Below are 50950 nucleotides of genomic sequence, written 5' to 3'. Positions count from 1 at the left end.
CCAGCCAGCGTTCCTTGTGGTGCAGGTGCGCCAGCGGCGTGCCGCTCAAGGCGTTGAAGGTTTTGCGGCAGGGCACGCAGCGATAGCGCTGCAGGCCATGGACCTGGCCATGCCGGTGGAAATGTGTTGATAGACATGCCGGACAATGCAGTTGCGCCTGCGCTGTCTGCTCGATCAGGGTGACGGCCGCAACCTGTGGCGCGCTGCTGCGCAACAGATCGCCGCTGGCAAGGCGCTGGCGGTGCGACAGTTGCGCAAATTGCCTGGCGAAGGCCTGCCACTGGGCTCTATCCATGATCGGCTCCTGGAAGGAAATACCTGATCAGTTAGACCTCAGTAACTGCGGCGCGTTCCCACCGTTTTCGCTGACATAGCCAATTTTTTCAATGAAAAGAATGGATGATTTTCTGGCGCGGAAATGGGAAAAGCCCTTCGGTTCAGAGAACCAAAGGGCTTTTCTTTTATTGGCGGAGCGGACGGGACTCGAACCCGCGACCCCCGACGTGACAGGCCGGTATTCTAACCAACTGAACTACCACTCCAAGCTCGTATGATCTGTGTTACTGATCCATGAAGCACTGGACAGTTTTCTGATTTGGTGGGTGCTGAGAGGCTCGAACTCCCGACCTACGCCTTGTAAGGGCGCCGCTCTACCAACTGAGCTAAGCACCCGATGCCTGCTTGTCTCAGAAAACCATCCCGACGTTTGTCACCACGTCTGGAAGAGGCGCTATTATAGGATGGCAAAAATCCTGTTGCAAGCGCTTTTTTCAAATTATTCCGTGATTCCCCACTGGGACAGCATCCATGCGGTATTGAAGGCGTTTTCCTTGATCGCGTCATAGCGGCCCGAGGCGCCGCCATGGCCGGCGCCCATGTTTGTTTTCAGCAACAGCGGATTGCTGTCCGTTTTATACGCGCGCAGCTTGGCCACATACTTGGCCGGTTCCCAGTACATCACCTGGCTGTCGTTCAGGCCGGTGGTCACCAGCATCGCCGGATAGGCCTTGCGGGCGATATTGTCGTATGGCGAATAGCTGAGCATGTAGTCGTAGGCCGCCTTCTGGTTCGGGTCGCCCCATTCCAGGTATTCGCCGGTGGTCAACGGCAGGCTGGCGTCCATCATGGTGTTCATCACGTCGACAAACGGCACCGCCGCGTGCACCGCGTGGAACAGTTCGGGGCGCATATTGACCACGGCGCCCATCAGCAGGCCGCCGGCGCTGCCGCCCTGGATGATCAGGCGCTGTGGGCTGGTCCATTTTTCGCGCACCAGGTAGTCGGCGCTGTCGATGAAGTCATTGAAGGTGTTTTTCTTCTTCATCAGCATGCCGTCTTCATGCCAGGCTTCGCCCATGTCGGTGCCGCCACGGATATGCGCCTGGGCATACACCACGCCCCGTTCCAGCAGGCTGATGCGGCTGATGGCAAAGCCCGCTTCCGTCGAGATGCCGTAGGAACCATACGAATACAGCAGCAACGGCGCCGAGCCGTCGCGCTTGACGCCTTTCTTGTAGACGATCCACAGCGGCACCTGCACGCCGTCGCGCGCTTTCACCCACAAACGCTCGGTGGCATAGCGGCTGGCGTCATAGCCGCCAACGATTTCCTGCTGTTTCAGTACCGTGCGCTGGCCGTCCTTCATGTTGACGTCTATCACCGTTGGCGGCGTGACCGGTGACTGGTACGACATGCGATAGTGGGTGGCATTGAATTCCGGCGTGCCGGCCGCGCCCGCCAGGTAGACCGGGTCGTCGAATTTCACGGTCTTCCACTGCTTGCTGTTGAAGTCATAAATACGGGCGCGGTTCAGGGCGCGCGCCTTTTCGATAACGACCAGGTAATCCTGGAACACGTCGAGCGACTTGATGACGGCGTCCTTGTCGTGCGGCACCAGGGGACGCCAGTTCTTCGGCTGCGGCGCGCTCAACGGCGCGCTGACGATGCGAAAGTTTTTCGCCTCCTTGTTAGTCAGGATATACAACTGGCCATCGCGGTGCTCGACGCTGTAGCGGTGGCCTTTTTCGCGTGGCAATACCAGCTTGAATTCGCCATCCGGCGTGGCGGTCGACAGCAACCGCACATCGCTGGTATCGGTGCTGCCGGCGCGCAGGGCAAAAAACCGCTTGTCCTGCGTGCGGTTGATGCTGATGGAAAATTGCTCGACCGCCTCGTGATACACCTGCTGCGGCGCGCCGCCCAGCTGCAAGCGGAACAATCGGTCCGAGCGCTTGGTGGTGGCGTCTTCCTGCACCAGCATCAGGGTGGCATTGTTGGCGGCCCAGGCCAGGGACGTCACGCGCGGCATGGTATCGCCCAGCAGCTTGCCGGTTTTCAGATCCTTGATGTGCAATTCGTACTGGCGAAAGCCGGTGGTGTCGGTGGTGTAGGCCAGCAACTGCTCGTTCGGGCTGACGGCAAACGCGCGTACGGAAAAGAAGGTGTGGCCTTCGGCCAGCTGGTTCTGGTCCAGCAGGATTTCTTCTGTTACTTGCGCGTCATAGGCGCCGTTGGCGCCGACCGGGCGGCGGCAATTGATCGGGTATTGCTTGCCCGCTTCGGTGCGCGTGTAATAGTAAAAATTGCCCATGCGTACAGGTACGGATAAATCGACTTCCTGCATCCGCCCCTTGATCTCGCCGAACAGCTTGTCGGCCAGCGGCTGTATCGGGGCCGTGACTGCGGCCGTGTAGGCATTTTCCGCATTCAGGTAGTCGATCACGGCGGGATCGGTCTTCTTTTGCAGCCAGCGGTAGTCGTCGGTGACGACGGTGCCGTGGCGTGTTTCTTGCCAGGCAGACTTGGCGGCGATGGGCGGGGAAGCAAGGGTGTCGGCCGCCGTCGCGAGTGGCGCCAGGGTGGACAGCAGCAGGGCCGGCAGGCTCATGGCCAGGCGGACGGTGTGTGAATAGCGGGATAGGCGAGACAAGGCAACTCCTTTGTAGTGTTGTGACAAGATTCTATTCTTGCTACTCAGAAATGCAACCGCTGATCTTGCCGGCCGGTTTCAACTTGCGAGAATTGCCGTTTCGGGTAATACTGTATGCATGACCAGTATCTTGCCGCCACCATTGCGTCACCACGCGGCGGCAAGCCCAACCGCCGCGAGGTGTCCTTGACCGCATCCGTTTCCTCATCGCCTGAATCGCTCGCACCGCGCCGCTGGATTGCGCACTTGGACATGGACGCCTTTTTTGCGTCGGTTGAACTGCTGAAATATCCGGAATTGCGCGGCGAAGCGGTCGTCATTGGCGGCGGGCGCCTGCAGCAGCCCGTGTTGCAGCCGGACGGCACGCGCCAGTTCGCCCGCATGCGCGACTACGTGGGGCGCGGCGTGGTCACCACCTCGACCTATGCGGCGCGCGCTTTTGGCGTGTTTTCGGCGATGGGCATCATGAAGGCGGCCAGGCTGGCGCCCGACAGCATCCTGCTGCCGGCCGACTTCGAAGCCTACCGCGAATATTCCACCCGCTTCAAGCAGGCGGTGGCGAATCTGGCGCCGGTGATCCAGAACGTCGGCATCGATGAAATCTATATCGACCTGAGCGAACACGGCGACGGCGCGCCCGCGTTTGCGGCCAGGCTGAAGGCGGCCGTGTTCGACGCCACCGGCCTGTCGTGCTCGATTGGCCTGGCGCCGAACAAATTGCTGGCGAAAATCTGTTCCGACCTGGAAAAGCCCGATGGCCTGACGATCTTGCACCCGGAAGATATCGCCACGCGCGTGTGGCCCTTGCCGGCAAAAAAAATCAACGGCATCGGCCCGAAAGCCACCGCCAAGCTGGCAGCGATGGGCATAGTGACCATCGGCGAGCTGGCGCAGGCCGACTTGGGCATGCTGCGCACCCAGTTTGGCGACCTGTATACGGGCTGGCTGCACCAGGCGGCGCTGGGCATCGACGACCGCCCGGTGCAGACCAGCCGCGAAACCAAGTCGGTCAGCCGCGAAACCACCTTCGAGCGCGACCTGCAGGTGGTGCGCGACCGCGCCGTGCTGTCGGAAAAACTGGAAAGCCTGTGCACGCGGGTGGCGGGCGACCTCGACAAGCACGCGCTGGCCGGGCGCACGGTGGGCATCAAATTGCGCTTCGAAGATTTCAGCACCGTCACGCGCGACATCACCTTGCCCAGCGCGACGGCGGACGCGGCGGCGATACTGCGCGCCACCCGCGACTGCCTGCGGCGGGTACCGTTCGAAAAGAAAATCCGCCTGCTGGGGGTGCGCATTTCCACCCTGTGCGACCCGTCCCAAAGTACAAGGCAGGCGCCGGCGCAGGCCGAGCTGTTCCCCGCCCTGTAGCTGTTTTACTCCCTATTTCAAGCATCGCGCCAGCGCGCGCTTTTGACGGCAGGAACGTGTCGAAAGTGTAGAATGGCGTCCTGTTAGCTCCAACGAAACAACCGGAAGACAAAAACTATGTGGTTCAAGAATCTTCAGATTTACCGCCTGCCCGCACCGTGGGCTTACACGCCAGAACAGCTGGAAGAGGCGCTGTCCTCGAACAAATTCACGCCGGCCACCAGCATGGACCTGATGCGCCAGGGCTGGGATACGCCACGCCCGAACGGCGGCCTGGTGCATGTGGTCAACAAGCAGATGCTGCTCCTGCTGGGCACGGAAAAGAAACTGCTGCCGGCCACCGTGATCAACCAGGTGGCCAAGGCCCGCGCGGCTGAAATGGAAGAAGCGCAAGGCTTTGCACCGGGCAAGAAAGCCATGAAGGAGCTCAAGGAGCGCGTGGCCGACGAACTGCTGCCGCGCGCCTTCAGCATCCGCAGCAATGTCTGGACCTGGATCGACCCGGTCAATGGCTGGCTGGTGGTCGATGCGGCCAGCCCGGCCAAGGCCGACGAAGTGATCAAGCTGCTGCTGAAAGCCGTCGACAAGCTGCCGCTGGAAAGCCTGCGCGTGCAGCGCTCGCCGGTGGCGGTGATGACGGAATGGCTGCAGGCCGACGACGCGCCGGCCGGCTTCACGGTCGACATGGACACGGAATTGCGCGCCACCGGCGAAAGCAAGGCCACCGTGCGCTATGTGCGCCACACGCTGGAAGCGGACGACGTGCGCCGCCATATCGCGGCCGGCAAGCAGTGCACGCGCCTGGCCATGACCTGGAACGACAAGATATCGTTCGTGCTGACCGAATCGCTGGCGATCAAGAGCATCAAGCCGCTCGACGTGATCAAGGAAACCGAATCGAGCACCAGGAACGACGAAGAACGTTTCGACGGCGACATGATGCTGATGACGGGCGAACTGTCCAAGCTGATGGCCGACGTGGTCGAAGCACTCGGTGGCGAAGCGACGGCGTAAGCTGCCTGCCTTGGCACGGGAAGAAGAGCCGCATGCGGCTCTTTTTTTACGTCCGCGTTTTATATGGGCATAAAAAAAAGCTATGTCACCGTCAAATGTGGGAACGTACCCAAGGTGGCCCTGAGCAAGCTTTCGGGGGACAATATTCGCCGCGCGTCGAGTATCCAGCGCCAGCCCAGGTAGTTCGGCAGGTAGCGCGTCGCCACGCCGTGAAAGGCGCGCAGCCAGCCACGCAGCCGGCTGTGATAGGCGTTGACATTCTGTACGTGCACCGTGCCGCGCACGCGGATGCCGGCCCGCAAGTTGACGGACGCATGCTGGATACCGATCTCCCTGGCAAACACGGGATAGGCCGGATGGCCATCGCTGACCAACAAAATGTCACGGTCGATCACCGGCGGCAGGCAGGCGTGCAGCTTGGCTTTGGTCAGCTGGCCCAGGCCGGTCACGAAATCGACGGTTTGGCCGGTGCGGTCGCGCGCCACCAGCACGCACACTTGCTCATTGGAGATGCCACGCTGGCTGGCGCGGCCACCGCGCTTGCGCGCCGGCCGCGTCATGTGTCTTGAACCTTTCTGCGATTCCAGCACATACATTTCGTCGACTTCAGTGATGCCGTGCAGGCAGCGTGGCCGGTCGGTCTTGGCCAGCGCGAGGAAACGATGGCGCCAGCGAAAGCTGGTGTTGCGATGGACATTTACTTGCGTGGCCGCCTTGCGCCCCGAAAAGGAGTTGAGCAGACAGTCGGCATAGGCCAGCCAGCGTTCCTTGTGGTGCAGATGCGCCAGCGGTGTGCCGCTCAAGGCGTTGAAGGTTTTGCTGCAGGGTACGCAGCGATAGCGCTGCAAGCCGTGGGCCTGGCCGTGGCGGTGGAAACGTGTCGCGCCGCAAGCAGGACAATGCAGCTGCGTCTGCGCTGTTTGTTCGATCAGCACAACCGCCGCCTCCTGTGGCGCGCTACTGCGCAACAAGCTGCTGCTGACAATGCGCTGGCGATGCGACAGTTGCGGGATTTGCCTGGCGAATGCCCGCCACTGGGTTGTGTCCATGATCGGCTCCTGGAAGGAAATACCTGATCAGTTAGACGGCAGCAACGGCAGAGTGTTCCCACCGTTTTCGGTGACAGAGCCTAAAAAAAACGCCTTGCACGGTGATGTGCAAGGCGTTTTGAGCAAGCTAATTCAATACGTCAAATTAGAACTTGTAGTTGCCGGTGATGTAGAACGAACGCATCATTGGATCGGCGTAGCGTGGATCGAAACCGATCTGGTGGCCCGACGACGCGCGCAGCGACAGTGGTGGTGCACGGTCGAACAGGTTTTTGATGCCGGCACGGATCGTCGTCGATTTGTTGACGGCGAAACGGCCTTGCCAGTCGATCGTCGTGTACGAAGGCACTTCCAGGCGGATGGCTTCGTTTTTGCCCGTACCGACGTTGCGCACCGTTGCTTCAGCATCGGTGTAGCCGTTGCGGTAGCTGGCGATCAGGGTGTTGGTCATGCGGCCGCTTTCGAAGCTGACATTCAACTTGATCAGGTTACGGAACGTCACTTTATCGGTGATGCCGTAGAAGTTCATGTTGTTGGTCCACTGATCAGCCGTACCTGGTACGGTGTAGTCGGCTTTCAACATGTGGGTGCCGCTCAGGTTGGCGGTCAGCTTGCCGAAGTCAAACTTGTGGTTCGCCGACATATCCCAGTCGATACCGCGGTTATGCGTCTTGCCGATGTTCATCGACAGCGACTTGAACGCATAGTAGGTGTTGCCGGTCGATGGCTCGGTGTACAGGCCAAACAGCGAGTTGTACAGGGCCGGGTTGCCAAACGCCTGGGCTTCGCTCACGGCCGACACGGCGTCGGTGATCTTCACGTCCCACAGGTCGGCGCCAACCGAGAAAGCCGCGCTCGGTTCGATACGGAAGCCGAGGGTGAACTGTTTCGATTTTTCCGATTTCAGGTTTTCATTACCGCCAGACAATTCGTTGTACTGGGTCGACGACGAACGGCAGTATTGCGTGCCTGGGAACGGGCAATCATAGGACTTGGCGGTAAAGCCGGCATTGACCAGTGGCTGGCCGATGTCGAGCATGTCAGGCGCCTTGAAGCCGGTGCCGTAGGAACCGCGGATCAGGACGGTCTGCACTGGCTGCCAGCGGGCCGACACTTTATAGGTGTTGGCGCTGTCGCTCTTGCCGACGGTCTTGTTGCTGATGCCGTTGTCGATCGACGATACATTGTCGTAGCGGGCGCCGGCAGTCACTTCCAGCGTCTTGGTCAGCGGTGCCAGCAACTCGACGAAGACGCCATAGGTGTCACGGCTCAGGTCGTAAGCTGGCTTGGCGTTGTAGTTGTAGAGGGTGCTGTCGTTGGCGTTGCCGTCTGGCGATTGCTCGTAGCGGTAGCTGCGGTAGTCGCCACCGACGCCGATGTTGGCCTTGCCGCCTGGCAGGTCGAACAACTCGCGCGAACCGTGGGTATCGAAGCCACGCATGGTGGTCGATGCGGTGCGAACCGAACCGTTGAATTGCGAGGCATCGATCTGCGATTGCAGGGCGGCCGATTGCGTACCGGCGAACGGGTTGAACAGCGGATTGGCGACAATGGCGCGGAATTCCGCGTTCTTGGCGTAGCCACCGGTGTAGCGCTCGTCGATCGCGTTTTGCGACCAGGTCAGGCCGCTTTCGAAGTTCCACGCGCCCAATTCACCTTCCACGCCCAGCACCAGGTGCTTGGTTTCGGTGATGCTGTTGCTGGCGCGCAGGCCCCAGTCGACCGAGCGGTAGTTGGCCGTGACCGACTTGATGTCGTTCTGTTGGGCCGTCGTCAGGTAAGGCTTGACGTAGGTGTTGTACAGCGCACTGTCCTTGGCGATCGAGATCGGTACCGGATTGGCGGCGATACGGGCGGTCAGGTCAAAACGCGACAAGGCCATTTCGGCAAACGCGTTCATGTTGTCGTTGAGCTTGTAGGTGCCCTTGACGAACAGGCTGTCGCGTTTCGATTGCGGCACGATTTCCACGGTCGAACCGGTATCGAAGCCGCAAGCGCGCGAGTTGGCCAGGGTGACGTAGTTGTCCGGTGCACAGTTGCCGTTTTGCAGCAAATAAGGGCTGAAAGCGGTCGACGGCGTATTGACGTTCTTGTAGGCGACAGTCGCGCCGGCAGGCGATGCCGAGGTGCTGGTGCGGTCCCAGATGTAGTTCTTGCCATTGCGCGAGAACGGCACGAAGGAGCTGCGGGCAAACGAACGGTCGGTGGCGCGCACTTTTTCCTGTTCGTCGTGGCGATACGAGAACAGCACGTTGTAGCGGTCTTCGTCCAGGTCCCCGAAACCGGCAGTGACGCTGGTATTCCAGGCGCTGCCGCCGCGGTCTTCAGGACCGCCGTAGGTTGCTTCCAGGGTTACGCCCTGGACATTTTTTTTCAGGATGAAGTTGATGACGCCGGCAATCGCGTCCGAACCGTACAGGGCCGAAGCACCGTCGGTCAGGATTTCTACGCGCTCGATGGCGCTCATCGGAATGGCGTTCAGATTGACGGAGGTACCCGAACCTTGTGGCGCAATGCGGCGGCCGTTCAGCAGGACCAAGGTGTAGGACTCGCCGATATCATGGATCGACGCGCTGGTGCGGCCGCCCGAGTCGGAACCGGCGGCGACGGCGCCAATGGTGAAACCTTGCATCGCTGGCAGCGCTTGCATCAGGTCGGCGACGGTGGTGGCGCCCGTCTTGGCGATCGCTTCTTGCGTCAGGCGCTGCACTGGCAGTGCGCCTTCGACGGCGATACGTTTGATACTCGAACCGGTGATCTCCACCTTCTGGATGGCTTCCTGTTCCTGCGCCATTGCCTGGCCGGTCAACAAGACACTACCTGCCAGTACGGTCAGGGCCAGGCGTACGCTGCGTACGCCAATTTTTTCTTTGAATGCCATTGTAACAATTACTCCGTAGTAGTTTTAATAACGACAAGCGGTGCACGAGCATCGTCACGGCCTGCGGGTAGCGGCCGCCAATGCTGTGCACAGCAGGGTATCCACATCGGGAGGACAGGAAAGAGCACCTGATGCAATATTGTTATAAATGCACTTTTTGCTTGTCGTGACAAACATTATGTCGTCTCAGCAATAAAAAATGGAACTCAACCATGTAGTATTTGGCAATAAATTGAAGATACTGAAGAAAATTTCATGAAGTGTTAAATGTTAAGATTTATATTCATAAAAATTAATGATATAAGAAATTATGAATGGCGTTTTTTTACAACAAAAAACTGATTCTATTGATAGTTACGCATTTCACCATCAATAATTTGATGGTCCATGGTTTATTGCAGAATTTTCAATAGTCGAAAAAAAGCCCGCTAAAAGCGGGCTGATCGCATTGCAGGACAATAATTTACAAAGGCTGGAACACGCCGGCGGCGCGGTTCTTCTGCACATTGTCCCAGGCGAAGATCTGCCCGTTCATCGCCACATACACGCCGGGCGGCAGGGCTTGCGCCACGCCGCAGGCAAAGCCCAGGTTGAACAGGGCGTCGGAGTTGGCGATTTCATACGGAATCATGGCGCCCGTCAGGATGATGGTCTGCTGCAATTGCGCCGCGCCCAGCACTTGCGCCGTTTCGCGCATGGTGTCGGTGCCGTGGATGATGACGATGGCTTTTTCATGCGCCGCGCGGCACGAGGCCAGCACGCGCTGGCGGTCGGCATCCTGCATGTCGAGCGAGTCGAGCAGGGGCAGCTGCTCCAGCGCCACCGGCGCCGTCATGCGCGCGCGCGCGATGGCGGCAGGCAGATGGCTGTCGGAAAAACCCAGGGTGCCGTTCAATTCGTTGTAATGCTTGTCGAAAGTGCCGCCGGTGGCGAGGATGCGCAAGGTCATGATGTGGTCACGATGTCAGTGGAGAATGACGCGCATGATATCTTGGATTGCCACGCTTGCGGGAATGATGGCGCCTGCTTGAGCGGGGCTTGTTGGCATCGCTGGAAAATTCGCCCATCTGTGAGTACACTGGATTCCTTGTTCCTGCTCCGGCCTGATGATTCCCCATGAAAGCGCTTGCTCCCGGCACCGTCATTTTTCACCGCCATCGCGGCTATGGCGTGATCACGTCCGTCAACTTGCTGACCGGCTGGATCGCCGCGCGCTTCGGCAGTGAATCGCGCACCCTGGACCTGAATCTGTCCACCGACGATGTCGAATTTGCCGATGGCGAAGCGATCCGCTTTCGCCGCGCGCCGCCCGACCGCATGCCGCATGCGCGGCTGATGGCCATGGTGCGCGAACTGCACCGCGCCGGCTATCAAAAGCTGTATCTGTATTCGTGGCCGAAACCGTCGGGCCTGCACTGGCGCTGGCATCTGTTTACGGGCCCGCGCGACTGGATGCAGCGGCCGTGGCGCGAAGGCTGGTATGGCTCGGGCGCCGACTACAACGTCAATCCGGTGATGGGCTGGGGCGATACGCCGGGCGCCACCACGAGCGAACTGGTCGACGCGCTGGCGCGCTTCGATCCGCAAGGGCTGGCCCAGGCGCTGGGCCGCGACGAAGACCACGCGGCCTGGTTCGCGCAGGTCTGCGACGCCTTGTTGCCCAGCTATATGTACAGCCTGGACATGCCGCGCGAACCTGGCGCGCCGCTGCCCGAGATGCCGCCGGTGCCGGTGATTGCCGTGCGCGCCGGCTTGCCCGCGTATGCCGGCCCGGTGATCGCCTGGCCACCGGGCTGGACCGGCCTGTGGTCGCGCCCGCACGTGCTGCCGGCCCCTGCCATGACCATTACCGGCGAACCGGATCTGGTCAAGGGTTTCCAGCGTTCCTGAAGGCAAGCTGGCGTGCATGCGCCAGCACCTCGGGGTTCAGCAGGCGCGTGCATTGCCCCTGGGCGTAGTCGGCGATATTTTGCAGCGCGTAGCTGAAATACAGTTCATAGCCGTCACGCTCGACGTAGCCCAGGTGCGGCGTGGCCAGCACATTGGGCATCCGCAACAGCGCTGAGGTGGGCGGCAGGGGCTCATCGGTAAACACGTCGAGCGCGGCCGCGCCGGGATGTCCTTGCGGCAGGGCCGCTTCCAGTGCACCGTCAGCCACCAGTTCGGCGCGGCTGGTATTGACGAACAGCGAAGTCGGTTTCATGCGCGCCAGGTCCTGCGCCGTGACCAGGCCACGGGTCTTGTCGGACAGGCGCAGATGCAGGCTGAGCACATCGGCCTGCGCAAAAAAATCCTCGCGTGATGCCGCCGCCGTGTCGCCGGCCGCCACCGCCGCCGTACGGCTCGCCTCGCTGCCCCATACCAGCACCCGCATGCCGAACGCGCGCCCATAGCCGGCCACCAGCTGGCCGATCTTGCCATAACCCCAGATGCCGAGGGTGCGGCCCTTGAGCGCCGTACCGAGGGTGTTGTGCGCCGGTTCCAGCGAAGCCATTTGCCACAGGCCTTCCTTCAGGTGCTGCCCGTAGGGCACGATCTTGCGCTGCGCCGCCATGATCAGGGCCCACGTCAGTTCGGCCGGCGCCGTCGGCGAACCGACCCCTTCGGCAATCGCGATGCCCAGTTCGGTGGCGGCCGCCACGTCGACATGGCCGCTGACCTTGCCCGTCTGCGACAGCAGCTTCAGATTGGGCAGCTTGGCCAGCAGCGCCCGGTTGAAACTGCTGCGCTCGCGTATCAATACCAGGGCGTCAAACGGCGCCAGCCGGATCGCCAGCTGGCCCAGGCCGCGCGTGGTGTTGGAAAATACCTTCACGTCGTGGCCTGCGGTTAATTTGAAACAATCCAGGCCGCGCACGGCATCCTGATAATCATCGAGTATGGCAATTTTCATGGCAGTTGACCGATTTTAAAGTGAATTTGGTAGGGAAATAACAGGATACGGATAATGCTGAATAGCCTACTACATTAGTCGGGCTATTCTCCTACATTTTTGCGAGAATAGCGGTTTGACGGGTGTACAATCGCCGACACTTTGCGCTTCCTGATGCATGCACCGCGCACCCACCAGGCGCAACTACCCGCCGCCGGCGCCTTGCGCTGCGGCCGGCACGACAGCTTGATCTGCCAGCGTGTACGCGCCGCGGCACGGTTGTCTGCCTGAATGACCAGAATTCTTAATTGGTATTGGAGGTAATATGAATCAGCCCGTCATGGGTGGCGTTGCTACACTCAACGTCCCAGCTTATATTAAACAACAGAAACTGATCAATTGGGTGGCGGAGATCGCCGCGCTGACCAAGCCCGATCGCATCTACTGGTGCGATGGCTCGCAGGAGGAGTACGAGCGCCTGTGTGCCGAGATGGTGGCCAGCGGCACCATGAAAAAACTCAATGCCGACAAGCGCCCGAATTCCTACCTGGCCTGCTCCGACCCGAGCGACGTGGCCCGCGTCGAAGACCGCACGTATATCTGCTCGGCAACCAAGGAAGCGGCCGGCCCGACCAATAACTGGACCGAGCCGGGCGAGATGCGCCATACCCTGAACGGCCTGTTCGACGGCTGCATGCAGGGCCGCACCATGTATGTCGTGCCGTTCTCGATGGGTCCTCTGGGCTCGCCAATCGCACATATCGGCGTCGAACTGTCCGACTCGCCCTATGTCGCCGTCAACATGAAAATCATGACCCGCATGGGCCGCGCCGTCTACGACGTGCTCGGCACCGACGGCGACTTCGTGCCCTGCGTGCACAGCGTGGGCGCACCGCTGGCCGCCGGCCAGGCCGACGTCAAGTGGCCCTGCAACAGCACCAAATACATCGTGCATTTCCCGGAAACGCGCGAAATCTGGTCCTTTGGCTCCGGCTACGGCGGCAACGCCCTGCTGGGCAAGAAATGTTTTGCCCTGCGCATCGCCTCGAACATGGGCTACCAGGAAGCGCAAGCCTCGGTCGAGGCACCGGGCTGGCTGGCCGAACACATGCTGATCCTCGGTGTCGAGTCGCCGGAAGGCAAGAAGCACTATGTGGCGGCGGCTTTCCCTTCGGCCTGCGGCAAGACCAACTTCGCCATGCTGATTCCACCGGCCAGTTTCAAAGGCTGGAAAGTGACTACCATCGGCGACGATATCGCCTGGATCAAGCCCGGTGCCGATGGCCGCCTGTACGCCATCAACCCGGAAGCGGGCTACTTTGGCGTGGCGCCCGGCACCAACGAAAAAACCAATTTCAACTGCATGGCCTCGATGCGTGACAACACCATCTTCACCAACGTCGCGCTGACCGACGACGGCGACGTCTGGTGGGAAGGCCTGAGCAAGGAAGCGCCGAGCCACCTGATCGACTGGCAGGGCAAGGACTGGACGCCGGCTTCCGGCACCAAGGCCGCCCACCCGAATGCACGGTTTACTGTTGCGGCGACGCAAAACCCGGTGATCGACGCCGCCTGGGACGACCCGGCCGGCGTGCCGATCTCGGCCTTCATCTTCGGTGGCCGCCGCTCGACCACCGTGCCACTGGTCACCGAAGCGCGCAACTGGGTCGAAGGCGTCTACATGGCCGCCACCATGGGTTCCGAAACCACCGCCGCCGCCGTCGGCCAGATGGGCGTGGTACGACGCGATCCATTTGCCATGTTGCCATTTATCGGCTATAACATGAGCGACTATTTCCAGCACTGGCTGGACATGGGCGTCAAAGTGGGCAAGGTCAATCCGGCCGCGCTGCCGAAGATCTATTGCGTCAACTGGTTCCGTACCGACGAGGCCGGCAAATTCGTCTGGCCTGGTTTCGGCGACAATATGCGCGTGCTGAAATGGATGCTCGAACGGATCGACGGCAAGACGGGCGGCGTGGAAAACCTGTTTGGCACCACGCCAGAATATGGCGACCTGAACTGGGATGGCCTGCCGTTCACGCAAGCACAATTCGACACCATCACCTCGATCGACAAGGCGGCGTGGGTGGAAGAATTGAAATTGCATACGGAGTTGTTTGAAAAGCTGGCCTATCATCTGCCGCAGGAACTGGCAGACAACAAGGCGGCGCTCGAGCAGCGCCTGGCAGGGCAAGAGTTGTAGCAGGGGGAGACGCACGCTGGCAAAGACCGGCGTGTGATAAAAGACACGCCGGCAATGACTGGCGTGCTAGCAGAGAGAAACGGCGCGGATTGCATGAGCAATACGCGCCGTTTTTTATGGTGCTGGCTGATTACTGCTTCAGCAGCGGCCCCAGGTATTTCCCCGTCACGCTGGCCGGATTCAAGGCCACGTCTTCCGGCGTGCCGGTGGCGATGATCTGCCCGCCGCCCGCGCCGCCTTCGGGGCCCAGGTCGACGATCCAGTCGGCCGTCTTGATCACGTCCAGGTTGTGTTCGATGATCACCAGGGTATTGCCCTGGTCGCGCAGGCGGTGGATCACTTTCATCAGCAGGTCGATATCGTGGAAGTGCAGGCCGGTGGTCGGCTCGTCCAGGATATACAGGGTGCGGCCGGTGTCGCGCTTCGACAATTCGAGCGACAACTTGACGCGCTGCGCCTCGCCGCCCGACAGGGTGGTGGCGCTCTGGCCCAGCTTGATGTAGCCCAGGCCCACGTCGAGCAAGGTCTGCAGCTTGCGCGCGATCAGCGGCACCGGCTTGAAGAATTCATGCGCCTCTTCCACCGTCATGCCCAGCACTTCCGTGATGTTCTTGCCCTTGTACTGCACTTCCAGCGTTTCGCGGTTGTAGCGCTTGCCGTGGCAGACATCGCACGGCACATACACGTCCGGCAAAAAGTGCATCTCGACCTTGATCACGCCATCGCCCTGGCATGCTTCGCAGCGCCCACCCTTGACGTTGAACGAGAAGCGGCCCGCGCTGTAGCCGCGTTCCTTGGCCGTCGGCACGGTCGAGAACAAGTCGCGGATCGGTGTAAACAAGCCGGTATAGGTGGCCGGGTTCGAGCGCGGTGTGCGGCCGATCGGCGCCTGGTCGACGGAAATGACCTTGTCGAAATGCTCCAGGCCGCTGATCGAATCGTGCGGCGCCGGTTCCGTTTGCGAACCGTACAAATGGCGCGACAGGGCCGGATACAGCGTATCGTTCACCAGCGAGGACTTGCCCGAACCGGACACGCCCGTCACGCACGTCATCAGGCCCACCGGCAGGCTCAGCGAGACTTTTTTCAGGTTGTTGCCGGTCGCGCCAGTAATGACGAGCTGCTTTTCAGGATTGCTGGCATGGCGTTTCTTCGGCACCGCGATTTTCAGCTTGCCATTCAGGTATTGCGCCGTCAGCGACTTCTTGTTTTTCAGGATGTCCTTCAAGGTGCCTTCGGCGATGATCTCGCCGCCGTGCACGCCGGCGCCCACGCCCATGTCGACGATGTAATCGGCGGTGCGGATCGCGTCTTCGTCATGCTCGACCACCAGCACGCTGTTGCCGATATCGCGCAGGTGTTTCAGCGTTTCGATCAGGCGGTCGTTGTCGCGCTGGTGCAGGCCGATCGACGGTTCGTCGAGCACATACATCACGCCCGTCAGGCCCGAGCCGATCTGCGAGGCGAGGCGAATGCGCTGCGCTTCGCCGCCCGACAAGGTATCGGCGCTGCGGTCGAGCGACAGGTAGTCGAGGCCCACGTTGTTGAGGAATTTCAGGCGCGAAATGATCTCTTTCACCACCCGGTCGGCGATCTCTTTCTTGGCACCCGTCAATTTCAGTTTTTCAAAGAAATCGAGCGTGTCGCGCAGCGGCTTTTCCGCCACTTCATAGATCGCACGCTGCTGCTTGCCGGTACCGACTTTCACATGGCGCGCTTCCACGCGCAGGCGCGCGCCGTCACAGGATGGGCAGCATTTTTCATTGATGAACTTGGCCAGCTCTTCCTTCACGGCCATCGAATCGGTTTCACGGTAGCGGCGCTGCAGATTGTTGACCACGCCTTCGAAGGTATGTTCCTTCACCACAGTGCGGCCGCGTTCGTTCACATAGCTGAACGGCACCACCTGCTTGCCCGAGCCGTACAGCACGGCTTGCTGGGCGTTCAGCTCCAGCTGCTCGAACGGCAGGTCGAGGTCGAACTCGTAAAAGTCGGCCAGGTTCGACAGCATCTGGAAGTAAAACTGGTTGCGGCGATCCCAGCCCTTGACCGCGCCCGAGGCCAGCGACAGGTTGGGGAACGCAACGATGCGTTTCGGGTCAAAGAATTCAATGTGGCCAAGACCGTCGCACTCCGGGCAGGCGCCCATCGGATTGTTGAACGAGAACAGCCGCGGTTCCAGCTCCTGCAGCGAGTAGCCGCACTCGTTGCAGGCGAACTTGTTCGAGAACACCTGTTCCTGCGCGCTATCCATTTCGTAGGCGATGGCGCGGCCATCGGCCAGGCGCAGGGCCGTTTCAAAACTTTCCGCCAGGCGCTGCTTGATGTCCTGGTTGACCTTGACCCGGTCGATCACCACGTCGATCGTGTGCTTTTCGGTTTTCTTCAGTTTCGGCAGGTCGTCGACTTCATAGATCTTCGCCTCGTGCGTGCCGCTCTGCACGCGAAAGCGCACGAAGCCCTGCGCCTGCATCTGCTCGAACAGGTCGACGTGTTCACCCTTGCGGTTGGCCACCACGGGCGCGAGGATCATCAGCTTGGTGTCTTCCGGCATGGCCAGCACGGCGTCGACCATTTGCGACACGGTCTGCGCGGCCAGCGCGTGTTCCGGATGGTTGATGCAATACGGCGTGCCGACGCGCGCATACAGCAAGCGCAGGTAATCGTGGATTTCCGTCACCGTGCCCACGGTGGAGCGCGGGTTGTGCGAAGTGGCTTTCTGTTCGATGGAAATGGCTGGCGACAGGCCTTCGATCAGGTCGACGTCGGGTTTTTCCATCAGTTGCAAAAACTGGCGCGCGTAGGCCGACAGCGACTCGACATAGCGGCGCTGTCCTTCCGCGTACAGGGTGTCGAAGGCCAGCGAGGACTTGCCGGAGCCGGACAGGCCGGTAATCACGATCAGCTTGTTGCGCGGCAAATCGAGACTGATATTCTTGAGGTTATGCGTGCGAGCACCGCGAATGCGGATCTGTTCCATGTGATGAGCCTTGCTTTCAGTAGGGTGCGGTGTGCCCGTACCGCCCGAAAAACGGGCATGCAGCGGGTCAACTTGTAACTATAGCCGGGTTTTGGTGCGCACGCGCGGGGACGTCGCAAGCGAATATTGCCGCCTGCCCGGCGTGCGCGGACAAAGGTTGATGCAGATGCGTACAGCTGATTTGATACTGTATATAATACCAGTATTCAATATTCTTGTTCGTGCGTACCAAGAAAAAAGCGTTGCGCCGCACAGTTGCGGGGCCGTCCAGAAAGCGGGTGCTTTGCATCGCCTACTCGCTTATAATTCCCGTTTACAGACAATCCAACGTGCGGCAATTCCGACTGTCGCAGCCGTTCATCAGGAGTTATTCATGGCATCAGTCAACAAAGTCATTATCGTCGGCAATCTGGGCCGCGACCCGGAAATCCGCTACATGCCTAGCGGCGACGCGATCGCCAACATCGCCGTGGCCACTTCGTACAAATCGAAGGACCGCAACACGGGCGAACAAAAAGAGTTGACCGAATGGCACCGCATCTCGTTCTTCGGCCGCCTGGCTGAAATCGTCGGCCAATACCTGAAAAAAGGTTCCTCGGTCTACGTCGAAGGCCGCCTGCAAACCCGTAAATACACGGACAAGGACGGCGTCGAGAAATACGCAACCGACATCATCGCGGAAAACATGCAAATGCTGGGCGGCCGTTCCGGCATGGGCGGCGACGCCGGCGGCGACGACAGCTACGGTGGCAACAGCGGCGGCTACGACGCCCCGGCCCCGCGCCAGGCCCCAGCCCCGCGTCCGGCCCCGGCGCCAGCCCCGCGCCCGGCACCGAAGCCAGCCCCGAATTTCTCGGATATGGATGACGATATTCCGTTCTGAGGTGGAACACATTTAAAAGTGTAAACAACGCAAAGCCTCGCCCTGATTGGTGAGGCTTTTTTATTGTTCTGACCCGTCCTGTAACAGGTTGACACTTTTTCGAGCAAGCGATGATGATGTTGGGATAAATATAGGTGAGGGCCGCTTGGGTGGCACGTGGGATTTCGTGCCGCTCCACCGCCAGATACGGTCGTCAGGAACAGGCGGAAGGCTGCTTTTGACCGGCTTGTTTTCGTTGTTGCCTTGGACAACACATGCAAGTTGCTCACTCTTCTATTTTTCTGTACGCTGCAGCAGACAATTTCGGGGTAGTTCAGTGGAAGAACGCTCGGCTCTTAACCGAGATGGCGCTGGTTCGATTCCAGCCCCCGAACCCAGGCAAAGGATCAGGAACCAGTGCGGAAATCAAACGACGATGTTGCTGGTGTTGACGTCCCGGCATGCACGGCTTATGCAGCTGGACAATTAGCCAAGGCGTTGTTGGCGACTGAACAAACAGAAGATGCCGAACTGGCGGAACGGTCCGCGCGCCGCGTGACACAGTGGCAGGAAATTGTCTCCAACGTTCTCAGTGGCGCAGCGCGTTACGGCTCACGTACACCCTTGCCGGATACCCCGGCATGGGCGACGCTGGAAGTCGCCACGGGCGGATTTGCAACCGGCCGTGTGCTTGCCGGCGGCCCGTTGGAGGTCTACGAAACGCAACTGATCAAGCGTCTGTCCATCCCGGAAAACGAGGATGCCAGGCTGCGTCTGAACGCATATTTCGTGACGGATCAAGGGATGGGTGAGCTATTGTCGTGGCTCGATGACAGACGCTACGCGATCCGTTACCCGGAAGAAGGCGCGTTGCTGGCAATTGCCTGGATGTGCCGGGAGGGACATGCGGAGATGGCCCGGGATATCCTCAGCACAATCTCGCCGCTGTTCCCGGTGCTACGTTTTTATCCAGTCCCGGGTTTCCGCCCACACCGTTACGATGCCGGTGTCCAGGTTCAAGACGTTGCGACGACACGCGAACGGCTGCGCCGTATCGCGCCGAATCCTGCCATTCTGGCGCAGCGTCATGCTGTAGCGGCATATGCACCCTTGCACGACCGCCTGCTGGCATTGTTCGCACAAACCATGACGCACGATGACTGGCCGTGCCAGGTCTGTCCAGCGGATTGGCTTGGCCAAGCGCGCGAGCTGTTGTTGGCGTTCGAAGAGGTCGATCAAGCGAGCAGGCTGCCGTCCAAGTATCGTAAAGCCGGTAGCCATCATCTCCAGCTTCGCGGCTATCTGCAGGCCTGTGTCATCGGTTTCGGTGCGCTGCCAGCGAAAGATCTGGGACGCATTCGTCATATATTCCGTTGCAGCGTGGCCAAAAGGGGGCATCCGCTTTCAGCGCAAAATGCACAAGTCCGGCAGCTTCATCGCGCGGAAGTTTCAGCGCCGCTGCATGCCGAGATCGCTCATCTGATAGAACAGCGGTTGACATCATTCGAACAGCTTGACGGACTGGACGACACAGAGCTATGCAAGATCGCAGTCACGGAGGCCGAAGCGACCCCGAGGGTGCCGGCGGGAACCGCCATTCCGCGGTCGGTACGGCGCAAGATTGATCGATGCCTTAAAGACTCTATTGAGGAACTGACGCGCCGCGGCTTGATCTCGTCGGGAGAGGTAATGGCGCAAGTGCTCCCGCAAGTGACATCTGGAATGCATGGCCTGGGGCTTGAGAATGAAAGTCTGCAGCAGTTGTACGCGGCCATCCATCGCGCGTTCAGGCAGCGCCGTTCCTTGTTGCTCCTGAACCTGGAGAGCCAGGTACGCCTGGCCGAGTTGCCTTGGGTGAATGCGATTGAAAGCTTCCGCCGCAAGGATCTTTCGGCAGCTACCGCATCGCGCCAGGCGTTGCAGCAGATCGTCATCCTCACATTGGAGCATTTCCCACACGCGATTCTGCCGAACAAGCTTGTGCGCGAAATCGCGGACCTCGCGTCGCGCGCCGGCTTGGCGATCCCGCTTGTGGAGGAACTCGCAAGCGATATCTTCATGGGCGAGTTCGGATCGAAGTTCGCGCGAGCGGCAAAGCTCGCCTGCGGGATGCTGCAAGGCTCGCTCTACGCCGACTACTACGAAATCGATGCGGCCCAAATCGAAAGCCTTCAGGACAGCCATGCTCGCGAACCGGCGCCGAAGCGGCAGGTAAAAGCGGGATTCGCGCAGCTTTGCGCGCAACGTGCCGGGGTACAACTGGGCCAATGGCGCCCGGCGTCAAACGGCATGATCATTGAGCAGCAACAGATTCTGACAACCCATAACCTGGCGGCATTGATCTCCGGCTTGCAACTAAAAAACTCTTTGCAGAACAGGTTCCGCGACATGGCGCAATCGTGCTTCCGATGGATATGTGCCCGCAATCAGTTGCAGCTGGTCGACTGGCATGCGAAGCTCATCCGAGTCAAGAACTCTGCCTATGCGTGGCGCCAGATGGTTTTTTTCCTGTCCATGCTCCCACCTGCAGAACTGAAATTGACGCTCGACTGGATGGAAGAGCATTACAAACAGCAGTCGGAACAATTCCAGTTGCGCTACCGGCCGGTGCTGGATGGACTCACATCATGCGCATCGGCCCGCATGTCTTCTGCGCCGTTGTCAATGGAAAAACAAGGCCGCCAATTTCTTGGCTGGTCTGAAACCGGTCATTGGCTATTGCGCCAAGCAGAGGACGAAGGCGTTTGACCCGAGGTGCCAAGCCAGGCAGTTCAATGTCATGCCAACGTCACATCTGCATGGCCTCCAGGTAACGCTGCGCATCGAGCGCCGCCATGCAGCCGGTGCCGGCGCTGGTGATGGCCTGGCGGTAGATATGGTCCTGCACGTCGCCGGCGGCAAAGACGCCCGCGATGGAGGTGGCGGTCGCCATGCCCTCGGTGCCGCTGCGGGTACGCAGATAGCCGTTGTGCATGGCCAGTTGGCCTTCGAAGATGGCGGTGTTCGGTTTGTGGCCGATGGCGACAAACACGCCGTGCACGGGCAGCTGTTCCAGCTCGCCATCCTGGCGCCGCAGGGCCACGCCCGTCACGCCGCTGTCGTCGCCGCATACTTCATGCAAGCTGGCGTTCAGTTTGAGCACAATCGCGCCTTGCCGCACTTTCGCCATCAGGCGGTCGACCAGGATCGGCTCGGCGCGGAATTGATCGCGCCGGTGTATCAGCGTCACGCGCGAGGCGATGGTCGACAGATACAGCGCTTCCTCGACCGCCGTATTGCCGCCGCCGATGACGGCAACTTCACGGCCGCGATAGAAAAAACCGTCGCAGGTGGCGCAGGCCGACACGCCGCGTCCCATGTACGCTTGCTCGGACGGCAGTCCCAGGTACTGGGCCGAGGCGCCGGTGGCGATGATCAGCGCATCGCAGGTGTACTGGCCGCCATCACCGACCAGGCGGAGCGGCTTTTCTAACAGATGGGCGGTGTGGATATGGTCGAACACCATGCGCGTGCCGAAGCGTTCGGCGTGCTGGCGGAAGCGTTCCATCAGTTCCGGGCCCTGCACGCCGAGCGGATCGGCGGGCCAGTTTTCGACGTCGGTGGTGGTCATCAGCTGGCCGCCCTGGGCGATGCCGGTGATCAGCGTCGGCTGCAGGTTGGCGCGCGCCGCGTACACGGCGGCCGAGTAGCCGGCCGGGCCGGAACCGAGGATAAGCAGACGGTGGTGGCTCATGCAAGCTCCTGTCATGTGGCGGTGCGCTGCAACTGGCGCACAAAGGTTTCGGGCGGCATGAAGCCGATCACGCGCGCTTGCGGCACTTCCTTGCCACTGGCGTCGAACAGGATGATGCCGGGTGGGCCGAACAGCTCGAAGCGCTTCATCAGCGCGCGGTCGTCGGCATTGTTGGCGGTGACATCGACCTGGAGCAGCCGCATGCCGCCCATGGCCGTGGCGACGCGGCCGTCGGAGAAGGTCATGCGCTCCATCTCCTTGCAGGCCACGCACCAGTCGGCGTAGAAGTCGAGCATGACCGGCTTGCCGGCGCTGGCCAGCACCTGATCGAGTTCGGCGACCGTGCGGATACGGGTGAAGCGCGGGCCCTCATGCGCGCCGGTCGTGGCGCCGGCCACCGCGCCGCCGCCGCGCAGATGCGCCAGCGGCTGCAGCACGTCGGTGCCCGAGCTGGCGGCGCCGACCAGTTCAAACAGACCGGCCAGCAGCATCACCACGCCCAGCGTCCTGGCGGCATAGGCGCCGATGCCCGCGCCTTTCGGCAGCGCTGCGCCGGCAAGCAGGAAGGTCGCGCACAGGATGGCGAATACGCCCCACAGCGCCATGCTGGCCGTGACCGACAGTACCGGGCCGATCATCCAGATGGCCACCGCGATCAGCAGCAGGCCGAAGACTTTCTTGACGTTGTTCATCCAGGCCCCGGCGCGCGGCAGCAGGCTGCCAGCCGACAGGCCCGTCAGCAGCAGCGGTACGCTCATGCCGGCGGCCATGGCGAACAGCGCCCAGCCGCCGGTGGCGGCATTGCCGGTCTTGCTGATGTAGAGCAGTGCGCCGGCCAGCGGTCCCGCCACGCAGGGGCCGACGATCAGCGCCGATAACGCTCCCATGATGAAGACGCCGGCCAGCTTGCCGCCGCTCTGGCGTCCGCTCGATTCGCTCAGGCGGCTTTGCAGGGAACCGGGCAGCTGCAACTGGTAGACGTCGAACATCGACAGGGCCAGGGCGAACAGCAGCGCGCCAAAGGTCAGCAGTACCCAGGGCTTTTGCAGGGCGCCCGCCAGGCCTTCGCCGGCCAGGCCCGCCGCCACGCCGAGCGCGGTGTAGACCAGGGCCATGCCCAGGCTGTAGGCGGCGGCCAGCAGCAGGCCGCGCCTGCGTGTCACCCCGCCTTCGCCGACGATGATGGAGGACAGGATGGGCACCATCGGCAGCACGCAGGGCGTGAAGGACAGCAGCAGGCCGAATACCAGGAAAGCGCCGCCGATGCGCCACAGGCTGCCGCTTTGCAGGGTGCGCTGGGCGAGCGAGGTGTCATCCTCGGCGTGGGCGGCCGCGGCAGCCGCCGGGGCAGCCGCCGGGGTGGCAGGCGTAGCCGCAACTGCGGCGGCAGGTGCGCCGGCATCATCGGCAGTCTTCGCGGTCAAGACGCCGGGCGCTGCCGGATTGACGGTGTAGGTCAGCACCACGGGCGGATAGCATAGCCCGGCGTCGGCACAGCCCTGGTAGCCGAGCGTCAGATCAAACGGCGCCGTGCCGCTGACAGGTACATCCAGAGCAAGCGAGGTGTAATACGTCTCCATCTCCTTGCCGAAGTTCTCGTCGAACTTGCGCTTGCCCGCAGGTAGTTGCGGCTGTCCCACGCCGGGGCCGGTGAAGGACAGCCGCTCGCGGTACAGGTGATAGCCCGGCGGGATGGTCCAGCGCAATGCGACGGTATGCGCATCGCGCAGTTCCGCCTTCAATACAAACGCCTGCTCGGGCGGCAGAAAGTCCGCCGCCGCAGCAAACGGCAGCCAGGCCGCCAGCAGCAGCGCGCACAAGCACTTAAAAATCGACTTCATGGGGTTCTCCTGAAAATGTGTCCTTGCTGATCAATGGCCAGATAGCCCATGCCGCAACGGTCGAGAAAATCGAGTCCGTCTTGCTCCATCAGCATGGCGATGGTGGTGCAACTGCCAGCGGTGAGCGCCAGCGGCGCCACCACGCTGACCGAGCGCCAGTACGACACCGGCATGCCGGTGCGCGGATCGAGCACATGGCAATAGCGCCGGCCTTTGACTTCAATAAAACGTTCGTAATCGCCGCTGGTGGCCAGCGCGCCGCGGCTGATCGGCAGGCTCGCGACCGTGTTCGCCATGGCGCGCGGGTCCTGGATGCCGATGCTCCACGCGGCGCCATCGGCACGCGGCCCGAGAAAGCGCATGTCGCCGCCCAGGTTCACGTAGCCGTGCTCCACGCCCATCTCCGCCAGCACCGCAGCCGCCTGGTCGACGGCGTACTCCTTGCCGAAGCCGCCGAAATCGAGTTCCATGCCCCGCATGGGCAGGAACACCCTGGCATTGCCGCGCACGACCTTGTTCCAGCCGACCAGGGGCAGCAACTCGTTCAAGGCGCCGGACCTGGGCAGGCGGCTGTTGCGAAAATCCCAGACCTTGCGCAGCACGCCGGAAGTGATGTCGAACAGCCCCCTGCTGGCGGCATGCAGCCGGTCGGCATAGGCCAGCAGCGCAGCCGTCTCATCGTCGCACTCCACCACTGACAGCCCTGCGGCGGCATTGATGCGGCTGATGATGCTGTCGCTGCGGTAGCGTGTATATTTGTTTTCAATCCGGCGTACTTCGGCGATGGCCGGTGCGGCGATCAGGCGCGCCGCCTCGCCATCGTCAGCCACCACACGAATGTCGCAGCGGCTGCCCATGGCCGTGAAGGCGACGCTGTGGATGCCGGCTACCACAGTCGCGTGAAACCGATTTGCATGCTGGTGGCGCGCAGCGGCGCCAGGCCCGCACTGCCATCGCCGAACGCGCGCCAGGCGCCGCGCTGCTCATAGCGCTCCAGCTTCAGGTCCACGCTCCAGTCCTGGTCGATCTGCCTGGCGACCTTGATGCCGGCCGTGACGGCGCCAAACCCGGACAGGCGCTGGTCGGCCGAGGTAAAGGCCGCGCCGCCGAACACATAGCCTGGCGGGAAGGGCGCGCCGGTGCCGGCGCCGTACACCGGGTCGAAATAAAAGTGCGCCGCGCGCTGCGAATACAGGCGCAGCGATGGCGTGAGCGTCCAGCCGCCGGCCAGCGATTGCACCCACTCCGTCGACAGCGTATGCGCGCTGACGCCGAAGCTGTCGCGGTAATAGCGGTAGCTCAGGCGGCTGGTGGCATCAAGGCCCACGAAACGGTGGTTCCACTGTGCCAGCAGGGTATCCTGATCGCGCTTGCGCGGACGGTTGTCGACCAGCTTGTACGGATCGGAGTAATAACCATGGCCGCTGGTGTGGGTGTAGGTGAGCTGGCCGATATCGACCGGCGTGAACACATGCGTCACGCCGGCCAGCAGGTTCACGGTCTGGCGGCCTTCATTGGCGACGATGCGGTTGACCGGATTGATGGCGTCGTCCGAACCGCCCACGCCGAAGGCCCAGGTGGTGTTCTTGTCTTCGCTGTTGACCGTGCCTTGCAGCGACAGCGCGCGCGAGCGGTAGTCATGCTCGGTGGAGAAGGCCGCGCCCAGGCTGATGGTGCCGCCGGGCAGATAGCGCGTGACGGCGACATCGCCCGCCTTGCGCAGATCGTGCATGCGCGAGGCGCCCGACACCGCCGTATGGTAGCGCGGCGAAGCGCCGGAGACATCGTCGGTGGTCGCGCTGGCGGCGATCGCCCAATCGCCTGCCACCGGCGCCAGCACCGAGATCGACGGGGCGTGCACCCGAATCCGGTCCAGGCCCGGCTGGCTTTCCCTGTAGTCCAGGTATTTGACGCTGATGGCGCCGCGCTCGGGCGGCGTTTCGGCGTGCACCACTGCCGGCAGCAGCATGGCCGCCGCCAGCAGTGCTTGTCCTACCGAAGGCTGTTTGTTGTGATCCATGGTCGTCCTTGTCAATTGCAGCCGCAGCCGCCGCCGCCAACCGCGCTGCCGCCGGAGGCGGCTTCCTTGCTGGCGTAGATGTGTTCATTGAAGCGGGCCGCCAGTCCATCGCCCTGGATCAGCATGTCCGGACGCGCCAGCTGGCCTTTTTCCCACGGCTGCACCGGTGGCAGCGCGCAGCCGGACAAGCCGGCCACGGTGGCGCACAGCGCCAGCACGGTTCGTATTGAAGTGCGTGTCTTCATTTCAGCGCTCCCAGTGCGGTCTTGATGCGGCTTTCCAGCGCTTCGCGGTCGGCGGCACGAAAGCCGCTGTGCTCAAACAGCACCTTGCCGTCCGGGCCGATCAGCACGCTGCTGGGCATGCCCTTGACGCCGTAGGCGCGCGGCGTGGCGCCGCTGGGATCGAAGGCGACGGCGAAGCGGGCCGGCGTGGTGCCGAGGAAGCTGCGCGCATCATCGGCCTTGGCATCGACATTGATGCCGACGATTTGCAAACCCTGGCTGCCGTAGCGCGCCTGCATCTCGTTCATCCACGGGAATGACTGGCGGCAGGGGCCGCACCACGAGGCCCAGAAATCGAGGTACACCAGCTTTCCGCGGTACTGCTCCAGCTTGACGGCGCCATCCGGGCCGCTCAGCGTGAAGGCTGGCGCTGGCGTGCCCGTTTCCAGCGCGGACGCCGGTGCTGGCAGCGCGAACAGGGCGCAGGCGGCGACGCCGGCCAGCGTGCCGGCCACGGCGGCCGCGTGCGGCTTGCGGCGGCGCCATGCCAGCACACCGGCTGCCAGCAGCACCAGTAGCGCCAGCATCGGATCATTGCCATCCTGGGCGGCGGAGCAGCCGCCGCCGCCATGGTTTTGCGGCTGGCCGCTGACAACGACCGATGCCGCGCCCTGGCCGCTCAGGGCGATGGTCCAGCTGGCGCCAGCCGCTTGCAGCGTCAGGTTGCCGCTCGCGCTGCCGGCGGTGGTCGGGGTGAAGCGCACCGGCAGTTCGCACGAGGCGCCGGCGGCCAGCGTCAGCGGGAACGCGCCGCAGGCCTTGGCATCGTTGGCGGTGGCGTAGGGTCCGCTGAAGGTGGCGCTGTTGATGGTCAGCGCCACGCTGCCGCTATTGGTCAGCGTGAAGCGCTTGAGCGGACCGGTATCGCCGACCGTGGCGCTGCCGAAGTCGAACGCCTGCGGACTGGCGCTCAGGGACGGCGTGCTGGTGGGCACGGCCAGGCCATTGCCATTGAGGCGCAGGCTCAGCTGCGCGCCGCCATCGGTCATCAGCACCAGGTCGGCGCTGCGGGCGCCAGCGGCGGCAGGCTTGAAGATCGAGTCGATGGTGCAGCTGGCGCCGGGGCTGACGCTGCCGCCAATGGCGCAGGTGCCGGCCAGTGCGAAGTCGCCCGGATTGCCGCCGCCTGCTGCCAGGGTGGTGATTTTCAGCGCGGCGCTGCCATTGTTGCTTAGCGTGGTGCGGTGCGCAGCGGCCTGCTGGCCCACCTGCGTATCGGCAAAAGCGACTGGTCCGGTTTCAGACAGCGCAGGGCGCGCCACGGCGGCCGTGGTGCCGGAACCGGTGACGGCCACCGAGACGTCGGCCGCGTTCGAGCGCAGCAGCAAGATGGCGTTCACGCTGCCTTCGGCGGTGGGCGCGAAGGCCAGCGGCACGTTGCAGCTGGCCGCCACCGCCAGCGTGCCGGCGCAGCCGCCGCTGCCAATGGTCACCGACGGTGCGCCGCTGACGGCGACGCTGGTAAAGGTCACCGGCACGTTGCCACGGTTGGTGATGGCCACGCTTTGCGTGGTGGCGCCGGCGCCGATGGTCTGCGCGCCGAACGAGAGCGCGGTCGGATTGGCCGCCAGCGCAGGCGCCGCTGCGCTGGCGCTGCCCGCCAGGCTGACCGCGATGCCGCCATTGCTGGCGTTCGAGGCCAGATTCAGGTTTGCCGCAAACGGGCCGGCCGCGGTGGGCGTGGCGACCACCGTCACGGTGCAGCTGCCGCCCGCCGGTACGGCGGTGGCGGTGGCGCAGCTGCCACCGAGCGTGAAGATGGCGGCATTGGCGCCCGACAGGCTGATGCCGCTCAAGCTCAGTGCCGCCTGGCCGGCGTTGTTGACGGTGATGCTTTGTGCGGGCGAAGCGCTGCCGGTCAGCAGTGCGCCGAAGTTCAGTGCGTTCGCCGACAGCGCAACGGTGGCGCTGGCGACCGCATTGCCGGTGCCGCTCAGCGCCACGCTGCTGCTGGCGCCCGTGGCGTTGTGGCTGATAGCGAGCGCCGCGCCGCGCGCGCCAGCGCCGCTCGGACGGAACACCAGCTGCACATTGCAGCTGGCGCCTGCCGCCACGCTGGCGCCGGCGGCGCAGCTGCCGCCGCTGATGGCGAAGTCGCCCGGGTTGGCGCCGCCGACGGCCAGCGCGCTGATATTGAGCGCCGCGTTGCCGCTGTTGCTCAGTGTCGTGCTCATGGCCGTGCTGGCCTGGCCGACGGTGGTGCCGCCGAAGGCCAGCGTGGCCGGCGCCAGGGTTGCCGCCGGCGCGGAGCTCACGTCAGGATTGCCGATGAATGCCGCCAGGTCGGCGATTTCCGCCGCACTGAACTTGCCGTTGAAAAGAGAGCCCATGCCGCCACGGTTGGCGGCGAAGGCGTTGCTGATCACGCCAGGATTGTTGGCCGCCGCGCGGATGCCGTTCACGTTGGCCGCCGGTGATGCGCCGTGGCAGGCGGCGCAGGAGGTGCCGCCGGACGCCGGGCCGTTCAGATACAGGCTCTTGCCGTTCAGCGCATCGGCGGCTTGCGCCGAGACGCCGAGCGCCAGCAAGGCCCAGATGCCGGCCGTGCATAACGCACGGCGGTGGGGCGGTCGAATTCTTTTCATCGGTTCTCCAGTGAGCTCAAGGTACAAATCAGGGTGCAAAATGCGGTACAAAACCAGATCCAAAAACAGACCCACAAACAGTGATCGCGAAGCCGTTGCACAAGGCATGCGCCAGCACGCACAGGCGCCAGTCCCGCCAGCGCTGGTACACTGCGCCAAGCAGCAGCCCGGGCCAGAACACCAGCGCCGCCGCCGCCAGGCCCGAGCCGAGATGCAGGGCGCTGAAGACGGCGGCGCTGGCCAGCAGCGCCGGCATGGGCGAGGTCCGGCGCAACAGCCACTCCTGCAAGCCGGCGCGCATGATCCACTCTTCGAGCACGGGCGCGAGCAACAGCAGGCGCGCCACGGCGGCGAGGTCCGGCGACAGCAGGGCCGGGCCGCAAAACAGGGAGGGGGGCGAGGCAAGCACGCTGGCTGAGCAATCCGTTAATGTTGTCGCGGTCTATACCGGCCCGTGCCAACATGGTTCAATTTCAAGTGAGAAATATATTTTTGCGTTGGCGTAGAACCTTTTTTCCTCGGCCGGGTATCTACCGGGTCAGAGGAGAATTTGCATGCGGATTGGGGTGGCTGTGCCGGACGAGCTCGATGAAATGGCCTTGCTGGGGCGAATCAGGAACGGCGACAGGCTCGCCTTCCAGGCCCTGTATCGCGCCTATTTTTCCCGCCTGGCGCGGTTTCTGGACCGCCTGACCCGCAATGTGCCGCTGATCGAAGAGATCATCAACGACACCATGCTGGTGGTGTGGCAGAAGGCCGATACCTTTGACGGCAGCTGCAAGCTGTCCACCTGGGTGTTTGGCATCGCCTATCGGCAGGGTCTGAAGGCGCTGCGCGGACTCGATGAACCGCTCGAGCAGCAGGAGGACCAATTGGGTGCGGCCGCGGCCCAGCCCGAGCATGCGCTGGCGGCGCGCCAGTTGCAGCGCGGCGTGAGCCGGGCGCTCGATACGCTGCCGGTGGAACAGCGGGTGGTGGTCAGCCTGACCTATTACCACGGCATGGCGTATCAGGAAATCGCCGAGACCATGGGCTGCCCGGTCAACACGGTAAAAACGCGCATGTTCCATGCGCGGCAAAAGCTGAAGGACATGCTGTCCGATCATAGGGAAGAGATGAGATGAGTACCCCAAGCACAATGAGCGATACCGAGCACCAGGCGCTGCAGGATTTGCTGCCCTGGTATGCGTCCGGTGCGCTGGGCGAGGCCGAAGCCGAGCGCATGCAGCAACACCTGCGCGGCTGCGCCGTCTGCCGCGACGATCTGGCCTGGCAGCGCAAGCTGCTGGAAACGGAAGGCCCGCTGCCCGCAGGGCTGGACCCGGAGCGCGCGCTGGCGCGCCTGATGCCGCAACTGGCGTCGCCGCCTGCCTCGATCGGGCCGGGCCAGCGCCTGCGCGCCTGGCTGGCAGGCGCAGGCTGGCAAGGCTGGGCCGTGGGCGCGCAGTTCGCCGCGATCGCCGTGCTGGTGACGGTGCAGCTGCTGCCGCGCGACGAAGCGCCGGCTTATCAGGCGCTGGGGCGCGGTCCGGCCTCGACGCCGGACCTGCTGGTCGTCTTCAGGCTTGAAGCGCGCCTGCAGGACGTGCAGCGCATCCTGCAGGCCAACGGCGCCCAGATCATCGGCGGCCCCACCGTCACCGGCGCCTACATGCTTGAGGTGGAGCCGGGCCGCCAGGCGCCATTGCTGGCGGCATTGCGCGCCGATCCGTCGGTGGAAACGGCCGAATCGCTGACAGCGGGCAGAGCGCCATGATGCGCGCCCTGGCGCTGGCGCTGTGCCTGCTGGCCGGCGCTGCGATGGCGCAGCCGGAGCCAGACCTGGACTTGCCACGCATCGTGCCGGTGGCCGATGCGCCGGATGACGCGTCCCGGGCATCCCAGGCACCGCCAGCTGCCGCCAGCGCCGAAATCCTGGTCATGTTCCACCTGCCGGCGCCGCATTACCGCGCCGACAACTACGGCAGCGCCAACTACCGCGACGACGCGGGCCGCGCCGCGCGCCAGCGCATCGCCGCCGCCGTGGCCCAGGACCATCAGCTCGAATTGATGGAGGACTGGGCCATGCCCGCGCTGAGCATCGACTGCTACCGCATGCGCCTGCCCGCAGGCGTGGCTGCCGCGCCCGTGCTGGAGGCCTTGTCGCGCGACGGCCGCATCGAGTGGGCGCAGCTGATCCAGGACTTCGCCGCGCAAGGCGGCAGTGACCCCCTGTACCGCATGCAGCCGGCCGCCGCGCCCTGGCAGCTGGACCAGGTGCGCAAGGCCGCCACCGGACGCAAGGTGATGGTGGCGGTGGTCGACAGCGGCATCGAGAGCGGCCATCCGGACCTGGCGGGCCAGGTGATGGTCGAGGAGAACTTCGTCGACAACCAGAAATACGTGGCCGAATTGCACGGCACGGCGGTGGCCGGAGTGATCGCCGCGCGGGCCGGCAACGGCGTCGGCATCGAAGGCGTGGCGCCGGACGCGCGGCTGATGGCGCTGCGCGCCTGCTGGCAAAGCGCCAGCGCCACCCGCTGCAACAGCTTCACGCTGGCCAAGGCGCTGAACTTTGCGCTGTCGAACGGCGCGCACATCATCAATCTCAGCCTGTCCGGCCCGCAGGACAGGCTGCTGCAGCAACTGGTGGAGGTGGCGCAGGCGCGCGGCATCCGCGTGGTCGGCGCGGTCGATCCGGCGCGGCCCGATGGCGGCTTCCCGGCCAATATGCCGGGCGTGTTTGCGGTGGCGTCCGACGGCGCCGCGCCGCGCGCCGGCGTGCACGCGCTGCTGGCGCCGGGCCGCGACATCCCCACCACCATGCCGGGCGGGCGCTGGGGCGTGGTGGCCGGATCGTCGTATGCCGCAGCCCATGTCTCGGGCATGCTGGCGCTGCTGGAAGAACTCAAGCCGCAACTGGCGGCAGGGCGGCTGCGCGAGGCCATCGTCCTGAACCAGGGCAGTGCGCCGTTGACCGGCATCGATCTGTGTGCCACCATCCTCCGCATTTCAGGAAAATGCTCATGCGCGTGTCAACCCGGTACCGGCAGCCACTACGCACGCTCGCCCTGAGCGTGCTGCCCTGGCTGTTGTCGCCTGCCGCTCAGGCGCAGTTAAGCGGCAGCGCGGGCCTGCTCTCGAACTATCTGTATCGCGGCATCTCGCTCAGTGACGCCAAACCGGCGGCGCGCCTCGCGCTCAATTATGACGGTACGGCCGGCTGGTACGCCGGCGGGCAGGTGGTAACGGGACAACTGGTGGGGGAACCACACCGCAGCGCGCAATGGACCGGCTACGCCGGCTATGCCCAGCGCCTGCCGTCCGGGCTGTCGTGGGAAACCGGCGTGAGCGCCTATGCATTCCCGCATAATTCCAACTGGAGCTTTCGCGAGGTCTACGTCGGCCTGGCCGGCAGCAAGCTCAGTGGACGGCTGCATTATTCGCCCGATTACCTGGGCTTTGGCGAACGCACCCTGTATGGCGAGCTCAATGGCGGCTCGATGCTGGCGCCGCGCGTGCAGGCGTTCTGGCACGGCGGCTATCTCTACTCGCGCGATAATGCGCTGAGCCGCCGCGCCGAAGCGCGTATCGGCCTGGCCACCGCCCACCAGGGCTGGCAGGCGCAAGTGTCGCTGGAAGTGACGCGCCTGCGCAGCGGGACCACCAGCGGCCGCTACGGCGCCGCCACGACCGCGGCCGATGGCGGCTGGCCCCACCAATTTGTGGTCACGGTGGCGCGCGCATTCTGACGCCGGGTGTGGATGGATACCTCTGCAGCGTTGTATATTGAACGCACCGTCTTGTCGCACGAGCAAGGCACCTGTTCACCTTACGCAAGGAACCTCGCATGGCACATCCCTCATTCGACATTATTTCCCAGCTTCTGGAGGCCGATCCTGGCGCCCTCACCTCGGCGCTGCCCCGCTTCCGCGAGGAAGTCTGGTCCATGCCGGTCTGGGCGCGGGGCGAGCAGGTGGCGGTGGCGAACAATCAGACGGCCACCACGCTGCAGCTGGCCGAGCGCGAAGGCGACGAGCTGCCGCTGCTGCCGGCCTACCTCAACGAAGCCGAGGCTGCTGCCGGGCTGGCTAGCGGCAGCTACGTCTGCGTGCCGTTCCGCTTCCTGCTCCTGTTTGCCGAGTCGACCCGGCTGGACGTCGCCCTGATGGACGGTGAGCAATTGCTGGCCATTTCGCATGACGGCCTGATGCACCTGCGCGACAGCGCAGTGCTCGGTAACGAGGGCGTGCCGGTGACGGCGGAGGAGGTGGGGCAGCTGGCGCAGGCCGTCGAGCGCTTTGCGGCGCAGGCGCGCGCGTACTGCGCCAGCCATGCGGACATCGCCAGCCTGCATCTGTCGCTGGTCAGCATGACCGGCGTCAAGCCCATGCTGATGGGCTGGCTCAGTGGCGGCAGGGACGAGCATGGGCTGGCCCTGGAACTGCTGAGCCGCCAGTTCCTGCAGCCCAGCTGGCGTTGCCGCGTGTTTGACAGCCTGCCCGGCGAGGGGCGGCTGGGCGAGGCACTGACGGCGCTGCCGGCCGTGTACGAGCGCCAGGCCAGCCAGGGCTGGTTCGGCAAGATGAAGCAGAAACTGCGTGCGCCGGCGGTGCAGATCATCCAGCTGGACGTCTGCTAAGCGCTACAGCGGATGCGGCGGCGCCGGCTTATCGGGCGCCTCGGAAGCATGGAGGTGCGGCCGATGCTACAAGCCTTGCACATGGGCTGTCGCCGCCCTGTCTTATGGCCAGTTGGCGCCTGCCAGGCCTTGAGCTGAACCAATGGCAGGGCAAGGCCGGGCAAGTTTTCCGTACAGTGCGGTGATGCGGTCAACCAGGCCGCCATCCCTTTCCAGGAGCTTTCCATGGCACTTCCTTCCTTGCTGAACCGCCTTGCCGCCGGCGCGCTGGTCGCCGCGCTGTCCCTGCCGCTGGCCGCTTTCGCCGCGCCCGACGTGTCGGTCGCGCCGCAATACGACACCACCCACGTGTATGTGCAGAACGCCGACATCGACGCTTTCGTCAACAGTTTTGTCGGCACCTTTGGCGGCCAGGCCTCGCCGCGCGCCGTCTTTACCGTCACGCCCACGCCCAGCAAGACGGCCTCGCAATATATCCAGACGCCGGTCGGCATGCTGTCGGTATTCGCCTTCCAGACGCCGATTCCCTACGGCTTCGGCCCGGAGCGCAATGGCTACCTGGTCACCGATATTGATAAAGCGACCGACGCGGCCGTGGCGGCGGGCGCCGACGTGACCGTCGCGCCGTTTGACGATCCGATCGGCAAGGATGTGCTGATCCAGTGGGCCGGCGGCATCAACATGCAGCTGTACTGGCATACCAAGGCGCCGTCGTATGCGCCGCTGCACTCGGTGCCCGACAACCGCGTCTATATTTCGCCGATTTCGGCCGACAGGTTCCTGGCCCAGTTCAAGCAGTTCGCGCATGCGAAAGTGGTGGCGGACGAGAAGATCGACGGCGCTGAAATCGGCCGCGGCGGCGACGCGATTCGCCGCGTGCAATTGACTTCGGGCTTCGGCAAGATGACGGTGTTTGTCAGCGATGGCAAGCTGCCGTTCCCGTATGGCCGTGAAAGCACCGGCTACCAGGTCGACGACATGGCGGCCACCCTGGCGAAGGCGGCCGCCAATGGCGTGACGGTGCTGGTGCCGCCATTGAAGACCAGCAAGGGCAATGTCAGCGCCATGCTGCAGTTCCCTGGCGGCTATATCAGCGAGATCCACGATGCCGTGCACTAAGGCCGTGATGCGCCTCGGCGGCGCCTTGCTGGCGCTGCTGGGTGCCGGCGGTGCCGGCGCCGGGGAGCTTGCCTGCGATGCGCAGCGTCCCGCGCTCAACTTCAACCGCTGGAATGAAAACTGGCGCGCGCTGGCCGATCCCTGCCTGCCGCGCCAGCCGCTGGACCATCTGAAATACCTGCCGCTCAGCGAGGGCGGCTCCTACCTGTCGCTGGGCGCCGGCCTGCGCGAGCGTTACGAGCACATCGCCACGCCGCTGTTCGGCGCCGGCAGCGCGCGCCCGGACGGCTACCTGATCGAGCGCGCCAATGTGCACGCCGACCTGCGCTTAGGGCCATACGTGCAGCTGTTCGGCCAGCTGGTCGACGCGCGTGCTTTTCACAAGCACACGCTGGCGCCGCCGGACCAGGACAAGCTGGACGTGGAGCAGCTGTTCGCCACCGTGGCCGTGCCGACCGACAACGGCGCCGTCAAGCTGCGCGTGGGCCGCCAGGAAATGGCCTTCGACCTGCAGCGCTTTATCGCCGCGCGCGACGGCCCCAATGTGCGCCAGTCCTTCGACGGCGTCTGGGCCGACTGGGAGCACGGTCCCTGGCGCCTGATCGGCTACGCCACGCAGCCGGTGCAAAACCGCAGCGGCACCACCTTTGACGATTACTCCAACAGTCACCTGCGCCTCGACGGCCTGCGCGCCGAATACCAGGGCCTGGGGCCGGGCGATATTTCCGGCTACTACTCGCGCTACCGCCGCGACGAGGCGCGTTTTCTCGATGCGTCCGGAAATGAGCGGCGCGACGTCTATGACCTGCGCTACAACGGCAAGCGCGGCGCCATCGACTGGGATATCGAAGCCATGCTGCAGCGCGGCCAGGTGGGCAGCAAGCGCGCGCAGGCGTGGGCGCTCGGTTCGGTTGCCGGCTATACCTTTGCCAGCGCACCGTGGACGCCGCGCGCGGGCCTGCAGTTCGACATGGCCTCGGGCGACCGGCACGCGGGCGATGGCAGGCTGGGCACCTTCAATCCGCTGTTTGCCAACGGCTATTATTTTTCGCTGGCCGGCCTGACCGGTTACAGCAACCTGATCCATCTGAAACCGTCGCTGAACTTCAAGCCGCTCAAGGCCCTCAGCGTCACCACCTCGCTGGGCCTGCAGTGGCGCCAGAGCACCGGCGACGCGGTCTATGTGCAGAATATGTCGGGCGTGCCGCGCACGGCCGGGCAGGGCAGCCGCTGGACCGGCGCCTACGCGCAATTGCGCAGCGACTGGAGCATCAATCCGAACGTGACGGCCTCGCTCGAAGCGGTGCACTTCCAGGCCGGCGACAGCTTGCGCGCGGCGGGCGGCGACCATGCCAACTACCTGGGCATGGAATTGAAATTCGGCTGGTAGGCGATGGTGTTAAGCTCGCTGTTCCCACCATGACAGGAGCCCGGCTTGCAATCCGAATCGACCCACCGCCAGATCGCCCTCGTCAGCTATGGCACGCAATGCTTGCGCGGCCAGCTGGCGCTGGACGACTGCTACCGGCATGGCATTTTTTTCGGCGCCCGCCTGCAGTTCCGCGCACTCGACGGCAACACCCTGCTGGCCGACGATTTCACCTGGTGGCTGGGCATCCTGAAAGAATCGGGCGCGGTGCGCCTGTCGCTGCACCTGCTGGCCGAATTCGGCATCGCCAGCCCGGCCGTCATCGATTATGGCGACTACGCGGTGGTGGCGCATTTCCGTGATCGCCACCAGATCTGGGCCGTCGGCGTCGAGCGCCCCGCCTGGCGCGACCATCCGCTGGTGCCGGACGTGCCGGGCATACCCATCTTTCCCGACGCCACACATTGGGGCGGGCAGATCGACAGCTACTGGTGCGTCGACGAGCGCGGCGGCACGCTGGAGGTGCCGGAGACCAACTGGAAGGCCTTCGCGCACAGCATCGCCGCCGATCTCGAGATCACGATGCCGTCCAGCCTGGCGCAGCCCGGGCCGGTCATCCTGCCATCGACGCCACCCGCAGCGTGGGCCAGGTTTGCGCTGTTTCCCAGCGGCAGCGCGACGGTGCTGGCGCATGGCGTGCTGGGCTCGCTGTACCGGGAACAGGCCAAGTTCGGGAACGACACGCATTTTAAAAATGACAGCAGTTACTACCAGGGCCTCGACGCGGCAGCGGCGGCGAAAGTGGACGACTGGGGCCGCCGTCTCGATGGCTGGGTGGTCGAAGCGGAGCTGCGCTGCGCCAACGAATGCCGGCAGAGCCACGACGGCATCCCCTTGCCACTGCCGCCCGGCGCCGCCACGCCTGCGGCGCGCGGCAAGGAAGTCAAGCCGCCGCAGGAGGGTCGCACGCCCCAGGCGCCAGAATATGCCGATCCGGTGACGCCACCGGGGCGCAAGTGGTTGCGCCGCATCGTCTTCGTGGTGGTGCTGGCGGTGGTGTGCCTGCTGCTGCTGGCCTTTGCCCATATCGTGGCCACCTGGCCGTGGCTGTCGATGATCATCGGCCTGCCGTTCGCCGTGTATGCCGTGTATGTCAAAGGCGGGAGCTGACAATTGCCGTTTCCTTGACCTGCCTCGCGCTTTGACACATTGCTGTCGCGTGCGCACTTTCGCTCGCCGTCAAAAAGGTTTGTGATGGAGCTGGAAGCGAACCTGCCTGTTGCGGGGGCGCTGATTTCGAAAGGAAAGCACATGAGTATCACAGGAAAAGTGGCCCTGGTCACGGGCGCGGCGCAAGGCATCGGCAAGGCGATCGCCTTGCGGCTGGCAAAAGATGGCGCCGATATCATGCTGGTCGATCTGCACCAGGAAAAACTCGATGCGGCCGCAGCGGAAGTACGTGCGCTGGGACGCCGCGCCTTCACTTATATCGCCGATGTGTCGCGGCTGGAGCAGGTCACCGCAGCGGTGGCGTTTGCCGAAAAGGAACTCAGTGGCCTCGACATCATGGTCAACAATGCCGGCATCGCGCAAGTGGCGCCGCTGCTCGATGTGACGCCCGAAGAGGTCGATCGCATCATGCGCATCAATGTGCAGGGCACCTTGTGGGGCATCCAGGCGGCGGCGAAAAGTTTCAAGAAACGCGGCCAGAAGGGCAAGATCATCAATGCCTGCTCGATCGCCGGCCATGACGGCTTCGCCTTGCTGGGCGTGTACTGCGCCACCAAGTTCGCCGTGCGCGCGCTGACGCAGTCGGCGGCGCGCGAACTGGCGGTCGATGGCATTACCGTCAATGCCTATTGCCCCGGCGTGGTCGGCACCGACATGTGGGTCGAGATCGACAAGCGCATGGCCGAAGTGACGGGCGCCGAACTGGGCGCAACGTACAAGAAATTTGTCGACGGCATCGCATTGGGGCGCGCCGAAACGCCGGACGACGTGGCCGGCCTGGTGTCGTTCCTGGCCGGGCCCGATTCGGACTACATGACGGGGCAGGCGCCGCTGATCGATGGCGGGATGGTGTACCGTTAAGCGATGACGTGAATTTGCATCGTTCGTGTAGGTCGGGTTAGCGCTTGCGCGTAACCCGACACCACCGTTGACGTCAACAATGTTGTCGGATTACGGCTTCGCCTAATCCGACCTACTTACCTCCTTGCGGTTATCGCTCGACACGCGGTCGATCATCTTGTTGTACGGGTCGACCCCCACTTCGAACGGCTTTTCCCTGACCGTGATGGTCACCACCGGATCGCTGCCAATCAACACGCGCTTGTCGATGAACAGCACTTTCTCGTCCTTTTCCTTGGCGCCCGGGGCGCGCGCGAAGATGGCGATCTCCACCGGCTCGTCATAGACGCGGGCGCTTTCCTTGCCCTTGCCGTCGGACTCCAGCTTGGCCAGGTGCAGCTTCATGGTGACATCCCACTGGCCATCGGGCCGCTTGACGGCGGAAGCTTCCTTGACGCGGTTGTCATAGAAAACGATTTTCTCGAACAGGTCGGTGATCAAGGCCTGCTTGTCCTGCGGCGCTTCGGCGCGGATATACGCCAGCAGTTCATTGGTGGTGGTAAATGGCGCCTGCTGGTAGCCCTTGTCTTGCAGGAAGCGTTTCAACGCGCGGTTGACGGCCGCTTCGCCGATCTCGTCGCGCAGGCGATAGAAGATCAGGCTGCCCTTGCGGTAGTGGATATATTGCTGGTTTTCCACGCGCGCCAGCGGCAGTTCCTCGATCAATTCGCCGCCGCGTCCGCTGAGGTAACGGTCCAGCTCATAGCGCAGGAAGCGGCGCAGCTTGTCGCGGCCGTATTCCTTTTCCATCACCATCAGCGCCGAGTATTGCGCCAGCGACTCGATCAGCATCGAGGCGCCCTGCACATTGGCGCCCGTCACCTGATGGCCCCACCACTGGTGCGCCATTTCATGGGCCGTGACGTAATACACATAGTCGATATCGTCCTTGTCGCGCAGGTCGGCGATAAAGCCGATGCCCTCCGAATACGGAATGGTATTGGCAAACGACTGCGCAAAGCTGGCGTAGCCGGGAAACTCCAGGATGCGCACCTGCTGGTGCTGGTAGGGCGTGAACTGGGCGCTGAAATAGTCGAGTGACTTCTGCACCGAAGTGATCATGCGGTCAAGGTTGTAGCCGTGCTTCTTGTCGGCATAGACCTCGATCGGCACGCCGTGCCAGTCGCCTTTTTTCACCTCCCAGCGCGCCGACAGATAGGCAAAGAACGGCATCATCGGCTGGTCCATCTTGTAGTGGTAGTAGCGGCGGCCATCCTTTTCCCAGCTTTTCTGCAGGTAGCCCGGCGCCAGCGCGATCTGATCCAGGCTGGTCGACACCGTGGTGTCAAAGCTGATCCAGTCCGCTTCGCTGCCGAACACGGTATTGCCGTAGGCCGCCTTGTCCTCCAGCTTGGCCATGCGCTGCGGTTCGCCCAGGCCGCGCTTGCGGCGCTCGTTGCGGTCCTTCAGTTCCATGTCGCTCTGGTAGCCGAAGTGCGGAAAGAAGGCCGCGTTGTTGAAGAAAGTGCCGTTCAGGTTGACCGGGTCCGGTGCGCCGCTGTTGGTAAAGCCTTCATGCGTGACGGCCACCGTGAAGTCCAGCGGCAGTTGCGCGCCGGGCGCCAGCGGCGTGGCCAGCTTGAGGATGCTGAAACCGAGATCCTTGTCATCGAGCTCGCTGCCGTGCGCGGGCAGGTTCAACCATTTGGTCTCCAGGTCGGGATTGCGCTGGATGCGCAGGGTATCGATCGCTTGCGCGCTCTTGTTCTGCAGCAGATAGTGGCCCTTGATCAGCACCTTGCGCTGCTCCGGGTAGATGTCGACATCGGCCTGCACGTCGGTAATTTTCAGCTGCGGCAAGTCCTTGTACTGGCGATACAATTTTTCGTAGCGGGCCTGCTTGTCCATGGCCTTGTCCGCCGGCTCATAGTCGTTGAGCACATTGGTGTTGTAGAAGATCCAGCCACCGGTGCCGATCCAGCACAGCAGCACCGCCGCCAGCGCCGCGCCGGTGCTGCTCTTCAGGCGGCGGCCAGCCAGGCTGACGCGCGCGCGCCAGCCGGCCGACAGGCCGCGCACCCAGAACGCCTGCGCCAGCATCACCAGCGCCACCGTGAACAGGCTCCAGTACAGCGCATACCAGCGCCAGCCCGCCAGGAAGTGGCCATAGCCGTTCATGTCGGAATACTTGATGTCGGGCATGGCGCCGAAGTTGTACAGATTGTGCTCGAAGTGCATGATGCCCAGCACCGCCTGCGACACCATCAGCAGGATCACCAGCAAATAGCCGATGAATTTATTGTTCGACAGCACCTGCAGCACGATGGCGCACAAGCCCATCAGTACGAAGAACAGCGTGCCGAGCAAGGTGCCTTCCAGGTACAGGCCCAGTTCGACCGGTGCACCGCCCCTGACCAGCTGGAAGATGATGGCGGTGACCACGCCGACCAGCATGTAGCCGGCCACCACGCCCACCAGCGCGGTGCATTTGGCCAGCAGCGGGGTCCAGTCGGCCACCGGCATGGCGTCGCTGACGTCGGCGATTTTCACTTGCCGCTCCTTGAAGATCAGCTCGCCCGCATAGAAGGTCACGATAATGATCAGCATGAAGCTGAAGCTCTGGCTGATCTGTTGCAACATCAGGTAAGTCATCGGATAGACGGCCGTGCCGTACATCTTGGCATTCATGCTCACGCCCGCCACCAGGTTGATCACGCCGAACAGCAGCATCACCAGGAAGGGCACGCTCTTGAATACGCCGGCCGCGTCGAAGCGCAGGATCTGCCACCACTGGCGCCAGGCGGTGGCGGCGCCAAACGCCGGCGCAATGCGCGGCAGTAGCAAAGGCGCGGCCACGGTGGGCACTGCCGCTGGCGCCTTGTGCTTGCCGAACAGCCGCTTGCCGGTGCCGGTGCGCTGCGGCTTGAACAGGATCACGGTGGCGGCAAACAGCACGGCGGTAATGGCCAGCCACAGCAAGCGGTTGGCCAGCAGGAAGTGTTCGAACGGCGGCAGGCTGGTGTTCGCTTCGGACGAGGTAAAATAGCGCGTCATGCGGCCAAAGGCGGTCACGCCGAAGGGGTCGATCAGCACCGCCAGCCATTCGTTGTTGATGTCGCGCGTAAATACGCTGGCGATGGTGCGCAGCACGAAAAACGCCAGCACGCCCACATACACCAGCAGCATCGAGCGCGTGGTGGCGGCCAGCAGCATCAACAGCGCGCCGACGAACAGCAGATTGGGAATCACCAGCACGCCAAAGGTCCAGGCATAGGTGTGCAGCGAAAACGGACCCACGCGCGCCGTATCGACCCACGGCATCAGCGGGCCGATCATGGTGCCGAGCGCGATGCACACGAAAATCACCAGGCAGGCGACAAAGCCGGCGGCAAAGCGGCCGAACAGGTAGTCCCATTTGCGCATCGGCGTGGCGAACAGCATGTCGGCCATGCCCACTTCGCTGTCGCGCAGCACGGCGCCGGCGATAAACACGGTAATCAGAAACATCGACAGCAGGGTGAACATGCCCAGCAGCTGCGCCACCACCGTGGGCGCATTGCGGTTGACGTTGCCGATCGCGCCGCCCATCTGCACCGAGTCGCTGGTGGTCACGCCAAAGGCCATCAGCGCCAGGATGGCGGCAAACACCCACAGCAGCGGTTGCTTCAACTGGTAGCAGAGGTCAAACTTGAAAAATTCCTTCCACATGGCGCGCCCCTTATGCCTGTGCGCTTGCGGCGCGGGCCGCATGGCGCACATGCAGGAAGTACACGTCTTCCAGGTCCGGCGCGATCTGCACGAAGCCGCTGTCGGGCTGGCTGTCGGCATAGACATTGATCTGCGGGCGGCCGCCGACCAGGCGTGTCGACAGCACGTTCAGGCTTTGCTGGTACCGCGCCAGCTCGTCGGTGGAAACACTGCGGCGCCATACCTTGTGGTTCAAGGTCTCGATGGCCGCCTGCGGCTCGCCCTGCACCAGCACCTGGCCCTTGACGATCATCGCCATGCGCGGGCACAGGTCGGTCACGTCGGCCACGATATGGGTCGACAGAATCACCACCACCTGTTCGCCGATCTTCGCCAGCAGATTCAGGAAACGGTTGCGTTCGTCCGGGTCCAGGCCGGCCGTCGGTTCGTCGACGATCACCAGGCGCGGCGCGCCCAGCAAGGCCTGGGCGATGCCGAAGCGCTGGCGCATGCCGCCCGAATAGGTGCCCAGCTTGCGCTTGCGCGCTTCCCACAGATTGGTTTGCTGCAGCAAGGCTTCAACCGCCTCCTTGCGCGGGCCTTTTTCCGTCAGGCCTTTGAGTACCGCGAAGTGATTGAGCAAGGTTTCCGCGCTGACTTTCGGATACACGCCGAAGTCCTGCGGCAGGTAGCCGAGCTGGCGCCGCAGGCCTTCCTTGTCCTTGAGCACATCGACACCGTTGAAGGTGATGCTGCCGCTGTCGGGGTCCTGCAAGGTTGCGATCGTGCGCATCAGCGAGGACTTGCCGGCGCCATTCGGTCCCAGCAGGCCGAACATGCCATTCGGAATATCGAGACTGACGTCATGGATGGCCCTGACGCCATTGGAATAGGTTTTGTTCAGTTGTTTGATCGATAGCATTACGGCACTCTCCTGGGCTTGACGGTAAAGGTGCCGGCCGATTCGTGTCGGCCGGTCTGTCTGGTCGTCCGCGATAGCGGATGTTACTTACAGACAATACTGTATCGTCAATTGAAAAGTAAATAATATTTTTGCGACCAATAACCAAAACACGGGGCTGGAATGCGGCAGGGAGGGATGAGCGACGGTGCGAAAAGGCGCTCTGTAAACGACAACGTCCCCGCAGGCGGCGGGGACGCAGTCGGAAAAAGACGATCAGAAGCGCATCTTGACGTAGGCCGACGGGCCCGTCAGGCGGATATTGAGGTCGGCGTCGCGGGTGCTGTCACGGCGCAGGGCAATTTTCGAGATGCCGTAGTCGGCCACGAAACCGACATTTTTGAACGGAAACCACTCCACGCCAATATTGCCGCTGTAGATATGGCCGTTGATGGTGCCGCCGTTTTTCTTGATGCCCGACGCTTCCATGTACATGCGCACGTCCGGCGTGAAGGCGTGGCGCCATGCCACTTCCACCAGCGGCGCGAACGCGTGTTCGCTGACGGAGTCGCGCGCGGTGGCGCTGACACCATTGACCAGGCCGGTTGCCGTGCCGTCGAGCTTGGCGCTGTAGTAGGCCGCGCCCAGGCCGATGCCAAAGGTATCCTGGTTTTCGCCGAGCCACCATTTGTAGGCCAGCTTGGCCAGGTCCAGCTGCAGGTCGGCGTCGGCGCTGGCGCGGCCGGTGACGGGCTGGCCATTGATGATGGTCTGGCCGGACAGGGTAGGCGTATAGTTCTTGTCGTAGCGGTAGTAGTCGAAATTGAGGCCATGGCGGTCGCCGATCAGCAGGTCGGCCTTGATGCGCGGAATCGTCGTGTGCTTGGGATTGGAGTCCGGCGCATCGAGGCGGCCGAACTGGGTGTCGGCGCCGATGTCGATGCGCGGGTCGGCGTAAAAGGCGCCGAGCGAGATGCTGGCGCGGTCCAGCGCCACCGACGGTTCGGCATGCGCCGACGAGCCGGCGGCGGTCACGCCCACGATGCCCAGCAGCATGGCGCTGCGCATGGCAAGATGGCGCAAACGGGGTGGCGACAGGCGGGTGGGCGCGGACAGGGCAAACATGGACAACTCCTCTTGAAAAAAAATGGCGCAGTGGCGCCGCAGCGGATGCGGCAGTGCAATACGGAAATAGTAACAATTACGCCATATTGCCGATGTAGCCGCACTTCGCAGATTTGCGTCAGAATTGTCCTACCAATGTAAACCAGGGAGTACAGCATGCGTATTGCCGCCATTTCCGATATCCACGGCAATCTTGCCGCGCTGGACGCCGTGCTGGCCGATATCGCGCGCCGCGGTGTCGACGTCACCGTCAACCTCGGCGATATCGTCTCGGGCCCTTTGCAGCCGCGCGAGACGGCGGCGCGCCTGATGGCGCTGGCGCTGCCCACCATTCGCGGCAACCATGAGCGCCAGTTGCTGGCCGACCCGGCGCGCATGGGCGTATCGGATGCCTATGCGCGCGCGCAATTGTTGCCGGAGCAGCTAGACTGGATCGCGGCGCTCCCTGGCACCCTGCGTCTGCGTCACGACGTGCTGCTGGTGCATGGCACGCCGGCCAGCGACCTCGTATATTTCCTCGACACCGTCACGCCGCAGGGCAGCCGCGCGGCCACCATGGACGAAGTGGCGCAGCGCGCCGGCGACGCCAGCGCGGGCCTGATTTTATGCGGCCATACGCATCTGCCGCGCAGCATGGCGCTGCCCGATGGCCGATTGATCGTCAACCCCGGCAGCGCCGGTTTGCCAGCCTATGACGACGAGCATCCTTATGCGCATGTGATGGAAAACGGCACGCCGCATGCGCGCTACGCCATCGTCGAAGACGACGCGCAGGGGCGCTGGCAGGCGCGGTTTCACCAGGTGGACTACGACTGGGAAACGGCGGCGCAACTGGCGCTGGACCGTGGCCGGCCGGACTGGGTGGCGCCCTTGCGCAGCGGCCGGGTGGCAGCGGCTATCTGAACTCTTCGGCCACCAGGTTGTATTTCTGCATCTTGTGATACAGGGTCTGTTTCGGCAGGCCCAATACGGTGCTCACTTCGCTGACGTTGCCCGCATAGGCGCGCAGTTCCTGCTCGATCAGCGCGCGCTCGAAGCCGTTGACCTGCTCGGCCAGCGACAGCGCTTCGGCCTGCGCGCCGGTGGCCAGCAGGTTCGAGCTGCCGCCGGCGATGCCCAGCACGAAGCGGTCGGCGATATTGCGCAGCTCGCGCACATTGCCGGGCCAGCCATGGGCCATCAGCTTGCGCATCTGCGCGCTCGACACCATCGGCGCGGCGCGGTTGTAGCGCGCGGCGGCGGCCAGCACGAAATGCTCGAACAGCATCGGGATATCGTCGCGCCGCTCGCGCAGCGGCGGCAGGTGCAGCACGATCAGGTTCAGGCGGTAATACAGGTCGCTGCGAAATTTTTGTTGCTGCGACAGTTCTTCCAGGTCCAGCTTGGCGGCGGCCACCACGCGCACGTCGACCGGCGTCGCCATGTTCGAGCCCAGCCGTTCGATATAGCGCTCCTGCAGCACGCGCAGCAATTTCACCTGCAGCGACAGCGGCAGGCTCTCGATTTCATCGAGAAAAAACGTGCCGTGATCGGCATGCTCGATCTTGCCCACCTGGCGCTTGGCCGCACCCGTAAACGCGCCCGTTTCGTGGCCGAACACTTCGCTTTCAAAGATGCTTTCGGGGATGGCGCCGCAGTTGACGGCGACAAAATTGTGCTTGCGCCGGTGGCTGTAGTCATGCAGGCAGCGCGCCACCATTTCCTTGCCGGTGCCCGTATCGCCATAGATCAGCACGTCGGCCGGTTCGTCCGCCACGTCGAGGATCAGACGGCGGATATCGCGCATCGATTGCGAATTGCCCAGCAAACGCGACTCGATGCCGCCGCCGTCTTCGAGCTGGCGGCGCAGGCTGTGCACTTCCAGCATCAGGCGGCGCGTTTCCAGCGCGCGCAGGATCACGTCGACCAGCTGCTCCGACGAATACGGCTTTTCGATAAAGTCATAGGCGCCGGTGCGCATGGCGTGCACCGCCATCGTGATGTCGCCGTGGCCGGTCACCAGGATCACCGGCAGGTTGGCGTCGAGCTGCTTGATCGCCTGCAGCAAGTCCAGGCCGCTCATGCCGGGCAGGCGCACGTCGCTCACCACGATGCCGGCAAAGTCGGGCGTGAGCAGTTTATAGGCCTGCTCGGCCGAGTCGAACGCCAGCACGTCCAGGCCGGCCAGCTGCAGCGCCTGCTCGCTGCCTTCGCGCACGGTCGGATCGTCCTCGACCAGCAACACTTTCAAACCATCAAACATGCTTATCCTCCTGCGTTGCCATCTGTAACTCGATGGTGAATATGGCGCCGCCGCCGGGCGCGTTGTCGGCGCGCAGCAGGCCGCCGAACTGGCGCGTGATCTGTTCGGAAATGGCCAGCCCCAGGCCCAGGCCCAGGCCCTGCGGCTTGGTGGTGAAAAACGGCTCGAACAGATGTTCGTACACTTCCGTCGACAGGCCCGGCCCGGTGTCGGCCACATGGATCAGCACCAGCGGCGCCTGGCATTCGACCGTCACGCGCAGGCTGCGCACCTCGCTGCCGTTCATGGCGTCGAGCGCGTTCGCATACAGGTTCACCAGCACCTGCTCCAGGCGGTTGCTTTCGCAGACGGCAAAGATATCGTCGGGCGGCAGCTGCAAGGTAAAGCGCACGTTTTCCACCTGCAGGCGGCGCTCGACCAGGAACAGCGCGTTGCTGATCGCCGTCGGGATCGAGACCGACGTCAGGCTGGTGGTCGACTTGCGCGCGAACACCTTCAGCTGGCCCGTGATGGTGCCCATGCGCGCGGCGATCTGCGATATCTTGGCCAGGTTGCGGCGCGCATCGTCGAGCCGGCCCCGTTCCAGCAAGATCACGGCGTTGTCGGACATGGTGCGCAGGGCCGTCAAAGGCTGGTTCAGCTCGTGCGTGATGCTGGCCGACATCTGCCCCAGCACCGCCATCTTGCCAGCCTGGAACAGTTCGTTTTGCGTGATGTGCAGCTTTTGTTCGGCCTTGCTGCGCACCTCGATTTCCTGGCTCAGGCTTTGCGTCATGGCGTTCAGTTCCGAAGTGCGTTCCTCGACCATGGTTTCCAGGTTGTCATACGCGTGCTGCAAGTCTTCGCGGGCGCGCAGTTTTTGCGCCACCGCCGCGCGCCGCTGGCGCACATAAAAAAACAGCAGCACGAAAAAGCCCAGCAGCACGCCCGAAAACGCGGCCGCCGAGCGGGCGCTGGCCTTCGCTTGCGCCAGGTCCGACAGGTAAATGAAGGTCCAGCCGTTGGGCGACTTCAATTTCATCTGCGTCATCACGCTGGAAGTAATTTTCTGTGGCGCATCGGCGCGCTCCTGCTCGCGCACGCTGATCACGCGCGCGCCATTGCCCAGCTGGCGGTCCGACACAAAGGGGATGGTGTCGAGCTGCTTCGAATAATACTGGCGCGTGCGGTTGATTTCTTCGATCACCGCCGGCGACAGCGGCGCCAGGGTCTTGTATTTCCAGTCCGCCACGGAACTCAAAAAGATCACGCCGTGCTCGTCGGCCAGCATCACTTTGTCGGCGCCCTGCACCCAGCGTTTTTCCAGGTTTTCCAGGTTCAGCTTGACGGTGGCCAGGCCCAGCATGCGGCCGTTTTGATAGATGCCGTGGGCAAAGAAATAGCCGGGTTCCAGGCGCGTCGTGCCGACGCCGTAAAAACGCCCCGGCGTGCCGCGCAGCGCATCCTGGGCATACGGGCGAAAGGCGATATTGTCACCGATAAAACTGTCGGGCCGCTGCCAGTTGCTGGCCGCGCGCGTGTTGCCGTCGAGGTTGCTGATAAAAATGGTCGACGACTTGGCCTGGGCATTCATCTGCTCCAGGTAGTTGTTGACGGTGTCGACCAGCACCGGGTCTTCCGGGTGCTGCAGCAGGCGGATCACGTCGCGGTTCAGTTCCAGCGTCTTGGGCAGGAAATCGTATTTTTCCAGCGCGTTTTCCAGGCTGCTGACATACACCTCCAGGCGCTGCGCGCCGCTGGCCTGCAGCTTGCCGATGGCGATGCGTTCGGTCCAGAAATACACCAGCCAGACGATGGCCAGGCAGGCGGCCAGCACCACGCCCCAGGCCATTGCCTTGTGGGCCGAACGTTGCGCCAGGCGCTGGCGCCAGGAAAGAGGGGAGGTGTTATTGCTATCCATAAAATCAGCTGCCAATTGCAAGAACTTACAGTATCGCATTGAAGTATTCGCGAAAATAAAAAAGCCGCCGGATCTGCATCCGGCGGCCTGCGCTGCAATCAGCCGCGATTAGAACGTGTGACGCATGCCCAGATTGAAGCCGGTATTGCCGGTGCCGTCGTCGGTGGCGTTACCGACCACGAACGCGGCGCCATTCTTGTTGCTGATATGGCCGTAAGCGGTGTACAGGTCGGTGCGCTTGGACAGGGCATAGTAGCCGCCGATGGCCCATTGCTGGGCGTCGCGGTTCAGGTTGCTCTTGTCGTTGTGGCGGATGTACGAGGCGATCAGCTTGGTCGCGCCGAACGGCACGGTCACGCCCAGCAGCATATCGTTGCTCTTGCTGTTGTTCTCGGCGCGGTTGTCGGCGTAGCCGAGGTTCGCTTGTGCCACGCCGAAGTCATAGCGCATGGCCAGCAGGCTGTTGCGCGTATCGGCCGTGGCCAGCTGATTTTCCTTGCGGTGGTGGGTCAGGGTCAGGTTCAGCGGACCGTCGACATAGTGCACGGCGCCGCCCAGGCTGCGGTTTTTCTTGTTGTCGTCAGCGACTTCGCCGAAGCCGTAGGCCAGCTCGCCCGACAGCTTGTTCCAGCTCGGGGTTGCGTACTGCACCATGTTGTCGACGCGGTAACCGGTCGTCGCCATGACGTTCGAGGCCGTGCCGGCCAGGCCGATGGCGAACGGATCGGCCACGTCGCGCAGGGCCAGGTAGTACGGCGAGTACTGGCGGCCCAGGGTGATGGCGCCGGCGTTGCCGGTCAGGCCGACATAGGCCTGGCGGCCGAACAGCCGGCCGCCCTGGCCGGAAGTACCCGTATCGATATTGAAACCGCTTTCCAGCACGAAGGTTGCGGCCAGGCCGCCACCCAGGTCTTCCTTGCCCTTGAAGCCCAGGCGCGAGCCGGAGGCGACGCCCGAAGCGACGCGGGTCAGGCGGTCGCCGGCGGCGTTCTTGTCGACCACCAGGCCGGCATCGGCCACGCCGTAGACGGTGACGCTCGATTGCGCCAGGGCGGTGCAGGAAGCACCGAGAGCCAATACGGTAAACAGGACTTTTTTCATGAAAATCTCTCTATTAGGGTTAACTACTGATTGCACTGCCCGACTGCTTGTTACTCAACATTGAGATTAAATAAATGGCCCGCTTGTGGCGGGCCATCGTTTTAAGCCTTGCTAGCGTGGTCTGCTTCGCCCCAATGGCTTTCGGTATTCATGTTGGCGGCATTGGCTGCCGCCGCTTCTTCTTCGGTGGCCAGGCCGCCTTCCCACTTGGCGACAACCGCCGTGGCGACGGCATTGCCGACCGCGTTGGTGGCCGAACGGCCCATGTCGAGGAACTGGTCCACGCCCATCAGCAACAGCAGGCCGGCTTCCGGAATATTGAATTGATTCAAGGTGGCGGCAATCACCACCAGCGAGGCGCGCGGCACGCCGGCGATACCCTTCGAGGTCAGCATCAGCAGCAGCAGCATGGTGATCTGGGTGCCGACCGACAGGTCGATGCCGTAGGCCTGGGCAATGAACAGCACGGCAAAGGTGCAGTACATCATCGAGCCGTCCAGGTTGAACGAGTAGCCCAAAGGCATCACGAAGCTGGAAATCTTGCGGTCCACGCCGAACTGGTCGAGCGCGGTCAGCAGTTTCGGATAGGCCGCTTCCGAGCTGGCGGTCGAAAAAGCCAGCAGGAACGGTTCGCGGATCAGGCTGACGAGCTTGAAGATGCGCGGGCCGATAACGACGAAGCCGGCGGCGATCAGGATTGCCCACAGGCACATCAGGCCGACATAGAAGCCGCCCATGAATTTGGCGAACGTGACCAGCACGCCCAGGCCGTGGGTGGTGACGACCGAGGCCATGGCGGCAAACACGGCCAGCGGGGCCAGGTTCATGATGGTGCCGGTGATGCGCAGCATGACTTGCGCCAGCTGGTCGATCACATTGGTGAGGGCCTTGCCCGACTCGCCCAGGCCGGCCAGTGCGCCGCCAAAGAAGATCGAAAACACCAGCACTTGCAGGATTTCGTTGTTGGCCATCGCCTCGATCGGCGACTTCGGCACCAAGTGGGTGAAGAAGTCTTTCATCGTGAAAGCGGCGGTCTTCAGGTTGGTCGACGCATGCACGTCCGGCAGCGGCAAGCCCAAATTGGTGCCCAGCTGCATGATATTGGACAGCACCATGCCCAGCGCCAGGGAGACCAGCGAGGCGACCAGGAACCAGCACATGGCTTTCAGGCCGATGCGGCCGGCCGTCTTGCCGTCACCCATGTGGGCGATGCCGACGGTCAGGGTGGAGAACACGAGCAGCGCAATGATCATCTTGATCAGGCGCAGGAAAATATCGGTGACGATGGAAATATTGCTGGCGATCTTGGCGCTGACGGCCGTATCGGGGTAAGCGGTGTGACAGGCGTAGCCCACCAGAATGCCCAGGATCATGGCAATCAGGATGTATAGGGTTAATGGCCGTTTCTTTTTCATTGGTGACTCCTCCAGTAAATCGCCGCTGTGAGCGGATTATAAATAGCGAGCAACTTAAGCTTGGAAGGAATACTGCCGAAAAAACAAGCTCTTGCATGCCAGCGTTTATTTGCTGCAAGGTCACTACATAGCAAAGGATATGCCTGAAAACGACTTTTGGTACAGAACTTATTAAGTTATTGATTACAAGGTGATTTTTTGTTGTCAGGAAGCCGCATGCCGGGCCCGGTTGCGCGAAATATTGGACGCCGGGCAGCCTGCATGTATGAGTTTTCATACAGCTGGCGTGCTGATTGAAATGACAGGATTGCCGAAAATAAAAGGCTATGTCACCCAATACGGTGGGAACGCGCCGCAGTTGCTGAGGTCTAACTGATCAGGTATTTCCTTCCAGGAGCCGATCATGGACACCGCCCAGTGGCAGGCCTTCGCCAGGCAATTCCCGCAACTGTCGCATCGCCAGCGCCTTGCCAGCGGCGAATTGTTGCGCACCAGCGCGCCACAGGCTGCGGCCGTCACCCTGATCGAGCAGACAGCGCAGGCGCAACTGCATTGTCCGGCATGTCTATCCACACACTTCCACCGGCATGGCCAGGCCCACGGCTTGCAGCGCTATCGCTGCGTGCCCTGCCGCAAAACCTTCAACGCCTTGAGCGGCACGCCGCTGGCGCATCTGCACCACAAGGAACGCTGGCTGGCCTATGCCGATTGCCTGCTCAACTCGTTTTCGGTGCGCAAGGCCGCCAGCCAGGTAAGCATCCATCGCAACACCA

General features: G+C 63.1%; 38 protein-coding genes and 3 tRNA genes. 18 read left to right on the top strand and 23 right to left on the bottom strand.

The genetic code is table 11. From position 1 onward, the window contains the following. From ASR47_RS02160 to ASR47_RS02145, 4 genes are all read right to left on the bottom strand, one after another. Positions 1-295: IS1/IS1595 family N-terminal zinc-binding domain-containing protein (locus tag ASR47_RS02160; RefSeq protein WP_150127643.1), on the bottom strand; the 295-nt coding region annotated here is incomplete at its 3' end. Positions 296-465: 170 nt separating this feature from the next. Then, a tRNA-Asp gene (locus tag ASR47_RS02155) sits at positions 466-542 on the bottom strand. A 54-nt stretch (positions 543-596) separates the two neighbouring features. Beyond that, a tRNA-Val gene (locus ASR47_RS02150) sits at positions 597-672 on the bottom strand. Between the two features lie 103 nt (positions 673-775). Further along, a complete protein-coding gene (locus tag ASR47_RS02145; protein ID WP_245714235.1) occupies positions 776-2929 on the bottom strand; it encodes a S9 family peptidase in 2154 nt (717 codons plus the stop codon). Positions 2930-3115: 186 nt separating this feature from the next. Here ASR47_RS02145 and dinB point away from each other — a divergent pair, with 186 nt between their 5' ends. Further along, positions 3116-4300 (top strand): DNA polymerase IV, encoded by a 1185-nt coding sequence (dinB, locus tag ASR47_RS02140; protein ID WP_483790116.1) that lies wholly within the window; start codon positions 3116-3118, stop codon positions 4298-4300. A gap of 117 nt (positions 4301-4417) precedes the next feature. After that, positions 4418-5314 carry a recombination-associated protein RdgC gene (locus ASR47_RS02135; RefSeq protein ID WP_065306117.1) on the top strand — a complete coding sequence of 299 codons (897 nt, stop codon included), beginning with the start codon at positions 4418-4420 and terminating at the stop codon, positions 5312-5314. Between the two features lie 80 nt (positions 5315-5394). On the opposite strand, the gene ASR47_RS02130 is transcribed toward ASR47_RS02135, so the two are convergent. The 3 genes from ASR47_RS02130 to ASR47_RS02120 all read right to left on the bottom strand — a co-directional run bounded on the left by ASR47_RS02130 (position 5395) and on the right by ASR47_RS02120 (position 10193). Beyond that, complete coding sequence (locus ASR47_RS02130) at positions 5395-6363, bottom strand: IS1595 family transposase (protein WP_065306116.1); 969 nt, start codon at positions 6361-6363, stop codon at positions 5395-5397. 145 nt (positions 6364-6508) lie between these two features. Then, positions 6509-9244, bottom strand: coding sequence for a TonB-dependent receptor (locus ASR47_RS02125; protein ID WP_065306115.1), 2736 nt, complete (start codon positions 9242-9244; stop codon positions 6509-6511). A 463-nt stretch (positions 9245-9707) separates the two neighbouring features. Next, positions 9708-10193, bottom strand: a complete 486-nt coding sequence (locus tag ASR47_RS02120) for an asparaginase domain-containing protein (RefSeq protein WP_065306114.1) — start codon at positions 10191-10193, stop codon at positions 9708-9710. Between the two features lie 167 nt (positions 10194-10360). Here ASR47_RS02120 and ASR47_RS02115 point away from each other — a divergent pair, with 167 nt between their 5' ends. Next, a complete protein-coding gene (locus ASR47_RS02115) occupies positions 10361-11134 on the top strand; it encodes an L-asparaginase (RefSeq protein WP_065306113.1) in 774 nt (257 codons plus the stop codon). Here the strand turns inward: ASR47_RS02115 and ASR47_RS02110 are convergent. Next, on the bottom strand, positions 11112-12137 hold the full coding sequence (locus ASR47_RS02110; RefSeq protein ID WP_065306112.1) for a D-2-hydroxyacid dehydrogenase family protein: 1026 nt from the start codon (positions 12135-12137) through the stop codon (positions 11112-11114). The two genes, ASR47_RS02115 and ASR47_RS02110, sit on opposite strands and share 23 nt — an antisense overlap. A 304-nt stretch (positions 12138-12441) precedes the next feature. On the opposite strand from ASR47_RS02110, the gene ASR47_RS02105 reads away from it, so the two are divergent. Then, the gene (locus tag ASR47_RS02105) at positions 12442-14322 is read left to right on the top strand and encodes a phosphoenolpyruvate carboxykinase (GTP) (RefSeq protein WP_065306111.1); all 1881 of its coding nucleotides are present in this window, start codon (positions 12442-12444) and stop codon (positions 14320-14322) included. Between the two features lie 130 nt (positions 14323-14452). On the opposite strand, the gene uvrA is transcribed toward ASR47_RS02105, so the two are convergent. Continuing rightward, a complete protein-coding gene (gene uvrA / locus ASR47_RS02100; protein WP_065306110.1) occupies positions 14453-17302 on the bottom strand; it encodes an excinuclease ABC subunit UvrA in 2850 nt (949 codons plus the stop codon). A gap of 373 nt (positions 17303-17675) precedes the next feature. On the opposite strand from uvrA, the gene ssb reads away from it, so the two are divergent. From ssb to ASR47_RS02085, 3 genes are all read left to right on the top strand, one after another. Then, positions 17676-18185 (top strand): single-stranded DNA-binding protein, encoded by a 510-nt coding sequence (gene ssb, locus ASR47_RS02095; RefSeq protein WP_065306109.1) that lies wholly within the window; start codon positions 17676-17678, stop codon positions 18183-18185. A 302-nt stretch (positions 18186-18487) separates the two neighbouring features. After that, a tRNA-Lys gene (locus ASR47_RS02090) sits at positions 18488-18562 on the top strand. Positions 18563-18665: 103 nt separating this feature from the next. Next, the gene (locus ASR47_RS02085; RefSeq protein ID WP_171898872.1) at positions 18666-20912 is read left to right on the top strand and encodes a hypothetical protein; all 2247 of its coding nucleotides are present in this window, start codon (positions 18666-18668) and stop codon (positions 20910-20912) included. Positions 20913-20952: 40 nt separating this feature from the next. Here the strand turns inward: ASR47_RS02085 and trxB are convergent, their stop codons facing one another. The 7 genes from trxB to mrtJ are packed head-to-tail and all read right to left on the bottom strand — an operon-like array spanning position 20953 to position 29036. Next, positions 20953-21897: a thioredoxin-disulfide reductase gene (trxB, locus tag ASR47_RS02080; RefSeq protein ID WP_150127641.1), complete on the bottom strand. Its 945-nt coding sequence runs from the start codon at positions 21895-21897 to the stop codon at positions 20953-20955. Positions 21898-21908: 11 nt separating this feature from the next. Further along, positions 21909-23738: a protein-disulfide reductase DsbD gene (gene dsbD / locus ASR47_RS02075; protein WP_065306106.1), complete on the bottom strand. Its 1830-nt coding sequence runs from the start codon at positions 23736-23738 to the stop codon at positions 21909-21911. Then, positions 23735-24631: an FAD:protein FMN transferase gene (locus ASR47_RS02070; protein WP_082988670.1), complete on the bottom strand. Its 897-nt coding sequence runs from the start codon at positions 24629-24631 to the stop codon at positions 23735-23737. Before ASR47_RS02070 ends, dsbD begins: the two co-directional genes overlap by 4 nt. Continuing rightward, positions 24625-25758, bottom strand: a complete 1134-nt coding sequence (locus ASR47_RS02065; RefSeq protein WP_065306105.1) for a DUF3570 domain-containing protein — start codon at positions 25756-25758, stop codon at positions 24625-24627. Before ASR47_RS02065 ends, ASR47_RS02070 begins: the two co-directional genes overlap by 7 nt. A gap of 11 nt (positions 25759-25769) precedes the next feature. Beyond that, positions 25770-26003, bottom strand: a complete 234-nt coding sequence (locus ASR47_RS02060) for a DUF4266 domain-containing protein (RefSeq protein ID WP_065306104.1) — start codon at positions 26001-26003, stop codon at positions 25770-25772. Then, positions 26000-28627 (bottom strand): choice-of-anchor D domain-containing protein, encoded by a 2628-nt coding sequence (locus tag ASR47_RS26325; RefSeq protein ID WP_342670529.1) that lies wholly within the window; start codon positions 28625-28627, stop codon positions 26000-26002. The genes ASR47_RS02060 and ASR47_RS26325 overlap by 4 nt, the downstream gene beginning before the upstream one ends. A gap of 28 nt (positions 28628-28655) precedes the next feature. Continuing rightward, positions 28656-29036: a JDVT-CTERM system glutamic-type intramembrane protease MrtJ gene (gene mrtJ, locus ASR47_RS02050; protein ID WP_245714234.1), complete on the bottom strand. Its 381-nt coding sequence runs from the start codon at positions 29034-29036 to the stop codon at positions 28656-28658. A gap of 145 nt (positions 29037-29181) precedes the next feature. Here mrtJ and ASR47_RS02045 point away from each other — a divergent pair, with 145 nt between their 5' ends. The 9 genes from ASR47_RS02045 to ASR47_RS02005 all read left to right on the top strand — a co-directional run bounded on the left by ASR47_RS02045 (position 29182) and on the right by ASR47_RS02005 (position 37827). After that, complete coding sequence (locus ASR47_RS02045) at positions 29182-29751, top strand: RNA polymerase sigma factor (RefSeq protein WP_065306103.1); 570 nt, start codon at positions 29182-29184, stop codon at positions 29749-29751. Further along, a complete protein-coding gene (locus ASR47_RS02040) occupies positions 29748-30383 on the top strand; it encodes a zf-HC2 domain-containing protein (RefSeq protein ID WP_065306102.1) in 636 nt (211 codons plus the stop codon). Before ASR47_RS02045 ends, ASR47_RS02040 begins: the two co-directional genes overlap by 4 nt. Next, a complete protein-coding gene (locus ASR47_RS02035) occupies positions 30380-31681 on the top strand; it encodes a S8 family peptidase (RefSeq protein ID WP_082988669.1) in 1302 nt (433 codons plus the stop codon). The genes ASR47_RS02040 and ASR47_RS02035 overlap by 4 nt, the downstream gene beginning before the upstream one ends. Further along, positions 31633-32358 carry a TorF family putative porin gene (locus ASR47_RS02030; protein ID WP_171898871.1) on the top strand — a complete coding sequence of 242 codons (726 nt, stop codon included), beginning with the start codon at positions 31633-31635 and terminating at the stop codon, positions 32356-32358. Before ASR47_RS02035 ends, ASR47_RS02030 begins: the two co-directional genes overlap by 49 nt. A 98-nt stretch (positions 32359-32456) precedes the next feature. Next, on the top strand, positions 32457-33248 hold the full coding sequence (locus tag ASR47_RS02025; RefSeq protein ID WP_065306100.1) for a hypothetical protein: 792 nt from the start codon (positions 32457-32459) through the stop codon (positions 33246-33248). Positions 33249-33473: 225 nt separating this feature from the next. Beyond that, positions 33474-34367, top strand: a complete 894-nt coding sequence (locus ASR47_RS02020; RefSeq protein WP_065306099.1) for a glyoxalase — start codon at positions 33474-33476, stop codon at positions 34365-34367. Beyond that, the gene (locus tag ASR47_RS02015; RefSeq protein ID WP_150127640.1) at positions 34354-35757 is read left to right on the top strand and encodes an alginate export family protein; all 1404 of its coding nucleotides are present in this window, start codon (positions 34354-34356) and stop codon (positions 35755-35757) included. Before ASR47_RS02020 ends, ASR47_RS02015 begins: the two co-directional genes overlap by 14 nt. Before the next feature lie 45 nt (positions 35758-35802). Further along, positions 35803-36906 (top strand): hypothetical protein, encoded by a 1104-nt coding sequence (locus ASR47_RS02010; RefSeq protein ID WP_065306098.1) that lies wholly within the window; start codon positions 35803-35805, stop codon positions 36904-36906. A 141-nt stretch (positions 36907-37047) separates the two neighbouring features. Then, the gene (locus ASR47_RS02005) at positions 37048-37827 is read left to right on the top strand and encodes an acetoin reductase (protein ID WP_065306097.1); all 780 of its coding nucleotides are present in this window, start codon (positions 37048-37050) and stop codon (positions 37825-37827) included. 102 nt (positions 37828-37929) lie between these two features. Here ASR47_RS02005 and ASR47_RS02000 read toward each other — a convergent pair whose 3' ends face one another. The 3 genes from ASR47_RS02000 to ASR47_RS01990 form a co-directional block, all read right to left on the bottom strand. After that, positions 37930-41514 (bottom strand): M1 family aminopeptidase, encoded by a 3585-nt coding sequence (locus ASR47_RS02000; RefSeq protein ID WP_065306120.1) that lies wholly within the window; start codon positions 41512-41514, stop codon positions 37930-37932. Positions 41515-41524: 10 nt separating this feature from the next. Further along, on the bottom strand, positions 41525-42415 hold the full coding sequence (locus ASR47_RS01995) for an ABC transporter ATP-binding protein (RefSeq protein ID WP_065306096.1): 891 nt from the start codon (positions 42413-42415) through the stop codon (positions 41525-41527). A 255-nt stretch (positions 42416-42670) separates the two neighbouring features. Then, the gene (locus tag ASR47_RS01990) at positions 42671-43519 is read right to left on the bottom strand and encodes a porin family protein (RefSeq protein WP_065306095.1); all 849 of its coding nucleotides are present in this window, start codon (positions 43517-43519) and stop codon (positions 42671-42673) included. A 156-nt stretch (positions 43520-43675) separates the two neighbouring features. Between ASR47_RS01990 and ASR47_RS01985 the strand changes: the two genes are divergently transcribed. Continuing rightward, entirely contained in the window at positions 43676-44422 is a 747-nt protein-coding gene (locus ASR47_RS01985) for a metallophosphoesterase family protein (protein ID WP_065306094.1), read from the top strand. Here ASR47_RS01985 and ASR47_RS01980 read toward each other — a convergent pair. The 4 genes from ASR47_RS01980 to ASR47_RS01965 form a co-directional block, all read right to left on the bottom strand. Next, positions 44415-45761 (bottom strand): sigma-54-dependent transcriptional regulator, encoded by a 1347-nt coding sequence (locus tag ASR47_RS01980; protein WP_171898870.1) that lies wholly within the window; start codon positions 45759-45761, stop codon positions 44415-44417. The genes ASR47_RS01985 and ASR47_RS01980 overlap by 8 nt on opposite strands. Next, positions 45754-47661, bottom strand: coding sequence for a sensor histidine kinase (locus ASR47_RS01975; RefSeq protein ID WP_065306093.1), 1908 nt, complete (start codon positions 47659-47661; stop codon positions 45754-45756). Before ASR47_RS01975 ends, ASR47_RS01980 begins: the two co-directional genes overlap by 8 nt. A 108-nt stretch (positions 47662-47769) precedes the next feature. Then, positions 47770-48762: a porin gene (locus ASR47_RS01970; RefSeq protein WP_065306092.1), complete on the bottom strand. Its 993-nt coding sequence runs from the start codon at positions 48760-48762 to the stop codon at positions 47770-47772. 101 nt (positions 48763-48863) lie between these two features. After that, positions 48864-50177, bottom strand: coding sequence for a dicarboxylate/amino acid:cation symporter (locus ASR47_RS01965; protein WP_065306091.1), 1314 nt, complete (start codon positions 50175-50177; stop codon positions 48864-48866). Positions 50178-50580: 403 nt separating this feature from the next. Here ASR47_RS01965 and ASR47_RS01960 point away from each other — a divergent pair. Next, positions 50581-50950, top strand: a 370-nt coding sequence (locus tag ASR47_RS01960) for an IS1/IS1595 family N-terminal zinc-binding domain-containing protein (RefSeq protein WP_150127639.1), incomplete at its 3' end; no start/stop codon positions are given.

The organism is Janthinobacterium psychrotolerans (assembly GCF_001677885.1).
Taxonomy (GTDB): domain Bacteria; phylum Pseudomonadota; class Gammaproteobacteria; order Burkholderiales; family Burkholderiaceae_D; genus Janthinobacterium; species Janthinobacterium psychrotolerans.
This window is presented reverse-complemented; position numbering and strand designations above follow the sequence as displayed.

Coding starts and splice junctions, on each gene's coding strand:
- ASR47_RS02135 (WP_065306117.1), top strand. CDS start 4,418: ATGTGGTTCAAGAATCTTCAGATTTACCGCCTGCCCGCACCGTGGGCT.
- ASR47_RS02130 (WP_065306116.1), bottom strand. CDS start 6,363: ATGGACACAACCCAGTGGCGGGCATTCGCCAGGCAAATCCCGCAACTG.
- ASR47_RS02125 (WP_065306115.1), bottom strand. CDS start 9,244: ATGGCATTCAAAGAAAAAATTGGCGTACGCAGCGTACGCCTGGCCCTG.
- ASR47_RS02120 (WP_065306114.1), bottom strand. CDS start 10,193: ATGACCTTGCGCATCCTCGCCACCGGCGGCACTTTCGACAAGCATTAC.
- ASR47_RS02115 (WP_065306113.1), top strand. CDS start 10,361: ATGAAAGCGCTTGCTCCCGGCACCGTCATTTTTCACCGCCATCGCGGC.
- ASR47_RS02110 (WP_065306112.1), bottom strand. CDS start 12,137: ATGAAAATTGCCATACTCGATGATTATCAGGATGCCGTGCGCGGCCTG.
- ASR47_RS02105 (WP_065306111.1), top strand. CDS start 12,442: ATGAATCAGCCCGTCATGGGTGGCGTTGCTACACTCAACGTCCCAGCT.
- uvrA (WP_065306110.1), bottom strand. CDS start 17,302: ATGGAACAGATCCGCATTCGCGGTGCTCGCACGCATAACCTCAAGAAT.
- ssb (WP_065306109.1), top strand. CDS start 17,676: ATGGCATCAGTCAACAAAGTCATTATCGTCGGCAATCTGGGCCGCGAC.
- trxB (WP_150127641.1), bottom strand. CDS start 21,897: ATGAGCCACCACCGTCTGCTTATCCTCGGTTCCGGCCCGGCCGGCTAC.
- dsbD (WP_065306106.1), bottom strand. CDS start 23,738: ATGAAGTCGATTTTTAAGTGCTTGTGCGCGCTGCTGCTGGCGGCCTGG.
- ASR47_RS02065 (WP_065306105.1), bottom strand. CDS start 25,758: ATGGATCACAACAAACAGCCTTCGGTAGGACAAGCACTGCTGGCGGCG.
- ASR47_RS02060 (WP_065306104.1), bottom strand. CDS start 26,003: ATGAAGACACGCACTTCAATACGAACCGTGCTGGCGCTGTGCGCCACC.
- ASR47_RS26325 (WP_342670529.1), bottom strand. CDS start 28,627: ATGAAAAGAATTCGACCGCCCCACCGCCGTGCGTTATGCACGGCCGGC.
- ASR47_RS02045 (WP_065306103.1), top strand. CDS start 29,182: ATGCGGATTGGGGTGGCTGTGCCGGACGAGCTCGATGAAATGGCCTTG.
- ASR47_RS02040 (WP_065306102.1), top strand. CDS start 29,748: ATGAGTACCCCAAGCACAATGAGCGATACCGAGCACCAGGCGCTGCAG.
- ASR47_RS02035 (WP_082988669.1), top strand. CDS start 30,380: ATGATGCGCGCCCTGGCGCTGGCGCTGTGCCTGCTGGCCGGCGCTGCG.
- ASR47_RS02030 (WP_171898871.1), top strand. CDS start 31,633: ATGCGCGTGTCAACCCGGTACCGGCAGCCACTACGCACGCTCGCCCTG.
- ASR47_RS02025 (WP_065306100.1), top strand. CDS start 32,457: ATGGCACATCCCTCATTCGACATTATTTCCCAGCTTCTGGAGGCCGAT.
- ASR47_RS02020 (WP_065306099.1), top strand. CDS start 33,474: ATGGCACTTCCTTCCTTGCTGAACCGCCTTGCCGCCGGCGCGCTGGTC.
- ASR47_RS02015 (WP_150127640.1), top strand. CDS start 34,354: ATGCCGTGCACTAAGGCCGTGATGCGCCTCGGCGGCGCCTTGCTGGCG.
- ASR47_RS02005 (WP_065306097.1), top strand. CDS start 37,048: ATGAGTATCACAGGAAAAGTGGCCCTGGTCACGGGCGCGGCGCAAGGC.
- ASR47_RS02000 (WP_065306120.1), bottom strand. CDS start 41,514: ATGTGGAAGGAATTTTTCAAGTTTGACCTCTGCTACCAGTTGAAGCAA.
- ASR47_RS01995 (WP_065306096.1), bottom strand. CDS start 42,415: ATGCTATCGATCAAACAACTGAACAAAACCTATTCCAATGGCGTCAGG.
- ASR47_RS01990 (WP_065306095.1), bottom strand. CDS start 43,519: ATGTTTGCCCTGTCCGCGCCCACCCGCCTGTCGCCACCCCGTTTGCGC.
- ASR47_RS01985 (WP_065306094.1), top strand. CDS start 43,676: ATGCGTATTGCCGCCATTTCCGATATCCACGGCAATCTTGCCGCGCTG.
- ASR47_RS01980 (WP_171898870.1), bottom strand. CDS start 45,761: ATGTTTGATGGTTTGAAAGTGTTGCTGGTCGAGGACGATCCGACCGTG.
- ASR47_RS01975 (WP_065306093.1), bottom strand. CDS start 47,661: ATGGATAGCAATAACACCTCCCCTCTTTCCTGGCGCCAGCGCCTGGCG.
- ASR47_RS01970 (WP_065306092.1), bottom strand. CDS start 48,762: ATGAAAAAAGTCCTGTTTACCGTATTGGCTCTCGGTGCTTCCTGCACC.
- ASR47_RS01965 (WP_065306091.1), bottom strand. CDS start 50,177: ATGAAAAAGAAACGGCCATTAACCCTATACATCCTGATTGCCATGATC.